The sequence below is a fragment of the Salinisphaera sp. C84B14 genome, from assembly GCF_040361435.1.
In the GTDB taxonomy this organism is placed as follows: domain Bacteria; phylum Pseudomonadota; class Gammaproteobacteria; order Nevskiales; family Salinisphaeraceae; genus Salinisphaera.
On the sequence record NZ_APNL01000013.1, the window covers coordinates 1 to 57,671 of the forward strand.

A 57,671-nucleotide genomic window follows, 5' to 3' on the forward strand; every position below is an offset into this window, starting at 1 on the left:
CAACCTACTGAAAGATCACAGCTAGCGCACGGCCCCGCCTTCACTGTCCTGGCTGCACTCGGCCACGCTCGGGTCGGTCGAACAACGGACTTTCTTGAGCAGCTTTTGCATGCGGTGGTCGTACCAGCCCTCGTCCCATAGCCGCTGGCGGATTTCGCCGAGCATGCTGCGGTACTTGGTCTCGCGCTCGCCGTCGATGCGCACCCAATAGCGCTCGGGAATCTCTTCATCGGACTGGCGGATCCGCGCGATCACGCGATCCCAGGCGTTATCCACCGCCCAGCGACGCGAGGCCGGGGCAAAATCGGCGGGAAAACGATCCCGATGCACCACCATCTGTAGCGACAGCATGCCGAGTACGAAATCGGCCACGCCGCCGTTCTCGCCCAGGCCCTTGTAGAGCTCCAGCGGTTTGTAGGCGATGGCCGGGGCATAGGCCATATCCACGCTGTGGTTGTTGAACAGCGGCCCGAAGCTGGCGATGGTCGCCGGCACCGGCGATGCCCCGGCCACGTTGGCGACCACCCGTGCCTGCTTGTCGTAGCCAATTACGGCAACCTTTTTGCCGGCGGCGGCCTGCAGGCTGTCGAGAAAGCGTTTCTCGCGCGAGAACAGATACACCTTGCCGCCCGGCACCACGCCGGCAATTTCGTAGTCGCCCGTGCGCATGAGCGGCGCAGCCTTTTCGCTGGCCATCACACGGATCGCGGTATGCAGCTGGTCGTAGGTCTGCAGGCCGCCGACCATATCCAGGCTGCCCGCAAACGGCACGAACTGCTTCATGCGGATGCCGGTCAGCCCGGCGGCGTCGCAGCGGCCGGTCTTGAAATCGGCGGCGACCACGTCCTCGCTGGTGTAGGCGCGTAGATCCAGCGCCACGCCGTGTTCGCGGGCGAAGATGACGTAGTCCTTGAACTGCTCCATCACCGGCCCGCTGGCACCGACCGGGTCGTAGACACAGATCGAGCGTGTGACCACATCGTCCGCGGCCGCGGCCGTCAGTGCGGCACAGGCCAGCACCCCGGCCGCCGCCCATTTGCCCAGAACCCGTGTGATTGCTGACATGCTCTTATCCTATCCAGCCCTAGTTCACCGGCCCGCCTTCGGTATCCAGGCTGCATTCGGCCAGGCCGCGGTCGCTGTTGCAGCGTACCTTCTTGAGCAGCATCTGCATGCGATGGCTGTACCAGTTCTGGTCCCACAGCTTCTGGCGTACTTCGCGGAACATGTTGCGGTAGTTGGTGGTGCGCTCGCCGTTGATGCGCACCCAGAACCGATCCGGAATCTCGGATTCGGCGCCGGTAACCTGGCGCAGGGTGGAATCGAACATGTTCTCGAACACCCAGCTGCGCGATTTCTGTGCGAACTCGTCGCTGAAGCGGTCATCGCGGGCCACCAGCTGGCCGGAGAGCATGCCAAGCACGAAATCGGCGATGCCGCCGTTCTCGCCCAGCCCCTTGTAGAGTTCCAGCGCGTTGTAGGCAAACGCCGGGGCATAGGCCAGGTCTACGCTGCCGTTGTTGAACATCGGCCCGAAGGAGGCGATGGAAGCGCCCACCGGCGATGCGCCGGCCACGTTGGCCAGCGTCGATGCCTGCTTGTCGTAGGAAAGAACCGCGACTTTCTTGCCGGCGATATTGTTGATGCTGTCCAGCCAGGACGCGTCACGGGCGAACAGGAAGGCCTTGCCCAACGGCACCACGCCCAGCACCTCGTAGCCGCCCTCTTTCATGTACGCCGCGGCCTTGGGGCTGGACATCACCCGAATAGCGGTGCGTTCCTGATCGTAGGTCTGCAGCCCGCCGGCCATGTCGAGGCTGCCGGCGAACTTCACGAACCGAATGGTGCGTACGCCGGTGAGCGCGGCAATATCGCACTGGCCGGCCTTGAGATCGTTGGCGGCCACGGCTTCGTCGGTATAGGCCCGGGTATCGAGCTTGTAGCCCCAGGCATTGGCCTGCAGCACGTAGTCCTGCAGGGCCTGAAAGATAAACCCGTTGGCCCCGATGGGGTCGTAGATGCAAAAGGTACGTCGCTCGGTCTGGGCCGATGCCGTGGTGGCGGCAGACAAAGCCGCTATAAAAAACGCGGCGAGCAAGCCGCGGCGCGCGAGAAACAACTTCAGCTGGGTCATGACAGGACTCCGGTTCGTTCTAATCGAGAGTTTTCGGCCGGGGTTGGGCGAACGTCGACGTGGCTCGGCGTTCGACGACGATCGCCTGGCAGCCACAGCGCGAACATACCCACGCCGTCGTGCGGTCTTCATCAAGCGGCACGGCCTTGATGTCCGGCGCACCACAACGCCGGCACGCCGCGCGACGGTGGGCTCGTTGCCCGCCGGGTGCCCGACAGGCCGGCGTTTTCACGCCGAAGCTGTCGTTCACCGGCTTCGTGCCCATAGCCGTGCGCGAACTCAGCCCGCGCTATTCCAGAAAGCTGCCGGCATCAAAGTCGTCGTCGCTGGCGCCTCTCGAGTCACCCGGGAAGCTGCCCAGGGCGATCAGCGGCGTGCGATGGCCTTCGGCCTCCATCCAGATACGATCGCTCAGATACTGCGCCTGGCTGTAGGCCACCTCGTTGAGAATCTGGAAACGCCCGGCGGTGTCGTTCTGGTTGTAGATCTCGGCCACGGCCTTGATCGCCTGTTTTTCGCGGGCGGTATCGGACTGGCCGTAGGCTGCGATGGCATACAGCATGGCCGGCATGGCCATGCCCTGTTCGCGGCCGATGGCCACCGAGCGTTCCAACTGCCCCCACGGATCGGCGCCGTCGGGCTGGTTGCCCGGCACCGACAGCCATACCACCGCCTCGAGCGCCTCGGGCAGACCCCACCATTTACGGTTGTCCAGGCAGGAGACCGCACGCCCCGCCTCGGCCGCCACGTTCTGTGGAATACCGACCGACGAATTGGCCCGGATATCGCTCAACAGCCCCTGCACCGAGGTGAGCACGCCCACCATGAACTGCAGTTCGTCGAGGTCGGTACCCATTTCGTTGCTCAGATCGGGGCAGCTCTGGCCACCGAATTCGCCGTAGGCATCGACGGTATCGCGATAGACCTGATAACGGCGCAGCGCGGTGATGCGCTCCCAGCGCTGGGCGATGATCCGATCATCGCGGGCGGTATCGGTCTCGCCGTTGTGCAGGGCGCGCAGCACCAGCAGGTGGGCATCCTGGGCCTGGGCTTCCGAACACATCGCGGCCAGCAAATTGGTGGACAGCAGCGTGCGCGACGGCCGCGAAATCACCCGCGAAAACGAGCCCATGAGCTGGGAGAGCGCCAGCCCGGTACCGCAGGTGGTCTTGTCGAGATCGCCGCTCGACAGCGCGTAGGGCACGGCCTCGTCCAGCGAATAATGATTGAGCGTATGCCCGACCGGCTTGTAGATCAGCCCACAGCCGGACAACAGCACGGCGGCCAGCACGGCCGACGCGGTGCCCAAGACAATTTGACGGGCGGTTTTGGTGTTCATGTCGTGCCCCTTTTCATGTGGTTCGTGCTGCGAACCCATCCGAATAAAAGATGGGCCAACGCCTGTACGATGAAGTGGCAGAGGAGACTGAATTCACTTCACGGGGAGATCGGCGCCGGCCCAAACCGAAAAACAATTCCGGGCGTGCGGCTAGAACTGAATGCCGAAAGACGCCTGGTACAGAATCGCTTCGAAATCGTTGGTGCTCGAGATCGTGCCGATATCGATGGGCCCGAACTGATTGGACAGATTCGGCGCGCGCACGTTGATGTTGTTCAGCTCGGCCTTGACCTCGGCACAGCCGATGTACTCGGCCGACAGGCTGAAGAACAGCTGATCGGTGATATCGACATCTACACCCGCCTTGGCGGTACAGGCCAGCGGCTTGCTCAGGTAGAGCTGTGGCTCGTTCTGCGAGTTGAGAAACTGGTTGGAAATGTCGGTATCGAAGGTGTAGAGATACATCGCGCCCACGCCCACGAACGGGCGCACCGCGGTATCCACCCACGGCCGGTAGACGAACGAGATATTCGGCGGGAAAGTCTTGAGCGTGCCGATGTTTTCGCCCAGCGGCGGTACGCCGGTGGCAATGGCATTGCCGGTGCCGTCGTCCAGCACGGTGGGCACCAGCGACTCCGACGCGGCACGACCGGTAACCTGGAAGTCCAGCTTGATCGGCGCCGAAATGGTTACCTCGGCAGCCAGATGCCGGCCCGTCCAGGGCATGTACAGGCCGATGGTCCCGGCCGGGAAGGTCTTGTCGCCGAGGCTGGAGCCCGTATTCTCCAGGGTCGACGTGCCGGGCCCGAACGCCTGTGCAGCCAGGCCCTGGGCGTCTTCCACCTTCAGATTACTGGAATCGCCCTTGTAGGCCAGATGACCCACCCCCAGGCGGATATAGCTGTTGTTCTTGATGAAGTCGAGCGCGTCGCCGAACAGCGTGTTGGTGTCTTCCTGCAGCTGCATGTCGCGCATGGCGCCGCCGCCGCCCTGGGCATACACCGGCGCCGAGAGCGCCAGCCCCACGCAGGCGGCCATCGCGCCGGCCGCAGCCCGGTAGGTGAATGAAGTCGTCGTGGTCATAGGTCTCCCCCTTTTTATCGTCCGCTTGTAATGCGTTGTGCCGGTCGAAGGCAGGCTGCGCCGTTCACATGCCTTGGCATGTGCGTCGGTACGGATGTGATCGGAATGCCGCCGATGGGCGGGCCGGCCCGTGGCAAGCACGCGGCGTCGCATGCAGGACATGGCTGGGTCGGTAGCCCCCTCGTCGATTCGCCGATCGCGTCGCTGGCCCTGTGGCCTCCCCTCGTGATTGCAGAACGCGTTAGACAGGATTCATAAAAACGGCGGCGACACGCCCTTACAAGGACGCGACTGACACAGGCGGATGTCAGTAGCGTCCCCTAATCGCAAACCATTGTTTTGTATTTTTATTTACCAGATATTCCGCCCGCTTTTTACGCCAACAAAACAACACGGCCGCAACAAAACCACGTTGTGCAATGCGGCACCGCGCACGCATAAACACCGAACGAGCGATAAAAATTCAAAGTCGCGCGCCAGGCATGTTGCAGCGCGCAAGCAGCGGCAGGTTCGCCGATGGCCCGCAAGCCAACATCAGATCGGTGCAGAACACGCTGGGCCTGCACGCTAGATCGCGGCACGGATGACGCCTTTCGAATAGCCCAATTCTTGATCGTGTAGGAAACTTCGCCGGCCGCATTAGGGCAAGAAACTGGGCCGCGAATGGACGTGAATAAGCGCAAATGAAAAGCAAGGTCGGCAGCCGACAGCCGGGGTGATCCGCGTCTCAAACCGGATGCTCAGCATCTCGCCTAATCGAAACGTGACGTCAGCATTTGATCGGCATTCACGCCGGGCGCGTCTGCGATCGATGACCGCACCTGCGTTAGGCGCGCGCGAGTCTTTCGCCTCGTTCAGGCCCAATCGAGGCGGCCGCATCGATCTCGCGCAGACAGCGGGTATACCAACGCAAAAAACCCGACACGCGCATCGCACGTGCCGGGCTTGAGCGGGCCCTGGCCTGTGGCGCAACGTTCACGCGCCGCGAGGGTGGGCCTTATTCACGACGCCAAGTCTGGGACTTACTGCGTGACGTTGACGTCGGTCTGGGCGCTAACCGAACCCACCACACCGCAACTACCGATATTGGCGTTGAACGTGAACGAGGAGGGATCGCTGATCGGATCACCATTCGAGTACATGGCGGGGATACTGACCGGCTGACCGTTGGTACAGCTCATGCCCACCACGCTTACCTCCACGTTATCGAACATGATGGCCACTGGCTGTGTTGGATCGGCCGGGATCTGAGCAGCCGACACGTTAGCCGTCCACGGGAACTCGAAGCCAATGATATTGCAGAAGCTGAAAAAGCTGCCGCTTGCGGAGCCGTCGGTTACGGTGACAACAACACCGCCGTTACCATCCTTCTGAACGTCGCCGACGAGGGTAAGCGTACAGCTAAAGTTATTACCGAGCCCACTCAGCGTCGACGGCCCCGAGAACGTGTACGTACCCACGCCCGGCGTCACCGTTGCTGCCGACGCCGCACCCAAACTACCGGCGGCAATACCTGCGCACGCTAAAATGGTCTTGAATCCGTTTTTCATTATTCCCCCTTTTCGAATAAAACGAAGTGATTAACGTATTGCGGCTAAACCGGCTTCGATCGACATGATTCAGCCTGTATAAGCCGGAAGGATTTGGAGTCCACATCAACCCCTTCCCAGCGCTATAACTGGAAACCGTTGACGGGACTTAATCAAACAACAAAAGCGATGGAATCAAGCGCGGTCGCACGATCAATTCCGCGCTGGCAGAAGACCCGACCCGCGCGTCGCGCGGGCCGGGCTTTATCGTCGCCTGTAATTCGGTCAGGCCGCGGTACGCCCATGTCGAACGACGCAAGGCCGACCCCTTTTTCTAAGCTAACTCGCGGAGGCTAGGTTACTGCGTGACGTTGACGTCGGTCTGGGCGCTGACCGAACCCACCACACCGCAACTACCGATATTGGCGTTGAACGTGAACGAGGAGGGATCGCTTATCGGATCACCGTTCGAGTACATGGCCGGTACAGTGGCGGGCGATGACGTACAGTCGGTTCCCCCGGCCGTTACAACCACGTTTTCGAACATGACCGGCACGGGCTCGGTTGGATCTGCGGGAATCTGGGCCGCAGATACGTTCGCGGTCCACGGGAATTCCAAGCCGACCAGACCGCAGCCGCTAAAAAACGAACCGGTCGCGTCGCCGTCCGTGACTGTAACGACAACGCCGCCGTTACCATCCTTCTGAACATCTCCAACGAGTGTCAGAGTGCAGCTCAGATTCAGGCCGAGCCCGCTTAGCGTAGTCGAGCCGGAGAAGGTATAGGTCCCAACGCCCGGCGTGACCGTGGCCGCTTGAGCCACACCGATGCTGCCGAGTACGACCGCACTACCGATAACCGATTTCTTGATGACATTTTTCATGATGACTCCTCCCTTGGAGTTTTCGCGTTTGTTGCGTTGTGCAACGTTTTATTAATCCCGGCATTTGCGGCGCCTTCTGTGATAAACGCTGCATGCGTCGATCACTTCGACAAACCGCTTTTGCCGAGACCACGCCGACTTCGGGCATCGGCATGTTCAGTTAGAGTGAATAAATACCTGCTGTTTCGATGGCCGGCCTTCGCGGCGCAGCCACGGCGCTTTAAGCGCCGGCTGCGACGAGATTGCAGGCGTCAGATCATTTGGACGGGTCGAACGACAACCCGCCATGCAGTGCCGGCCCCACAAGCTGTAACGTTTGATAGCCGGGGGGCGTGGGCGCAGACAGCGGAATATCTCCGCCGAAAGCTCCTAGGAGACTTACGGCGATCGAGAACTCTTGCGTGTTACGCGTAGAGATCACGAGACGGCCGTTCTGCTCGAAGGCCACCGGGCCGAAGACCGGTACATCAAGGTCCTGCTGCACAAGCTCCAGCCCCTGTCCGGCAACCACACCGGTGTCCGGCCCATTGACGGTGAGCTGCAGCGCCGCGACGAAACAGGGCGCATAGTTATAGTCGATAGCGGGCAGTTCGCCCGACGCAGGGAAGGTGCCGCTGCATTCCGGCACGATGTACCCGCGCTGGGGCTGGTCGGTCGCTTCGCCATTGACCACACGATTCGGGAAACGCAGAAGTAGACGGCCAGTGGGCGCGCTGTAAGTCGCAGGTAGCGAAGTGACGGTAGTCAACCCGCCAGACGGCAGATCGACCGGTATACAACGGGTCGGTGCATTCGTGCCTACAACGGGTGTTCCGTTACTTAACCGAACCGCGGACACCTCGCATTCCGAGCCAGTAACGGCCGGCCGCAATGCGATCGGCCGATCTCCGCCGAGGAAGCCAGCCTCGGCGGGTGCTAGTGGTCCCCCAAAAAATATCGGGGCAGCAGAGTTAAGAGTCCGTGAGTAGACCACGTTGGCCTGCTGGACGCGCTCGCGGCCGAGCGCGTCCTTAAAGTCTGTCAGAAAAGGACCAGGCTGCGACGTGCGGTCATTACCGGTATTGAACCCGCCGATTAGTCGACTGCTGGGATCGCCGACGAGTTGGGCCTCTGAATAAGGGGTATTGTCGAAAAAGCCGTTACCGTTGGTATCGGTCTTGGGCAATGCACGGAGAATCGTGGCGTAATCCGTACTTGGCTTACTGCCGGTGAACGGCATCAGGATATCTGGGCCGCCTTGTTCCTCATTGGTTAGATAACAGGAGATCACACCTGCAACGTTTGCGGTACAGTCGGGCGTACGGCCACCTGTGGCGCTGCTTGAGCCGTCCGGAGCTGTGCCCGTACCCCTTAATGGATCGGTGTTGAGCGCTAAGCCGCTTTGACCGATGATCGTCTGGCCCGTGCTGCAACTGTTGCCTGCGGCGACGCTATTGTCGTCGCCGTTGGCACGACCGCAAATCACGATCCAGTAGCGCTGGCCAAGTTTGAACGGTTCTGCCGGCTCGAAGGTAAAGCCTTCGGTTAGTGCCGCACCTGCCCCGCCCAAGGTTGACAGCGTGCCATCGACAACGCCTTCGCACTGATCGCCATCCATGCGCTGGATTGCGACAGTTGCCTCATCGTTGCTGTTACCCGACCCGCGTACGAGACAACCATCGGCCAACGCGATAGAGGCCGTGCGTACCGGCTTGGAGAAATAGGCCTGGATGGGCGCATTCGCCGGTTGCGACGCCACCGAGTAGACACGGGCGGGGCTCGCCTTGCGGGTCACGTCCTCAGTGACAAAGCCGAAGGCAGGTATCGTCGTGTCCTCCGCGGAAGGGTTATCGCCAACACAGCGGCCCGCAGTATCACCGCCATCCAGATAGTCGCCGCTTTCAGCCAGCAGCGGACAGGCCTGGCCGGGGGTGAGCGCGGTAATGAAGGGCGCGGTCTGGAATACCGCTTCGCTGGTGTTGTCGTCCACGTCGGTCGGTTGGCCGGATGCGTCGGTTGGAACCACCATGGGCTCGGTCGTGAAGGTGACCCGGCTGACGATCGTGCTATCGGGGAAATTGCCCGCCAACGGGTTGCCGGCCAGGTCGGTTACGCCGCCGTCAACCGTGAGCGTGTAGTTGGTATCGGCCTGGAGCGGCTGTTTCGGCGCGACCACCACACTGGCCCCTTCGGCGCGCAGATTGACGGGCACCGTCATACCCGTGCCGTCGTCTGCCGCCAGCGAGATATTGCCGGCGAGGCTGACCGGATCGACCGGTTCCGAAAAAAGGATGGACGCTTCGCCGTTAAGCGGGAAACTGTCGGCCCAGGGGTTGATGAAGTTGTATGTGGAATCCGGGTCGCCGCCTGCCCCTTCGCCGGTGGCGAGCACGCGGCGCTCGTTCAGGGCGGCAATACAATCGGCTTCGGTAGCCGAGAGCGTGGTCGTTCCGTTGACGCCGCCCACGATCGCACCGCTTTCGAAGGGCAGATTGCCGGCGTCGTCGACGATGTTGAACGTATAGCTACACGCACTCGGGTACTGCGCCGTAATACGCGGCGGCGTGGCGTCGTTGGCGACGGTCACCCGCGTGCCGGCGCCGGGGTTGGGCAGGGTCAGTTCCAGCTCGAAATCGGCGGTGGCGCTGCCATCGCGGTTGACGGCGACCGGGAAGCTGCCCAGCGCGGTGAGCTTGATGTCGCCGTTGGGCTGCGGAACGGCCTGGCCGGCGGCGACGACGTTCATCACCGTCTGGTTGAAGACGCCGTTGGAGAGCGAGTCGATGGCATCGCCCGATTCGACGTCGGTGCTGATGCCCAGATCCAGGCGCAGCAGTACCAGAGTGGGGCCCTCGATACCGGCCAGCGGCGCGTTGCCGGCGAGATAGATATCGCCGTCGTTGATCAGGCGAGCCTGAATGGGGCCGCTGGTGACGGGTGTGTCGATCGCGCCGCCCAGGCGCAGGTCGATGCCGTCGAGCTCGAACTGCTGGCCGGCCGGCAGTAGTGCCGGGAAGAGGTTGTTGTAACGCCCGCCGGAGGTGGTGCCGGCCAGGCGTGTGAGCAGGCCGCCGCGGTTGGCGTTGTTGCGGGCGTCGAGTACGTTTTCGCCAATAAGCTGCGAGCCAATGCGGGCCACGTTGCGGGCGCCGCCGTTGAGGGCGTTGTCGCCGTTGCCGCCGGTGATGGTGAGCGTTTGTACGGTATCGACGCTGCTGCCGGCACTGATGGCTACCGGGTTGACCCGGAAGCTGTCGTTAAGCTCGGCGCCGGTGACCGAGCGCAGGCCGTCGAAGGCGACGGTATAGCGCTGTCCGGCGACGAGATCGCTGCTGTCGTAGTCGCTGGCATTACGGGTGTTGGGGGTGCCGTCGCCCATGTCGCTGCTGGGATCGAACGTCATGCTCGTGCCTTGCACGGTCAGCCGGCCGGCCACGGGGCCCGTGGGGCCGGTGACGGCGACGGTGCAGTCCGTGCCCAGCGTTTCGCCGGCCAGACAGAGGTCGGCACTGCCGGCATCGACCGCCTGGCTGAAGCCGGCACGAATGGGGTTGAACTCGGTGAGCGGTACGCGCCGGTCGCCGATGGTGCTGCGACGGGTGACGGTAAAGCTGTCGCTGCTGCTGCCCGCGGTGCTGAACGAAAACAGCGTGTTGCCGGCGGCGTTGACGACGCTGTAGTCGGCGTTGGGCTGGAGACTCGCACGCTCGATGCCGTCGTCTTCAGAGGCGACGCGCAGGCGGAAGATGTTGGGCTGGTCGCTGTCGCGCTCCACCGTGGTGGGTACAGTCTCGCCGTCGCGCACGAGCGTAAGGCCCGGGTCGCTGCCGATATCGCCGCGAAAGGCCACCGCGATCTGCGATTTGACGTAGACATCGTCCTGGCCGTTGAGCGGGTAGCTGAACGCCAGGCTGGAATCGGCACCGCCGCCGACGATATCGCCGGGGTTGGGGCCGTCGCCGCCCTGGCCGCTATCGCCACCCCCGCCCGAAGAACAGGCCGTGAGCGAGCCGGCCACGCACAGGCCGATAAACATCGCGCGAGCCACACACACCGCGCCCGAACGGTTGCCGGGCACCGTGAAATCCCCTCGTTTTTTGATCATAAGCGTTATTGGCCCTGTGGCCATCTCCCCGTTTTCGTTGTCCTGTCCCGGAAGCGTTCCGGGCTGGCCTTTACAGGAACCGAGAGGCCATGCCGGGTACAAGGACGCGACTGACAGGCGTAACTGTCAGTCGCGTCCCCCTATCGACATAACGCTGTTTCGTCTGTGTTTTTCACCACCCCGCAGCCAGGATTTTTTTCCCGTAATTCGCGTTTGCTGCGCTGCGAGATCGGGGCGTTCGGTGGCGAAATGCGCGCTATCCATGGCCGCGCGCGGGCGCCGCCGCGAACATCGAAAGCGTGTTTCGCTTGCGCCAATCCGGACATGGGTCGGCTCTTGCCGAAGCGCGCGACGATGCCCGCCGATCGCGCCGGCAAATGCAGCGCGATCGGCGTTTCGCATCGAGTTAATCGGCGCCGGTGTAATGAATACGGGCGCGGCTACGCGGTGGGGTGGGTTCTCGCATGCATGGGCGATCAGTCAGGTGATCGCGCTCGCCGACCGGCGACATCGATCACGCGGCGCGGCGCCGGGTGGCTGGCTCAGCTGTCGATGGACATCATCCGCGACAGCACCTGCCAGGGGTCGGCCTTGCGCGGGCTCTGCCCGCACTGCGCCTTGCGGTATGCCCCCGGCGTGATTCCGCTCAAGGCCTTGAACGCACGACGAAAGGAACGCTCGCCGGAAAAGCCCAGCATATCGGCAATGGTTTCGGCACCGGCATTGGACTGGGTCAGCAGCCGACAGGCCATGTTAAAGCGTACGTGCTGGACAAGCGTACGAAACGAGGTGCCTACCGCGGCCAGTTCGCTACGCACATGGCGGCCATGATCGCCAATATCACGGGCGATATCGTCGAGCTCGATATCCACGCCTTCGGAGCCCGGCAATCGCCGCATGATCGCGGTGCGAAGTTGATCGATCATGTCCTGACGTTTCAGGCTGGTGAACTCGCGGTCGGCGTGCTCGCAATGGATCTTGAGCATGTCCGGATTCTGGTACTCGCTTTCCAGATCGAACAGGGCGGCATCGAAACGGATTTCGCTCTTGCCGCTGCCAAACGACACCGGGCAGGCGAAGATACGGGCATAGTCGTCGCGCGCCGGGCCCGGGTCGCAGCATAGACGCACGCTCTGGGCAACGAATGCGCCCTGGGTCATATGGGCGAAGAAGTCGATCACGCCATAGACGAAGCAAACCTCGGAGTGACGCAGCACCGAGTCGCTGCCGTTGGTGCCGGTAATACGAACCACGCCCTGGCTGCCTTCGATGTCGATGGCGCCACGAAAAGCGTCGCTGACCAGCCGGTCATAGCGCAATGCCAGCCGGCAGGCCTGGCCGAAGGTTCGACAGCTCAGAAACAGGTACTCGATGGCGCTGTTGCGAAACAGCGGCAGGTGCGGACACAGATGGATACCGATATCCGGATCCCCCGACACCTGCTCGACAGCACGCCAGAAATTGACCTGCCAGGCATGACGCGAGCGCCGCGAGGGATCGCTCATCTGCTCACAGGAAAACTCCAGAATTTGATCGATCGCATCCAGATCGATGTTGGCGGCAACCAGCGCGCCGTAAATCAGACGTAACAGCTCCTCTGAATCACGCATCCCCCACCTCTTTTATTTTTCCAGCACCCAACTCTCGGGTCGCTTCATAAGACGTTATTGGGTTATACAACTTCTTGCAAGGTACGATCCATCGCGGCCGTAAGCGCCGGCCCGATCGGCGAACCGCTATAGCGCCCCCTCGCAAAACAGAGCCAATTCGTTATAGCGCTGCTTTCATCCAAAAAAAAAGCCCCTATCGCTATTGAGTTGCGTGCATTGTTTCGCCACGGGCAGGCCTAACCGCTGGCGCAAGCAGGCGTTGTCGGCCGGGCGCTTACGACGCGCATGCGTGCCCTGCGATCGTGCGACGACCGCAGCATTAGCCAGGCGCGGCCGCCTCGCTGGAAGTTTTTTGAAACCGTATTTCGATTTATTTAAAGTTTTTTCCGGTATCGGGAATAATTCCCCATAAACGACAATCTGCTCACCGAGTGACGAAGCGAGCCCTGCGCGGCGCAGGGCCGCGGTGAACACGCCCATGACCCGGGCTGACGGCCTGAAGACGAGCAAAAACAGGGCGCGCGATATAGCATGCCCGTCCCCGGTGCAAAGGCTCGGCGGGGCCACGTTTTCAGGACGGCATTTGATTGATGACAAGTTTTCGTTCGTTGGGACCATGCACGCTTCAGATAGCGGTACTGGCTGTGATCGTTCTCGGTGCTGGGTGTGCATGGCACCCGCCCGCCTACGATTTCGCCGTGCCGCCCCAGCCCGTGGCCGATAAGGCGGCGCGTTTCGCGCAGCCCGTTGCGCCGTTCACGCAGCCCGACGACGACGCCTTTCATGCCCAGCCCATTGCTGCCGAACTGGCGGACATGGCGCCGGGTAGGGTGTTGCGTTATCGCCCGATTTCGCCCGAGGCGTACTATTTTTTCGGCGTCAACGCGCGTGCCTGGCAGGTGGCTTACGTCACCGCCGACGGCGATGGCAAACCGCAGGTCGATATCGCCACGCTTCTGGTGCCGGACGACCCGCAGCCACGACTGCTGGCCTATCAGGTGGCCTACGACGCGCTCACGCGTCGCTGTGCGCCGTCCTACGAAATGCTCAGCGGTTCGATGGTCGAACACATGCTGGTAGACAAGGCGCTACGACGTGGTTGGGTGGTGGTGATCCCCGATTACGAAGGCCCCGAGTCGCAGTTCCTGGCCGGCCGCAATTCCGGTCAAGGCGTGCTCGACGCGATTCGCGCAGCGCAGGCGTTTCTGCCCGATAGATGGGTAAATACCGAGACGCCGGTGGCACTCTGGGGGTATTCCGGCGGCGCCTACGCCAGCCTCTGGGCAGCGCAGATCGCGGCCGACTATGCGCCCACCATTCCACTGGTGGGCGTGGCGGCCGGCGGCCCGCCTGCGGATCTGGCCAGTTCGGCCGAAGCGGTCAACGGCGGCATTTTCGCGGGCATGTATTTCGCGGCGGTCGTCGGCCTCTCGCGCGCCTACGATTCGATCGATACCGAAACACTCATGAACGAAGACGGCCGCGAGATGATGGCGAACGTCGGCGAGAGCTGTATCGGCCAGGAACTGGCCTGGGTCAAGGATCCGGTCCTGTCCTATGCGTTCGACAACATGCAGGACTACACCACGGTCGATAATCTGCTCGCGGTGCCCGCTGTACAGAAGGTGATCGCCGAAAACCGTCTGGGCCAGCAAGGCTTCGCCGCGCCGCTGTTCTATTACCAGGCGTTTTTCGACCAGGTCACGCCACGCACGGATGCCAAGACGCTGGCGGCCACCTACTGTGCCGCGGGCGTGCCGGCCGTCAGCTTCAGCTACGCGCTGGGCGAACACATCAGCGCGGCGCTCACCCATGGATCGGCGGCGGTGGCATATCTGGCCGACCGCTTTGACGGCGAGTCGCCGCCCAACGAATGCGCCGAACTCATGCAGATGCTTGCCGCGCCCGATTGAGTCGAGGCCAGACCTGCCCCGCGCCGGCGCGCCTTCTCGCGGCACGCGTTGCGCGCTTAGCCGTCGCCGCCGCCGTCGCCCCGGGCGACGATGGCGGCGATCATCGCCTGCCAGGTATCGCCAACGGGCAGCCCGAAGGTTGCGGCAAGTGTTTCGGCCAGCGCCGTCTCATCGAGGACCCGTTCCTGCGTCATGCCATGGGCAAAACGGGTGGTGAAGCGATTATTGGATAAGCTGTAGCGCACCTCGTCTTCGGTGCGAGCGATCATGAGTTCGCGCTTGAACAATGATCGGGGATGGGTGGCGACATAGTGGTTGGCCATCTCGAAGTCGATTGGCTGCCAGTCGAAGTCGAGTATTTCGTAGAGCGGCCACCAGCCCTCCTGATAACGGTTTTCGAGCATGTAGCCATCGCGGGTTTCGACCAGCCGAAACGTACCGAAGGCCGTATGTTGTGCTTGGTCGGGACGCCACGCCAGCGGCTGGCTGGACAGGAAGCCACCAAAGCCGACATCCACCAGCCACAGCCGCCCGTTCACCTCGACCTTGAGCGATGCGTGGGTGGCGGCCGGGGCGTGGCTGCCGCCATGAATCCACACCCGCGCCAGATGCGGCTCCAGGGCAAAACCGAGCGCCTGCAAGGCGCGCCGGAACAGGCTCGTATGCTCGAAACAATAGCCGCCGCGGCCGCCGTGAATCATCTTGCGGTCGACCGCGACCGGGTCGAGGTCGACGCCCTCGCCCAGCATGACGTCGACGGCCTCGAACGGGATCGAGGCCATATGCCGTCGCATGAGTGCCTGCAAGACCTCGAAGCTGGGGACCCACGGGCCGTGGTAGCCGATACGTTCGAAATAGGCACCCAGGTCGATCGCCTCGCTTACAGATTCGCGCTGCTGCGCATCCGCAGATGAACTCGGTTTCATCGGTCATAACCCCTGGTTGATCCGACGCCTGGCTCGACAAGCGCCGTACACGGTGCATGCACGGCCGATGCCATGATCGTGCAACAAATCGAAGCAATGGCACCAGCATGCAACCTGAAGTAAACTTGAGGTCAACGTGCCGGGCGGTTTTTTTTAATCCACGGCCTCGGCGCCCATTCAAGGGCTAAAATCGCGCATGCTCCCGGACCCGTCCATACCGCTTCGCAAAACGTTATCGGTAGGCGAAGTCGCCCGGCGCAGCGGTGTAGCGGTATCGGCGCTGCACTTTTACGAAACCAAGGGCCTCATCCACAGCCGTCGCAACGCCGGCAACCAGCGTCGCTACAGCCGCGATGTGCTGCGCGTAGTCGCGCTCATCAAGGTGGCCCAGCGTGTCGGTATTCCGCTGGCGGACATCGGCCGGGCGCTGGCCACCCTGCCGGACGGCCATGCGCCGTCGGCCGAGGACTGGCGGCGATTGTCGGACGGCTGGAAGAATCAGCTCGAAGACCGAATCAACCAGCTTACGAAGCTGCGCGATCAACTCGACGGCTGTATCGGCTGCGGCTGCCTGTCGCTGCAGGCCTGCCCGCTGCGCAACCCCGACGATATCGCCGCGAAGGCCGGCCCCGGCGCCCGCCTGTTCGACGCCAGCGCGCCGGGTGACGATGCATCAGGCGATTGACGCCGCCTTCAGACCCAACGCCAGCCGCTATGAAGCGTGTCGAGGTCGCTCGACAACGACCACACGTCGCCAGCCACGCCCAGCTCGGCGATCGACAGCCGCCCGCCCATGAAGGCGCCGGTATCCAGCCAGCGCGTATTGGCACGCGCCATGGCTTCGTGCATGGGCGTATGGCCGAAATAGATCACGTCGACGCCATCGACTGCGATCGGCCCTGCTGCCCTGCCGTTGAGCGCGTCGGCCCGATCGCGATTCCATAGCAGCATGGACAGCGCTTGGGCATCCGCCAAGCCCGCCTCAAGCAGCGCCCCGGTACGCTCGAAGCTGTGCCCTATGACGTTGGCATGCACCAGCGCGGCCACCCCGCCGCCGGCCAGATTCACGGCCGCTGCGAGTGGCAGCTGGCGCACTCGCTCGGTCAGCGCATCGGCTGCCCGTGCATCGACAGCCTCGAACCAGTCGCCGCCGTTCATATGCCAAAGGGCACGCTCCTGCCCGCCATGGTCGACCGCATCGAGCAGCATCTGCTCGTGATTGCCGCGAATGGCATGAAACCAGGGCGCATCGATGAATTCGGCGGCGCGCTCGCTGTCCGGGCCGCGATCGATCAGATCACCGACCGAAAACAGGCGATCCTTCGCCACGTCGAACTCCAGCCGCTCGAGCAATGCATCGAGCATGTAGAAGCAGCCGTGGATATCACCCACCGCGTAATCGCGGCCGGCGGTATTGGCGTCGAAATATTGGATACGTGGGCCCATGGTCATCGCTCTTGCGCGTGCACTCGGTTATTCCCGGTGTTGGCCAAAGACCGCACCATGCCAGACGCCCGGCGCTACCTCCCAGTCAGTGCCTTGCTCGTACGTGGATTGGATTAGAAAAGGAAATCCAACATCGAACGCGGCCTGCGGGGCGTTGATTCGGCCACAGCGCTTCACGCCGGTTACCAGGCGCTTCCGTGTTGGCTTACGGCCTGCGGCCTAAGCCAATCGACGCGTCCCCCGGCGAAGCCTTGAGGCCCGGCGGTGGATTTGCGAAGCGTAATTCAACATGCAACGCAGCCCAGCGAGCCAACCCGGCCCGGCGCTTCGCACCGACGACGGGGCAGGTTCGGACGCGGTGATTCACGACAATACGTGGCCTACCTTCGGGAATGGGTCGTTCTACGTATTGGCCTCATTCATCGCCGCGCCAGAATTGCACGCGTCATTCACGCCCGGATACCAGCATGACCGAAAACGACAACGATCGCAGCAGCATCAAGGATCCGGAACAGTACGAAGCGCTGCGAGACGAGGGTATGTAGGAACCTCCGATCGGCTGCACACGGGTCGTGCCGGCGTCGTTGCGCGTGGCTGGCAAGACAAGAATGATCTGATCGAGGCCCTGCGCTCGCACTGAGCTCGGGCCGCGTTCAAATCGATCAATAGAAATCGCCGTAGCCGCTGCGCGCGCGGCGCATGGCGTAGGCGATCCATACCAGGATGACGAGCTGCAAGGGCAGCCGCGCATACAAAAGCCAGGGTGCGAACTGGCTGAACTGTTCCGGGTTCTGGGCCATGTAGATATTGGCGGGGAATACCGCCAGCGTGAGCAGCAGCAGCCCGAAACCCGCGAGCCGGCGGGTACGCCGCATGAGAATACCGATCGCGCCCAGCAGCTCGCCCAGGCCGCTGATCGCCACCATCAACGCCGGCATGGGGATGTAGTCCGGCACGATGGCCAGGAAAAAATCCGGGAACATGAAATGCCCGATGCCGCTTGCCAGAAAGAACAGGGCAAGCCCGAGCAGGGCCAGCAGATGGGATCTGGAATGGGTGGACAGGGCATGGCTCATGAACGGGTCTCGTCGAATCGCGAAAAAGCGGGCTCGCTGCATAGCCTACGCGCTGTCGCCGGCTTTGCCATGCACACAGGCAGCTAGCGCAGGGTGGTGTTGGTGACGCTGCCCGGCCGGTAGCGCGACACCGCGCTTTCCGGCGCGGGTTCTTCGATGACGTTGCGATGTTTCCAGGTGCCGCGCGCAAACCAGATCACCACGATCAGCGCGGTGAGCACGTTCTGGATCGGATAGGCAATCCAGATGCCGGTCGCGCCCAGCCCGCTGCGCTCGGCCAGCAGCCAGGCCAGCGGAAACTGCAGCATCCACTGCGACACCAGCGCGATGGCCATGGCCACCAGCGTATTGCCGGAGCCGCGAAACGCGCCGGTGAGCACGATCTGCGCGCCCACCACGCCATAGGCCAGCGCGGTGATGCGCACGAACAGGCTGCCGGTTTCGATGACGGCCGGCGCGTCGGGCACGAACAGGGTCACGATGGGCCGCGCGAACACGAACGTCACCACGCCCACCAGCGACAGCAGCACGAAGCCGATCGCAGCACTCAGCCAGGCGGTGCGTTCGGCGCGGTCGATACGCTGGGCACCGATGTTCTGGCCGATCAGCGCAGAGCTGGCCTGCGACAGGCCCAGCGCCGGGATGATCACGAAGCTGAGCATGCGCGTGCCAATCCCGTAGGCCGCGAGCGTGATCGTGCCAAAGCCGGCTACCAGAACCGTCATGAGCATGAGCCCAAGCGCGCGCGTGGACTGCTCCACGGCCGCGGGCAGCCCGAGCTTGAGCAAACGCCAGATCAGAGCGAACTCGGGCACTAAATGGCTACGCCGCAGGCGGATGCCGTAGCGCCCGGAAAACAGCATGGCCAGGCCCACCACCGCAGCCAGGCCCTGGGTGACGACCGTGGCCAGCGCGGCGCCGCTTACGCCCATACCGGGCACCGGCCCCCAGCCGAGGATGAACAAGGGGTCGAGCACGAAGTTCAGGGCCACGGTGCCGGTAACGATCAGCAACGGCGTACGCGCATCGCCCACCCCGCGCATGAGCGACTGAAAGATCACATAGGCAAACAGAAACGGCAGGCCCACGAACGACACGCGCAGATATTCCGTGGCCAGCGGCAGTACATCCTCGGCCGCCCCCAGGAAGGCGACCACCGCATGCGCGCCGATCACGCCAAGCACGGCCAGCACCAGCGATATGGCACCCACCCCGATCAAGGCCTGGGCCGAGACCCGATTGACCATCGCCGTATCGCCGCGGCCTTGGTACTGGGCCACGAGGATAGTGCCGGCCACCGCCAGGCCGAGCCCCAACGAGATCAGAAAGAAAATCACCGGAAAGCTCAGCGACACCGCAGCGACCGCGCTCGCGCCGAGCCGGCCCACCCAGAAGGTATCGATAAGCTGGTAGGCGGTCTGCAGCAGGTTGGCGAATACGATCGGCACGGCCAGCGAGAACAGCGCGGCTACGATCGAGCCCTCGGTGAGCGTGGGCGCTACGCGTGGCATGCCTTGTCCGGTATATCGCCGGCCGCCAAAGCTGGCTCGCGCCAGGCGCCGTATTGGCTAGACGACCCGCGCATCCTTCACGCCTGCGCCGTCAAGGTGAGGCGTTCGTAGTCCTTGCATACGCGATCGGCCGCGATGGCACGTCCGTGCATGACGGCATACACGCCCGGTGCCAGCAGTCGCGCGGCCATGAGTGCCTGGGCCACATTCTGCAGCCCGTCGCTCGCGGCAACCCGATAAGGACGCATGGCGCCGGTGAGCACGACCGGCAGCGTCGGCGAGAGCGTCGCATGCAGCGCCCTCGCGGTATCGGCCAGCGTATCCGTGCCGTGGGTGACAACCACCGCGTCGACCGTTTCGTCGGCGCATGTCCGCTGTACCGCAGCCACGATCGCATGGCGGTCGGCGTCGGTCATGTCGAGCGAATCCTTGGCCATGAGCCGTTCGATTTGGACCGCTACATCGGGCATGTCGAGACGGCCCAGCAGGTCGTCGATCACCGGCTCGGCCAGTGACAACTGCCCCGAGCGTGCATCGTAGCTTTTCTCGAGCGTGCCGCCGGTGGCGAGCACGGTCACACGGAACGGCGAACGGTCGACAGATTCGGTGGGGCTCATGCGCGCGGCTCGATACTCGGCAATGGCTTAGATGGTAATACCGATCTTGCCGAAATGCTGGCCGCTTTCCTGATAGCGGAATGCCTGCGCCAGTTCATCCAGGGCAAAGCAGCGGTCGATGATTGGCTCGATCCCGCTGGCCTCGATCGCCCGCACCATGTCCTGCTGCTGGGTACGGCTGCCTACGGTGATACCGGTCATGTTGAGGTTGGAATAGAAGAACGCCGCCGTGGGTACCTTGCCAGCCAGGCCGGTGAGTACGCCGATAAGGCTGATATGCCCGCCCATGCGACAGGCGGCGATCGACTGGGCGAGCGTGCCCGGGCCGCCGATTTCCACCACGGCATCGACGCCGCGCCCGTCGGCCAGTTCCTTCACGGCCTTGCCCCAGTCGGGATTCTCCACGTAGTTGACCGTGGCGTCGGCGCCCAGCGCGCGCAGGCGTTCGAGTTTGGCGTTCGAGCTGGAAGTCGCGATCACCCGTGCCCCCGCCGCGCGTGCGAACTGCAGCGCGAAGATCGACACACCGCCGGTGCCCATGGTCAAAACGGTATCGCCGGGTTTGATGCGCGCCTCGACCATCAGCGCGCGCCACGCGGTGAGCGCGGCACAGGGCAGCGTGGCCGCCTGCTGCGCGCTGTAGCCCGTCGGTGCACGGGTGAATGCCGTCATCGGCGCGGTGACATATTCGGCGGCCATGCCTTCGCCGCTGTCGCCCGGCGTGCCCTGGCGTTTGGCCGGCGTGATGGCGCCGTCCTGCCAGTTCGGAAAGAAGGTCGATACCACCTGATCACCCACGGCGAACTCGCTTACCTCGGCGCCGGTTTCCACGACCTCGCCCGCGCCGTCGGACATCAGCACCCGGCCGTCGGGCACGGCGATACTGCCATTGGCGACGGCATAGTCGTGGAAATTCAGCGAGCTGGCGGCGATGCGCACACAGACCTCGCCGGCCTGCGGCGAGCGCGGTTCCAGCGCCGTCGTTTCGATGCGATCCAATCCGCCCGGTTTGCGCAGTACGGCTGCTTGCATGTCGCGGTATCCTTAACGAAAATTTTACGCCGCCGGCATCCGGCTTTTAGCATAGGCGCCGACCTTAGCAGTTCGCCGACGCCAACAGCGCGCAGCAATCCAGCGATCTGCTAGATTGTTGCAGCGATTTGGCACGAGGGGCGGATCGCGCTTCGCGGTTTTCAGACGATGTCGTAAGTCGCGCTTTTCTATACTTTCCGTCCCGAGGTTTGGTATGTCGCCGCCTGTGCTGTCTGCGCCCAACGCTTATCATGCAACCACCGCCGAGCGGTGTGCATGGTGGCTGGCCAGCCTTTTTCTGGCCCTGTTTCTGAGCTGTCTGCGCCTGACCACGACGCGCCCGTTCGAACTCACGACCTTCAAGCAGCTGGTGCATTTCGAAGCCGTCGAGCCCTTTCAGCACCGGGTGCTGCTGCCGGCGATCGCGGCCGCGATCCAGCAAATCGCCCCGGTAGGCGAAACCCTGCTGTTCGCGCTCATGGAAGTGGCCGGCTGGATGCTGCTGATCGCCCTGGCCTATCGCGCCCTGGTGGTATTCAACGTCGGGCGCAGCGAGCCGGTGCGCCGCCTGCTGGCCTTCACCGTGCTGGTGCCCATGTTGCTGCACCTGATTGCACCCGATCTTCAGATGGCCGCTGCCCTGTCGTCGGACGGCTCGCCGCTGGATATCGGCGGCTGGGAACCGCGGGCAATCTTCTACTACGTTTACGATCTGCCGGCCGCGATGTTCACGCTGGCGCTGATTCTGTTGATGGTGCGCCTGACCCGGACCCCCGATCTACGCAGCTTTGCGCTGTACCTGGCGGTATTCGCCCTGGCCACCCTCAATCGCGAAACCACGCTGTTCCTGGTGCCGGCGTTCGCTCTGGTGCTGTGGCCGGTGGTGGGCTGGCGGCGTAATGCGCTGATGGTGGCAGCCCAGGCGGCCGTATTTCTGGCCATCCAGCTACCGCTGACTGCGCTGTTCGCGGGCAACACCAACCCCAACGCGCATATGGGCAACACCGCCTACGAGTTTCACCTGCTCTACAACCTCGAGGCGCTATCGAACCCGTTGTATCTGGTCACCTACATGGCCCGGTTCACGGCCGCTCTGTATTTGCCGGTGCTGCTCTGGCACCGCTATCTCGACCGGCGGCTGGCGATGAGCCTGCTGTTCTTCGCCCTGCCGCTGGCACTGGTGGCGATCGTGGTGGGCCGCATGGTCGAACAGCGCATCTTCATCGAGATCGTGCCGCTGGTCTGGCTGGCCGCCTTGCAAGTCATTGCCACCCGCACCGCGGGCTTGGAAAGCCCGCCCGAGCACGTTCATGCGCCGACCGGAATCGCCCAGCGCGCACGGCCGCCGGGCTGAAGCGCCGGCGCGAATCAAGCGCGCGCCGTCTGTCCGCGCCGACTCAGCCACAATGCCAGCACGATGATCGCGGCGCCGGCCGCCAAGCGCAACACATCCGCGTCGTGGTTCCACAACAGCAGGTTCACCGCCAGCCCGGCCGGTATGAGCGCGTTGTTCATCACCGCGAGGGTGGCCGCATTCACGCGGGTGGCGCCGATATTCCAGGCATAGAAGCCAAACCCCGAAGCGCCCAGGCCAAGCCATAGCAGCACGCCCCACTGCAGCGACGTGCCGGGCAGCGCGTCGGCATCGCCCAGCAGACAGAACAGCAGCAGCGACAATGGCCAAGCGCCGGCGAAGAACCAGCCAAACAATGCACGCCGTGGCAACTCAGGGGGCAACGCCAGGTGCAGGCGTCGATAACCCACCTGGCCGGCGGCAAAACACAGATTTGCCCCCTGCACGATCAGAAAGCCGTGCCAGTAGTCGGCGCTGATGGGCTGGTAGCGAATCACGGCGGCACCGGCCACCGCGCCGAGGGCGGCGAGCAGACAGCGGCTGTCGAAGCGGCGCTCGAGGGCGTCCTCGAGCAAGGAGATATAAATGGGCGTGAAGATGGTGAACAGCAGTACCTCGGGCACGGAGAGCCAGAGGAAAGACTGGTAGAAAAAGAAATACATCAAACCCAGTTCGACCGCGCCTACGGCCATCAATCCCGTGGCCAGTCGCCAGCCCAACCCGCGCAGGCGCATCATGGGCGCGAACACCAGCAGCGCGAGCGTGATGCGCGTGAGCACGGCAAAGGTGGCATCGACCTGGCCGGACAGATAGACACCGATCAGACTGAACGAAAACGCCCAAAGCCCGGTTACGCCAACCAGTATCCCCATGCCTCGATCTGCTCCGTACAACGTCGGAAAAACCGCGATTATAGAACTGCATTCGCGCCTGGCGGATATTCGTCGGCTGCGCTTTGAAGCCGAACCCGGCCCGGGTTCGCACACCGGCTGGGCCGGCCACGGCGAGGCCGAGGTGGCCGTGAGCGTGGACGCAGACGGTCTGCGCTTTCACGAGAGCGGCCAATTCACGCCTGCTGCCACCGGCACGGCGCTGTCTTTTCGAAACGTCTATCGATGGGTTGTTCACGACGACCGTATCGCGTTGTGGCACGAGCGTTTCGGCTGCGAGGCCGCCGTGTGGTTATTCGATCTCGTGGCGGCCGCCCCCGACGAACTCATCGCGGCCGAACGCCACCTCTGCGGCGAGGATCGCTACGACGCGCGCCTGCGACTGGTCGAGCACGGCTTCGAGCTGGGCTGGTCGATTACGGGGCCGCGCAAGGACGAAAAGCTGGCGTATCGGTATCTCTTCTAAGCGGTAATACCTCGTACCGATAGGCGACAGGACCGAAATTCGGCATTCTGGCTGCGGCATATGCTGGCAACGGCCGCCAGGCGGCGATCGCAAGCCGATACGAGGCCGTGGATACCCATAAACATAAAGAGATATAGACCATGGCCGAGCAACACGCTAACAAGACGCTGGAATTCTTCTTCGATTTCGGCAGCCCCAATGCCTATTTCGCCTACGAGCGGCTGCCCGGCGTGCTCGAACGCACGGGCGCGCGACTGGTGTGGCGCCCGATGCTGCTGGGCGCGGTGTTCAAGGCGACCCGCAACCAGTCGCCGGCGCTGATCGAATGCGCGCCCAAACGCGAATACCTTTGGCAGGACATGCAGCGCTTCGTCGACCGCTACGATATCGATTTCCAGCGCAACGACGCCTTCCCGATCAACACCCTGCCGCTGATGCGCGGCGCGATTGCGTATCTGGGCACGCCCAATTTCGAGCCTTACGTCAGCGCGATCTTCCACGCGCTTTGGGCAGACAACCGCAACCTCGGCGACAGCCATGAACTGAAGTCGACGCTCACCGAAGCCGGTCTGGACATCGCCAACTTCGAGGCTCAAATCGAAGACAGCACGACCAAGCAGGCGCTCAACGATGCCACCGCCGCTGCCGTGAGCCTGGGCATCTTCGGGGCGCCGAGCTTTATCGTGGACGGGGAACTGTTCTTCGGCCAGGACCGGCTGGACTTCGTCGAGCGGGCGCTGACCGAGGGCTGACAGACTCGCGTGTAGCAGTTGCAGCCGGCGCCGATGCCCGCAATAGTGGGCCACTCAATCGCAAGCCGTGGGCGAGATGCCGCGATGACACAGCCACACAGCGAAACCGTTCGCCGGGTTATTGACTCCGGCCAGGCCATGGCCCAAGAAAGCGGAGAGCGACTGATTCGCCAGTCTTGGCTGCGGTGCGCGCAAGAATATGGCCTGGAGCCCGAGCACAACCCCGGCATCCGTCAGGTAAGCGCAGGCTATCTGCAACAGCGCCGACAGCGGGTGGGCGAATATCTGGATATCGCGCGTACCGGGATGGACCAGCTCTATGGCCATATCGCGGGTCAGGGCTATACCACCATGCTGGCCGACAGCGACGGCATTACGCTGGAATGCCGCAGCGACGAGCGCGCCGACCCGGCACTGCGGGCGGCCGGGTTGCGTGAGGGTACCGTCTGGAATGAAAGCGTGGTCGGGACCAACGGCATTGGCACCTGTATTGCCGAGCAGCAAACGCTGACCTGCCATCGAACCGATCATTTCTATGCAGGCCATCTCGATCTGAGCTGTACTGCGGCCCCTCTCCATGATCCCTATGGTCGTGTCGCTGCGGTACTGGATATATCCGCGTTGTCGGTGCCGGGCGCGCGCGCCGGCCAGCAGCTGGCCTGGCATCTGACTTCGCTGTATGCGCGGCTGATCGAAGATAGCTATTTCAGCCATCACTTTAGCGATCACTGGCTACTGCGCCTGGGCCGCAATGCGGCGTTCGTGGACAATCATGCCGACCTGATCCTCGCGCTCGACGACGACGGCCTGATCGTGGGCGCGAACACCGGCGCACGTCAGATACTCCAGCCACCCAGCGGTCAAGACCCGGTAGGCCACGGGATCGGCGCGTTCTTCCGCGATGGCAACGCGCGTGTACACGCACTTAAAAAACGCCAGGACAGCGTACGTATTCGCAGCTGGAGCGACGACAACTTCCATGCGGCGATGTCGCAGCCGCGCCGCGCTGCCACGCGCGGGCGCGCAGCCCAAGCAAATGCACGCGCCGGCTCGCTACAGGCCATCGCGGGCAACGACACCACAATGCAGCGCCTGATTGCACAGGCGACGCGCCTGGCGAGCAAGCCCATCGATCTGCTTATCCAGGGTGAAACCGGCTCCGGCAAGGAAGTGCTCGCTCGCGCATTGCACGCAGCCAGCGACCGCTCGAACGCTGCGTTCGTCGCTATCAACTGCGCCGCCCTGCCCGAGTCGCTGATCGAAAGCGAGCTGTTCGGCTACGCCCCCGGCACGTTTACCGGCGCACGCCAGCAGGGCATGAAGGGCCTGCTGCAACAGGCACAAGGCGGCACCCTGTTCCTGGACGAGATCGGTGACATGCCGGTGGCGCTACAGACACGCCTGCTGCGGGTGCTGGCCGAACGCGAAGTATTGCCGCTGGGCAGCGATACGCCGATTGCGCTCGACGTGCGCTTCATTACCGCGACCCATCGTGATCTCACCACGCTGATCGCGGCGGGGAGCTTTCGCGAAGACCTCTACTACCGCCTGGCCGGCGGCACGTTATCGCTGCCTGCGCTACGCCAGCGCAGCGACGTCGACTGGCTGATCGACCGCCTGCTTGAAAACGAAGCCGAGGCGCTGGGGTGCCGCGCCCGCCTCAAGCCGGAGGTACGCGAGCGTCTGCTCGCCCACGACTGGCCCGGCAACATACGCGAGCTGCGTAACGTGCTGCGCTTCGCGCTCGCGCTGGCCGACGACGACGGCATCGATATGGCCGACCTGCCGGCCTCGCTCGCGACGACCGATACGGCCGTGCTGACCAACGAGCGAGTCACGCCGCCCACCGACGAACAAACCGAGACACCGCGTGAACGCCTGCTCGCCCATCTGCGCGAGCAGGACTGGAATATTGCGCAGGTGGCGCGTGATCTATCCGTCGCCCGTTCGACCGTCTATCGGCGCATGGCCCGGCTGCAGATCGTCGACCCTCGATACCGGCACTAGATACAGCGGCAACCGCCATTGCTGTACGCATGAAAAAGGCCGCGTCGGATGACGCGGCCTTTGTTGCTAAGGAACCTCTGATCTATTCATCCACGGTCGCGTTTGAGTCCCAAAAGGCCGCGATACAAGGCGCATGGCGCCGCGTCATAGCCACTCTATGATCCAGCCATGCAACGCCGTAGCGCGGCCTTTTGGGCCAAACCGCTTAGCGGCCGGGCTTTTGCGCGCGCCTGAGCGGCGTTGCCGCTCGCTTATTTGCATTCAGCAAACGGCGCCCGCCGCGTCTTGCCAAACGCGCGCAAAAGACACCGGCGCGACCGTAGATGAATAGATCAGAGGTTCCCTAAGAAACGCCCCTTTACTGGTCGTCGCTGTATTCCTCGTCGAGCAGATCGTTGGCCCGCTTGATGAGGTAGGCATGGATCTTTTCGATCTGTGCCGGCTCGAGCACCTCGGCATAGGACGGCATGCCCTTGCTCAGGCGCGCGCCCATCACGATCGCCTTGAACTGATCGTGGGTATCGGCCGACAGACGACGCAGATCCGGCGTCACGCCGCCGCTCGCGGCATTCATGCCGTGACACTGGCTGCAATGACCGTTCATCAGATCCTTGCCTTCGGCGATGTCCGCCGCGCTTGCCGTCTGCTCGGGCGGTTCCGGCTTGGCCAGCGGCGGGAAATCAGGCTCGGCCAGCTTCTCCTTGCCGCCGATCTTGAAGGTCAACACCTCGGCATACGGGCGCACACCGGCGTTCTTGGACTGGCCGCCCGCAAACGTGGAGAACGCGCCGCCCCAGCCCACCATGAAGGTGACGTACTGCTCGCCGCCGGCCATATAGGTCACCGGCGCGGCCATCACGCCGCTGTTGGCCGGCGATTCCCATAGCTTCTTGCCATCGGTGGCGCGATAGGCCACCACGCGACCGTCTGCCGTGCCCTCGAACACGAGATTGCCCGCGGTCGAGAGGGTGCCGCCGTTGAAGATGGTCTTGTGGGGTACTTCCCAGACTTTTTCCTGCTTGACCGGATCCCAGGCCAGCAGACCGCCGGTCCAGCGATCGGCCCAGGACTGCATTTCCTCGGCATCGTCGGACATGGCCGCGGCCTTGGTGCCGAGCTGGTAGAAGCCCTTCTGCGGTGTCCATTCCGGGTCCCGTACGTCTTCGTAGGTCACCTCGAAGTAGTGCTTGGGTATATAGACCAGGCCGGTATTCGGGTTGTAGGACATCGGCTGCCAGTCGTGACCGCCCCAGAAGCCGGGCTGTACGACGACCGGGCCGTCCTGCTCCCAGTACTTGGCGTGGTCGGTGAACACCGGCCGTCCGGTTTCCAGGTCCACTTTCTCGGCCCAGTTGACCGGCGCATATTTCTCGGCCGAGATTACCTTGCCGGTCTTGCGGTCGAGCACGTAGAAGAAGCCGTTCTTGGGCGCCTGCATGATCACTTCGCGTTTCTTGCCGTCGATTTCGAGATCGGCAAGGATCATGTGCTGGGTCGCGGTATAGTCCCAGGCGTCGCCCGGCGTGGTCTGGTAGTGCCAGACATACTCGCCGTTATCGGGGTTGATCGCCAGGATCGACGACAGGAACAGGTTGTCGCCCTTGGCATCGGAACGTGCCTTGTAATTCCACATCGAGCCGTTGCCGACACCGACATAAAGCAGGTTCAGGTCAGGATCGTAGGCCATGGAATCCCAGGCCGTGCCACCGCCGCCCTGCTCGATCCAGGCATCGCCGTGCCAGGTCTTGGCAGCCATTTCCAGCGCTTCGTTTTCCTGCGGCTTGGCCGGGTCGCCCGGCACGGTGAAAAAGCGCCAGGCCTTGTCGCCGGTTTCGGTATCGTAGGCGGTGATATAGCCGCGTACGCCGAACTCGGCGCCGCTGTTGCCGATGATCACCTTGTCCTTGACGATACGCGGCGCACCGGTAATGCCGTAGCTGCGATCGTGATCGATGATCGTATCGACCGACCAGACTTCCTTGCCGCTGGCGGCATCGATGGCCACCATGCGCCCGTCCAGCGTGCCGAGAAAGACCTTGCCTTTCCATACGGCCACGCCGCGGTTGACCACGCCGCAGCAAAAACTGGCCGCCTTGGTGCGATCGACCTTCGGGTCGTGCTTCCACAGCAGTTCACCGGAGGCGGCATCGAAGGCATATACGATGCTGTAGGCGCCGGTGGTGTACATCACGCCGTCGACCACGATCGGCGTGGCCTCGACGCCGCGATCGACGTCCAGCTTGTATTGCCAGGTCAGACCCAGCTCATCGACATTCTCGTCGTTGATGTCGTCCAGCGGGCTGTAGCGCTGTTCGTCGTAGGTCCGGCCGGTGCTCATCCAGTTGCCGGGTTCCTTGTCGGCATTGATGATGCGCTCGCCGTCGACATCGGCCGGCCCGCGGGCGCCGCTGCCGGTTTCGGCAAACGCCACGGGCTGGCAGAACGCGAACAACGCCAGGGCGAGCCCGGTATGACGTCGCCAGGCATGCGACGGGTGGAATCTCTGCGTATTCATATTGTTGTTTCTCCTCGGTGCGTTAGCCGTGCTGCATGTAGACGACGTGCGTCTCCATGAACTCGTAGAGGCCGTGCTTGCCGTCGGCACCGCCGATACCGGACTTGCGCCGGCCGGCATGAAAGCCCTGCATGGCCTCGAAATTCTCGCGGTTGATATAGGTCTCGCCGTACTGCAGTCCGCGTACGGCCTGCATCGCGGCGTTGATGTTGGTGGTGTAGATCGACGAGGTGAGGCCGTAGTCGGAATCGTTGGCGAGCGCGATGGCTTCATCCAGCGAATCGACGGTCTGCATGGGCAGGACCGGGCCAAAGATCTCGTCGCGCATGATTGCCATGTCGGCGCGGCAATCGGTGAGCAGCGTGGGCAGATAGTGATAGCCCTGGCCCAGGTCGGCGGTCGTGCCGCCGGTGACCACGGTCGCGCCATCGGCCTTGGCCTGCTCGACCATGGCAGCGACCTTGTCCAGCCCGGCCTTGTTGATGAGTGGGCCCATGTCGAGCTCGTCCTCGGCTGACGGGTCGCCGTAGCGGGTCGCTTTCAAATGCGCCGCAATCTTCTCGGCCAGCGGCTCGGCAACGCTCTTCTCGACATAGATCCGCTCGGCGCAGTTGCAGACCTGGCCGGTATTGATGGTGCGCGAATCGCAGATCGCTTTTGCGGCCAGATCGAGATCGGCGTCGGCCAGCACGATCGCCGGCGCCTTGCCGCCGAGTTCCAGATTCACCCGCGCCAGATTCGTCGCCGCCGTGGCCATGATCCGCGAGCCGGTCGCCACGCTGCCGGTGAAGGTGATCAGGCGTACGTCCGGGTGGGCACACAGCGCGTTACCGGTCACTGCACCGCGTCCACCCACGAGATTGAACACGCCCGCGGGCAAGTCGGTTTCTGCAACCAGCTTCGCGAACGCATAAGCATTGAGCGGCGTTTCCTCGCTGGGCTTGATGACCACGGTATTGCCCGTGACCAGCGCCGGCGCCATCTTGCGTGCGATCAGAAAGAAGGGGAAATTCCAGGGCAGGATGCCGGCCACCACGCCCACAGGCTTGCGCAACAGGAAGATGCTTTCACCGGCACGATCGCTCTCGATGACCTCGCCCTCGATACGACGCGCCCACTCGGCCATGTAGTCGATATAGTCCGCGGTGAAGTTGACTTCCACCTCGGCCAGTGCCCGTACCTTGCCCTGTTCGCGCACGATGATGTCGGCGAACTCGGCCACCCGCTCACGCAGTTTCGCGCTGATCTGGCGCAGATAACCGGCACGCTCGATCGCCGGACGCTTTTCCCAGGCCGGCTGGGCACGACGCGCAGCGGCCACGGCCGTATTCACCACGTCTGCATCGCTATCGGGGATATGGCCGATGGTGGCCTGGGTGGCCGGGTTTTCGACCGCGATCGATTCGCCATGGACGGCCACGAAATGACCGTCGATAAAATTCTGTTCGGGTTCTGCCGGCTTGCTCATGGATAGCGCTCCTTGTCGAAAGAAGACGCTCGAGGGCGGGCATCGACGCACCGCCACAGCCGACGCGTCGACCGCTATCGCAGCCGAACAGACATCGCCGGGGCACGCCGTTTTGGGATCTCCTCGAACGCCATTTTTATGCGGCTGTCATACAGACCGCGTTTTATTGATCACGACAGGAGCAAGCGGCATGCCAGCCGATCCGCGAACCCGCAGCAAGGCCAACGGGCACAACAAGAAAACAACCAGGCATCTGTTTTTAATGGATTTTTATAAATACGGGCGCCGCGTGACGCGAGCGCACCGGCACGCTACAGCTGTTGCATTGCGACAGCCGCCGCGCGTCACCTGTTGCGGCGAATGCAACAGATGACGCGCGACGAAAACTAGCCCTCGGCCAACTGCTGCCAGACACGCGCGATTGCTTCGGCGCCCGGATCGGTGAGGTCGCGCAGGGCGTTTTCGGGCACATAGGCCGAGCGCCCGGCCCGGGCATGGGTCATGGATCGCGTCGCATCGGCCCCGGTGCGTGCCGATTTGGCAGCCGCCGACAGACCGCCGCCGTCGGCGAGGGCCTCGACCGCCGGAATCAACGCATCGAGCAGCGTGCGGTCGCCCGGGGCGGCGCCGCCGTAATGCTGCATGCGTTCGATACCGCGACCGAGTGCGCCGGCCCAGTCGCTGCCCTCGTCCAGCGCCGCGCCGGTGGCCGTGCACAGAATCGATAGCAGCACGCCGCTCGAGCCGCCCATGTCGCGGGCGAGAATTTCACCGATTTCATAGGCCAGGCGTGCATCTTCGCCGCTCGACAGTGCCTGTGCCTGCAGGGCATCGCCGATCGCCCGGGCACCGGCGGCGAACGTGGTGCCGGTATCGCCGTCGCCGGCCTTGGCATCGAGCGCATCGAGTTCGTCCTTCGACTCGATCAGACGCTGTACGACGCCTTCGATGCGCTGTTCACGATCGGTGTCGCGCTTGCCAACCGGGTCGTCGGAAGCAGCACTCAGCTCGACATCGAAGGTGTCGATTGCCTGCGGGCGATACAGCCCGGGCCAAGCCGGCGCCGCCACCGCCGATTGCAGGGCCGTGACAAAGTCGTCTTCCGCGGCCAGCAGCGTTACCGAGAAACCGTGCATATCGAGCGAGGTCATCAAGGCAGCCGGGGCCACCACATGGGCCACGCGTTCGGCCGGCAGACGGGCCAGCAGTTCGTTGAAGAGCACGCCCATTTCCTGGGTCGCACAGCCGCCCAGATTGTTGAGCATGACGAGCAGCGGCGTATCGGTGCCGGCGCGTTCGTTGATGGTTTCGAGCAACGGCTCGAGTACCAGCTGCATGGCATCGCCGGCATCCGCCGGATCGACCTCGCGTACGCCGGGTTCGTTATGGATGCCCAGACCCAGCTCCGCGCTGCGCCGGTCGATGGCATGGCCGGGCAACGTACAGCTCGACAGCGACAGCCCGATCGAGCACAGGCCATCGCAGACGCGCTGGGCCATATCGGCCACGGTGTCGAGGTCCGCGCCGGACGCCGCATAGTGACCGGCGATCTTATGGACCAGCACGGTCCCGGCCAGACCGCGTTTCTGGGTCGCATCCGACAAGGCGATATCGTCGGCGACGATCACGCTGCGCACGCGATAGCCTTCGCGGGTGGCGCGCTCGGCCGCCAGGCCGAAGTTGAGCCGGTCGCCGGTATAGTTCTTGATGACCAGCAGGCAGCCGGCCTCGCCGCAGGTCGCACGAATGGCGGCGAGCACCGCCTCCACGCTGGGCGAGGTAAAGATATCGCCGGCGATCGCGCCGGCGAGCATACCGTCGCCCACGAAGCCGGCATGCGACGGTTCATGCCCGGCGCCGCCACCGGACAGCACGGCAACCCGCGATTTGTCCCAGTCGCTATCGACCACGACGCGCACGCCGTGCGTTTCGGCACTGCGTTTGATCGGCGCGATCCGTGCCAGGCCGTCGATCGCCTCGTCGACGACCCGTTCGGGGGCGTTATAGAAAAAATCCATCTCGTATTCCTCACTTGGCTGACAGTCCCGTGCACGGGTGGGCGTTTCGCTCATCCGAGGCCATGCACAAGACGAACTGGCCCGGGCTTGCCTGTGGCACGCAGAGTTGTCTGTGCTGGACGACGGCGGGCCTGTTTTGCGGCGAATTCAACAGTCGTGAAAATTGGCGCGGCGTCGCTTGATTTATCCGACTACAACACCAGACTATGGGCCCGGACGCCACCCGCTATAGCAGCGTATCGACTGACCGCAGACATTCCAGGAGCCGCCATGCCGGCCTATTTCGACGACCGTATCGAGTTGCAGGCACATGGCGCGCTCCTGTGCGTGTACGCCGGCAGCCAGCAAATCGGGCACACCGAGCAGGCAATACGCCTGAGCGAACGCGGCTATGAAGATCGTTTCTATCTGCCCTGGGCGGCGATCGTGTCCGACTGCCTGCAGCGCTCGGACAAGCAGACGCATTGCCCGTACAAGGGCGATACGCGCTATTACCATGTGGTGATCGACGGCGTTTGCCACGAGAACGCGGGCTGGGTGTACCCGCAGCCACGCGTTGAAATGGCGGCCATCGCCGGGCGTATCGCCTTCGATCATCCGCAGATCAGGCTCGCAGGCGCCGAGCCCGCCTAGCGCACCCGCGCTGCCCGATGCGCCGCCGCCACCGACGGCGTTCGCATCCAGTTGCAATTACTGTTTTCCCCCGTTTGTTTTGGTTCTCCGATGACACGCTTGGCCACCTCCCTGATCGCGCTTATTGCCAGTATCGTGCTGCTGATCAGCGGCAACGCATTCCTGATGACGCTGCTCGGCCTGCGCCTGAGCGTGGAAGGTTTTTCCACCAGCCTGATCGGCTGGATTCTGGTGTGTTATTCGGTCGGCTTTACCCTCGGCACCGTATTCGCCGAGCGGGTGGTCGAGCGCGTCGGCCATATCCGCGCGTTTGCCGTGTTCGCGGCCGCACTGGCGGTGACCATCCAGATCTACCCGCTGGCCGTGAACGCGCCGCTGTGGGCCGCACTGCGCGCGTTTGCGGGTTTTGCCATGGCCGGCCTGATGATTGTCATGGAGAGCTGGTTTTCCAGCCGCGCGACCAATGACAACCGGGCGCGGCTGTTTGCCGTGTATCAGATCGTGTTCTTTCTCTCGACGGCGTCGGGCCAGCTGCTCATCAACGTCAGCGCGCCGGAGAACGTATTCCCCTTCACGCTCGCGGCGATGCTGGTGACCGTGGCGGTGATTCCGCTGTCGTTGACGCGCATGGATGCACCGACGGTTGAAGGCGCCGAGCGTTTGTCGCTGGTATCGCTCTATCGCACCTCGCCGGTGGGCGTCAGTGCGGCGTTGATCGCGGGGCTGCTGGTGAACGCCTTCTATGCGATGGCGCCGGTGTATGCGGATCGCATCGGCCTGCCGACCGATCGCCTGTCGCTGTTCATGGCCAGCGCGATCGTCGGCGCGATGCTGCTGGCCTGGCCGATCGGGCGTTTGTGCGATCGCTTCAACCGGCGGCGGGTGCTCATGGGCGTGCTCGTGGTGGCGGCGATGACAAGTGCTGCCATCCCGTTCGTCGGCAATACCCATGCGGTCGTGCTGATCGCGGTTGTCGGTCTGTACATGGGCTTGTCAGCGGCGCTGTACCCGGTTTCGGTCGCGATCACCAACGACCAGATGCCCAGCCACCGGATCACCGCCGCCAGCACGACGCTGCTGCTGGCCTACGGTATCGGCAGCTGTATCGGACCGGTGGTGGCAGCCACGGCCATGGACGAGTTCGGGCCCAACGGCCTGTTCTATACTAATACCGTCTTTCTGGCGGTGCTGGGCGTCTACCTGCTCTATCGTCTGCAGCGCCGCGCCGATGTGCCGGCCGAGGAACGCGTGGACTACTACACGACATCCCCGCAGGGCGGGTATCATCTCTACGAGCTTGACCCGCGCAATACCGATTTCCAACCGGGCGGCGAGAGCGCCCGCGCGGTCGGCATACGCATCGGGCGCACCGTCTTCGGCGCGGCAGGGCGTGCGCATGCCGCAACCCGCGGTCGCTGACTTTTCCGGCCTATGGCGAATTGATGACAATATCCAGCCAAGCCCCTATTCAATCCCGCGCATGCGCGGCCGATAGGGGCATGACGACAAACCCGATCGCTACCGCCCGCGCGGTTACTTTCGCCCGTGATTGACGCCCCCCGTATCGAGATAAACGATGGCGACCGCGTCGCCAGCGCCTTCGAAGCCATGCAGGAGCGCCCCTACTGCGATCTGCGCCTGGAGTGCGTAGCTACCGGAGAGCGCTTCGATATCCAGGAATTTCGTATCGAGGCCGGCGGCCAGCGCATCCGGCTGATGATCGACGTGCTTGGACTGGCCCGTGATCGCTTCGCCGCGGGCGTGCGCCTGCATGCAAGCCTTGGCACGGAAGCGCTGTTGTTCAGCGGTATCGCGGTCGAACAATTCAGTATCGAGGCCGATCCGCCACAGCTGATCGTGGCCAAGCCCGAACGGGTCTATGTCTCCAACAAGCGTGAATCCACCCGGGTTCGGCTGGTGCGCGGCATGCGTGCGCTGGTGCAGTTGCAGGTGCACGAAAACCACGCGCCCATCGACGCGCGGCTGATGGACCTGTCGCTGGGCGGCTGCGGTATCGAAATCGAGCTGCGCTCGGGCATGCTGCTGACCCATGGGCAACAGGTTGCCGCACTGCTCATCGAGTTCCCCAACGGCACCCGCGCTTCGATGGCCGCCGTGGTACGCCATGTGCAGATGGCCGAACGTAATGCCTACGCCTACGTCGGCTTTTCATTCGCCACCACCGGGGCCGGACGCCAGACCGAAGTGCCGGCACTGCTGCGCGAAATGGAGCGCGAGATCGCGTTTCGTGCCGGCCAGGGCCGCAATCACATGATTCAGCCCTCGCGGCTGTTCATCGGCGGCGCCGAGTCACCGGTGGCGGTCCGCCTGGATCGGCAGGAGAAAGGGCCCTACGCAAGCACCACCGCGATGGTGGGCCCGCTGCGCCATGTGGCGCATGTGCTGGGCACGGCCGCCATCGCGTTGCGCCATGGCCGCGAGCTGCCTATCGACGAACTCGAAAAATGCGCGGATACGCTCTGCAAGCTGCTGGCCGAAGATCGCGCGGCGTTTCTCTATGCGCTGTGCTGCCTGAGTGAACAGCCCGCGCTGCTGCACCATTGTATTGCGGTCGCCGGGCGCCTGGCCGATCTGGTCCAGGGCGAGGAGACGCTGGTTCGTAATCTGCGCGATATCGTGCTGGCCGCGCTCGTGCACGACCTGGGCAATATCCGACAGGCCGGGCCGCAGACCGCGGCGACCGACCCGTTGATTACCGACCCGAGCGCGCCGACGAACAGCCATATGGAACTCAACCCGGCGCTGGGCTCGGCCGGCTCCTGGGCGGCAAGCGGCGCACGCCGTGCGGTGATCGAAGGCCTCAATTCGACCGATGCCGCCGATGCGGGCCAGCTACCCGTCGCCCTGGCCGCGCTCGCGCGTGCTGCCCGTATCGTGGACCTGATCGACGTCAAGGTCCGGGGCGGTATCGGCGCCCACGAGGCGGCAACGCCGCTCGACGTGTTTCGTGACCTATACCATAGCTGTGACGAAGCCGACCGCGAGTGGCTGCAGCGTTACATGAAGCGTCATGGTATTTACCCGATCGGTAGCCTCGTTCACTGTTCGAGTGGCTTTCTTGCCTGGGTATTGCGCCTTGGCGAGGACGGCCAGCCCGCGCGCATCCGGGTGGTGCGCAGCATGGATAATTCGCGTCGGCTCAATCAGATACTCGGCCGAGCGGACTTCTCCCAGATCGGCAAGATCGACCAACCGGCCCTGCCACAGAGATTCGGGCTCAAACCTTTCTGACACGCACGCGTCGCACCGGCGCCCTGCCCGGCGGTTGACCGGAGCAACATTTCGCAACACCCCGCCCCCGCACTGCGCGCCCCAGGCGTATCAGGCAAGGCGCGGGCCGCCGAGCGTGGCGGGCCCACGGTCAAGGCCCGCCAGCGGCATGGCGCCTCCGGCGCGGGCAACCCCCAACGAATAACGATCGGTCGACGGCCAAGCCGCGACAATCCTGCGCCATAGTCGATTTTCAGGGGCTCGCTTACGTGGAACAACGACGCGACGCTCGCGATGCCTTGTCGTGCCGCGGCTTGGCCGCCGATGCGCCGCCTTATCTTGTGACGACACGCCCTGGCTCAGCGACAGGCGATACGCTGTTTCGTCACCCGGCAGAAGGACAGCCCGGGTACCATGGGGGTTACCAGCGCCTGGCCCGGGCGCTTGCACGTTCTTTTCGGGAAAGGCTTCGATGATCGTCACGATTCTATTGATAGCGGTGACCTGCGCTGTCTCGTTTACCGCGTTCCAGAACCGCGACATGATGGAACGGCTGATCTTCTGGCCGCCGGCCGTCAATCGCGGCGAATACCAGCGCCTGATCACCCACGGTTTCATTCATGCCGATGGCCAGCATCTGCTGTTCAACATGATCACGCTGTTCTTCTTCGGCCGCGCGATCGAGGGGTTTTTCGAGCGCTACATAGGCGCCGCGGGGTTCGCGATCTTCTACCTCGTCGGCGTGGTGGTGGCGATCATCCCGAGCTATCTGCAGCATCGCAACGACAGCCGCTATCGCAGCCTCGGCGCCTCGGGCGCGGTGTCGGCGGTGTTGTTTGCCTATGTGCTGATCGCTCCCTGGTCGACCATCTACGTATTTTTCTTTCCCATTCCTGCGGTGGTCTATGCCGGTCTGTTCACGGCCTACGGTCTTTATGCCGGACGCATCGGTCACGATCACATCAACCACAGCGCGCACCTGTGGGGCGCGGGCTATGGCGTGCTGTTCTCGCTATGCATGGAACCCCGTCTCGCCGGTGTATTCCTCGGCAACCTGATGAAACCGTTCGCCGGCTAGGGTTGGGTTGGTCTTGCGTCGATGGCTGTTTCATCAAAGGGCCATGCGCGTATGCGCAAATCGTGTGCGCCACGACACCGACCGCCAGGCGACCCCTGCCAATGCATAGAGCCATGACAGGTCTTGCGATACTGCGATGAAGCTTCTCTTGGCATTACTGCTGTTTTCGTTTCTTGGCTGGCTGGCGGTACGCCTGCTCATCCTGCGCCTGCGCCGTCTGCGCGGCGAACCGATTCCGCAGAGCAAAGGCCCCCGCGCGGTCACGATCGTATGCTTCGCTCTGATCGCGATCTATGCGGTACTGCTGCTCTGGCGGCTTTATGCCGACGGGCTCAGCGCCGCCAATTGATCGCCGCAGGCAAAAAATCGCTTGAGCCGTGCGCGCCTGCCGCTATACTGTGCGGCCGATCGCTGCTCCCTTCGTCTAGCGGTCTAGGACGTCGCCCTCTCACGGCGAAAACACGAGTTCGAGTCTCGTAGGGAGCGCCATCTTCGGGCTTTAGCCGATTTCCACCCGATCCCTGCCCTTTGACCTCGCCAGATGGCGTGCGACATCGGCGCGATGCACGATGATCTGGGCGCTGTCTTCGCCCGCGGCTTCGATCACGCCGGCGCTCGCGGTCACTCGAGGCATCGAATCGGGGCCTGGCGGTTCGCGTAGTGCCTGTAGCAGGCGTTCGATCGTGACTCGGGCCTGTTCACAGGTGGTATCGGGTAACAGCAGCAGGAACTCGTCAGCGCCCCAGCGCCCGACGTGATCGCTTTCGCGCAGCGTGTCTCGGCAGATTGCGGCGATTCGTCGCAGCACGGTATCGCCCGTGCCCTGGCCATGGCGGGTATCGAGCGTGTCGAACTGGTCCACGGCGAGCAGCGCGACGCTCAACGCCTGTTCTGGTCGCTCCGGTCGGCGCTCAAGCGCGTCGTTCAGCCGGCGGATCATTCCCGCGCGATCGTCCAGACCGGTCAGTTCGTCCCGCGATTCGCCGTGGGCCAGCCGCGCCCGGGCCCGCTGGAGCCCACCGATACCGTTCTCGATCGCTATTTCCTCGCCCACGCAGCGGGCGAAAGTGACCATGAGATCAAGGTCCGCCCGGCTGAACAACCCGTCCGCGTCGCGACCGGCAAACCAGATCGTGCCCTGTGCCTGATCGCCGGTTCGCACGGGACAGCCGATATAGCAACCCAGCTCGATCAGCCCGCCGTAATTGCGCACCGCCACGCGTTCGCAGCTGAGCCCGTCACGACGAAACACCGCGTTCTGCGCCAACGTATGATCGCAATAGGTGTCGCCTCGCTTGAAGATCTGTCCCACCTGCAGATCACGCCCCGGGCCCACCGCGGCGGCGACCACCAGTTCTTCGCCATCCGGTTCGCTGATGGCCCCGTACTCCAGACCGAAGTGCTGGCAGCCGAATTCCAGCAGCGCCTGCCGGCGCGCCTCGTAGGTCAGTGCCGGATCGAACACGGTACGTCGCAGCGCGTGCAGAACCTGGGACGGGCCGGACCAGTCCTTCACTTCGTAGACCAGCTCGAGATAGACCATGCCACCGTCGCGTGGATCGCGAAGCGTGGCCAGCAGGGTCTGGCTGGCGAAGATCGAACCATCGCAACGACGGCGGGGCCAAAGCGAACGACGGTAGCCCTGCCCCGTATCCGCATCGGTCTGCCAGGTAGCGGCAGACGGGTCCTGCGCCGCCGCAGAATAGAACTCGCTGGCCTTGTGGCCCAGCATGTCGTTTTCGCGACAACCGAACAGCGCCAACGCGGCGGCGTTGACGAAACAGATGCGCCGGCTTTCGTCGGCACATAGAACCGCATACTCGACGCCGGCGAAAAGCTCGGTCAGCGTTGTCTCTAGAGAATTCGCGGCTTCTTCGCCTGCGTGCGGCCCGGGGGGCCGTGGTTCGTGCATGTCGTGACTCGCGATGATCTGATCCTGCGAATCGGTCGTTCACAGGTTGATCATAGTACCCGTGCCGCGGCCGCTGATCGAATGCCGCGCGCCTGCCATGGACGAACCCGCCCCGCACGGTTGACACCGACGGCTTGCGCCCCAAGTTCGAGGCCATCGCAAGCACATCGAGGCAAAGCCATGACGGATAGCCAAACCGAACTCTTTCGCGAGCACGCCTATGTAGGCGGCCGCTGGATCGATGCCGCCGACCAGGCGCGGCGGGCGGTGGACAATCCGGCCAACGGCGAAACCATAGGCCATATCCCCGATCTCGAGCCGAACCGCCTGCAGGGCGCCATCGACGCCGCCGATGCGGCCTTCACACGTTGGCGCGAAACGCCGGTGACGACCCGCGCCGACAAGCTGCTGGCCTGGTACGACGGCATGCAGCAAAACCGCGAAGCCCTGGCCCAGCTGATGACCCGCGAACAGGGCAAGCCGATCGCCGAAGCGCGCGGCGAAGTCGATTATGCGGCCAGCTTCATTCGTTGGTTTGCCGAAGAAGGCCGGCGCAGCAACGGCGTGAATATCCCGGCCGAGAACGCGGACATGGCGCTGGGAACGGTCGAGGAACCGGTCGGCGTGGTGGGCGTGATTACGCCGTGGAACTTCCCGCTGGCAATGATCACCCGCAAGGCCGCTGCAGCCCTGGCGGCCGGCTGCAGCGTGGTGGTCAAACCGGCCAGCGAGACGCCGTTCTCGGCCCTCGCACTGGCTGCGCTGGCCGAACAGGCCGGCCTCGACGACGGCCAGTTCAACGTGGTGACCGGCGACGCCGAGCGCGTTTCGAAAGCACTGTGCGACGACCCGCGCGTGCGTGCGCTGTCGTTCACCGGCTCCACGCCGATCGGACGCCAGCTGTTGCGCGACGGTGCGGCCACAGTCAAGCGCATGTCGATGGAGCTCGGCGGCAACGCACCTTTCATCGTCTGCGAAGACGCGGATCTGGACAGCGCGGTGGACTCGGCCATTGCCGCGAAATTTCAGACCAGCGGACAGGACTGCGTGGCCGCCAACCGTCTATTCGTGCACCGCGATCTTTACGACGCGTTCGTGGATCGTTTTGTCGAACGCATGAACGCGATGACGGTCGGCAACGGCGCCGACGAAGCCAGCGAGATCGGACCGCTCATCCACGAGCGCGCGGTGGAAAAGGCACAGGCTCTGGCCGACGAGGCCGAAAGCCAGGGTGCCCGGGTATTCGGTCGTGCCCAGGCCAAAGCGCCCGGCCCGCGCTATTTCATGCCGACACTGCTCGCCGACATCACGCCCGACATGCGCATCTTCTCCGAAGAAGCGTTCGCGCCGTTGGCGGCCGTGTGTGCCTTCGATGACGACGACGACGTAATCGCCCAAGCCAACGATACCGAGTATGGCCTGGCGGCCTACGTGCATACGCATTCGGACGCCCGAATTCGCAAATTCATGCGCGCGCTCGACTACGGCATGGTGGGCGTTAACACCATGGATATCACCGGTCCGCACGTGCCGTTCGGCGGCATGAAGCAATCCGGCCTGGGCCGCGAAGGCGCACATGCCGGCATGCAGGAATACCTGGAAACCAAGTATTACTGTCTGGGTGGCGTGCCGGTCTGAGCGTCCCGCGCCGGGCCCGTGCACCGCTGCGGCGCGCCGCGACGCTGGTGAGCGCCTGCACAGTTCGGCTATGTTCTCGCGCAACCACGCGATCCAAGCCGCCCATTAACGAGGAACCGATTCATGGCCGCCATGTTCGAACCCAAACACGCCGCCACTCACCAAGAACGTCGGGTCTACGGCCGTTACGAAAAGCTCTATACGCTCAACGATTTTCTGGCCGCGCTGTATTTCCTGGTCGGTTCGGTGATGTTCTTCTACGAAAGCCTGATGGTCGCGGCGACCTGGTGTTTCACCATCGGCTCGGTGCATTTTCTGCTGCGGCCGACCATCAAGGTTGCGCGCGAGTTTCATATCGCCCAGCTGCCGCTGCCCGGCGACGACGACCGCCGCGATTAGGGCCTGTTAACGCGAAGGAGCCGCTGATCTATTCATCCACGGTCGCGCCGGTGTCTTTTGCGCGCGTCTGATCAGACGCCGCGGGCGCCGTTTGCTGAATGCAAATAAGCGAGCGGCAACGCCGCTCAGGCGCGCGCAAAAGCCCGGCCGCTAAGCGGTTTGGCCCAAAAGGCCGCGCTACGGCGTTGCATGGCTGGATCATAGAGTGGCTATGACGCGGCGCCATGCGCCTTGTATCGCGGCCTTTTGGAACTCAAACGCGACCGTGGATGAATAGATCAGAGGTTCCCTAATCCGGCATCAAGACGGCTGACTGCGGCAGCGTTTTCAACGCCGCGCAACAATAAACGCCGACACCTGTAGTCGGTCCTCGCCCTGGCTTCACGAGCGTTTGCCGTGGCGCGCCTGCTTTCGCACACGGGCGGTATCAGGCCGAAAAATCAGCTATTGAATATCTGTTCCAGGTCCGGGTTAATACCGCACCAGGGCCTGCCCCACGCGCCGCAGCCGCGGCAGTTCGTCGAGCAGCTGGGCGAGCTGGCCGCGGATCAGGCGCTGGGGCTCGCTTTCGCCCAGCGGCATGGCCATGAGCGCTTCGCGCAGGCTTTGCTCGTATTCGCTGTCCACGGGCATGGGTTCACCGCGCACGAGTGCATGCCCGGCTTCTTGCAGCGTATCGGCGATATAGGAGGCCACCTGTTCGAGCAGCGTATTGCCGGCATGGGCGGACAGCACCTGCCGGTGTGCGCCCAGCGTGGACAGATGCGCGATCAGCGTCTGCGCACTGGCCAGCACGGCCAACGCCTGTTTGCTGTCGGCACGCGCGCCGTGCGGATCCTTGAGCGCGGACGATACATGGGTGCTTACGGATGCATCCGCGTTATGCGCATCCCGACGGGCGATGCGATAGTCGAGATCGTCGCGTTTGCCATGGCGATACTGAACGAAGATCGCGCGCAGATAGCGGCCGTTGGCAGCCAGTGCATCGGCCAGCCGCTGGTGCAGTTCGCGCGAACGCCAATCCGGCAACACCAGCCGCATGGCCGCAAATGCGATCGCGCCGCCGATAAGGGTATCCAGCAGACGCGGCATGATCAGGTCGAAGCCGTTGCCGACCTGGTTGAACGCGAGCAGCACGAGCACGCTGATGGCCGCCGCAGCGACGACATAACGTCGAAACCGGGTGGCGAAAAACGTAACCCCCGCTGCGACTGTAAGCAGCAGCTGGATTTCGCTTCCCGGAAACAGCTTGAGCAGCGCCCAGCCCACGATCAGGCCAAGCGCCGTGCCGCCCACCCGCTGGATCGCGCGTTTTCGAGTCGCGCCATAGTCGGGCTGGCACACCAGCATCACGGTCAACAGAATCCAGTAGCCCTGCTCCGGGTGCACGATCTTGAGCACCGCATAACCCACCAGCATCGCCAGCCCCAGTCGCAGGCCGTGGCGAAAACGCGCCGAGGCCGGCGTGAGCTCAACCGCCGCGCGGCGTAGTCCCTCGCCGAAACTGGCCGGGGCCGGATTCTGAAGACGTCCTTCGTCGACCTGCCCGGCCGGTGCCTTGGCGGTTGCGACACGCTCGGCCAGCGAATCGAGATTGTCGGCCAGTTCCTCAACCACGGTCAGCAGCTCGCGCCCGGGCGCGTTTTCACGCTCGCGCTGATAGGCAAGCGCCGCATCGAATTCGTGGCGCGCCGTATTCACCGCCGTAAATCCAAGGCTGTTCTGATAGCGCAGCCCGGCGGCACGCTGGCGACAGGCCCCGGCCACGGCCGTGACCAGCCGCTGTGCGCGAAACATCAGGTCGCTGTGAAAGAAGGCGTGGGTCAACCTTGAATAGGGATGATGCGATGAGGCCGCGCGTTCGTGAATATCCTGGGCGGCCAGGTACAGGCGCAGGTTTTCGTTCATGGCCGAGCGCGAGCGGCGGCCGTCGAGCCGGTCGATGAGTGCAAGCCGGGCCTCGTTGAGCGCGGCCACCACGGCTGCGTTGGCATGGGCCAGCGCATTGCGACAGGCCACGATATCCACGCCGCGGCTGGGCTCGAACAGGCGTGCCTTGCAGTCCAGATAATCGCCGAGCGCGTCGTAGAGCCTTGCCAGAGCATGGCGTACCGGCCGATGCACGAACACCGCGTTCCATGCCAGCGACAGCAGCCCGTACCAGCCGGCACCGGCCACCAACAGCGCCGGCTGATACCAGAAGGCATCGGTCACGGGATGCTGGTCGCGCCCGATCATGCCGTAGACGGCCAGCAGCAGCGTGGCATTGCTGATGGTTGCATAGCGCGGGCTGGCGGCTCCCATCATCACAAGCACGAACGGGCCCAGCGCAAGGGCGACGCCGAATACCAGGGTACGCTCGAACAGCAGCTGGACCAGCAGCGCGGCCAGCGCAAAGCACAGCAACGTCACCGCAAGGGCCGTCGCGCGCCGCCGCCAGCTGTCGTCGGTTTCCGCGATCGCGGCCGCGATCACGCCAAGCATGAGCGGAATCAGCTCGCGAACGTTATCGCCCAGCCCGGCATAGAGCATGACGCCGGCGAGCGCGGCGAACACGCGCAGCGCATCGGCAAAGCGCTCGAAGGCAAGCAGGTATTGGAGACGGTGCCAACGCAATCCGAAGATCCCGGCGGAAATTCAACCGTCGTATTCTAGACGGTCGCAGCACGGCTACGCTGACCATCGAACACGGTTGCGTGCCAAGCGTGCCCTGCGCGCCCGGCAGGCAGGCAACGTGAATGTGACAGGTCGGGGACGACGCACGCGCGGCAAACGTATACCCTGCCACGCGCCGCGCCCGCTGGTGGCGCAGATCACGGCCGGCGTTGCCGGCAGCCGACCGGGAAGACCGTGCAGATTCTGTTATTCAACCTCGCTGCGTTCGCCGGTGCCTGTGCCCAGGGCATGACCGGCTTTGGCTCGGGCACGCTCACCGCCTCGCTGCTGGTGATGCTGTTTCCGTTTCGCGATGTGGTCGCGACCGTGGCCATGCTGGTACTCGTGCCCAACCTGATGCTCCTGTGGCTGACCCGCCACGAAATGGACTGGCACCGCGGCCCGGTGGCCGCGCTCGGCCTGTCCCTGGGCATTGTCGTGGGTGGCCAGCTGCTGGCGATTCTGCCGGCCGAGCTGCTGCGCCGCGGGCTGGGCATGGCAATACTGGTATACGTCGGCCTCATGCTCTGGCGCACGCCGACGCCCGAACAGGCACCGCCGCGCTCGGTTCGCGAAGGCGGCTTTCTGTTCGGCAGCGGCGCGGCAGCCGGCGTGGTCGTGGGGGCGGTGGGCGTCTCGCCGATCCCGCTTTTGATCTACGTGAGCCTGCGCTATCCCAAGCAGATCGCGCGTTCGGTGCTTACGCTCGCGTTTTTCTGCGGCACCATCACCCAGAACATCGTTTACTACCATCTCGGCCTGCTCACCGGCGAGCTGGCGCTCATGGCGCTGTTGACGGTGCCGGGCATCGCGCTGGGACTATTGGTCGGCAACCGGCTGCACTACCGAATCAACCAAAAGACCTTTGCACGAGCGCTGGCCCTCATTCTGTTGTTGCCGGCACTGCGCCTGGTCTGGGGTTGATCGGGCCCTCGGCGTGGTCCATGCCGATCCGAACGCATACGGGCATTGCGCCCCACCCATGCCCACGGGCATGATTCGAACGGTGAAATATCGGTTATTGCCGTGTGTTTACGTGAACGAACCCCGTTATTCACGGGCGAAGCGGTCACCCACGCCACAAAAACGATTTGCGATCGTAAATCATCTGTTCGGCAGGCACCGATGCTGACGTAATGACGGCCCGCGCGTCCCGTACTTGGTGCCGGTCGTCGAGAATAATTCGTGTATCGTGAACGTGATACGCCATAATAGGGACAATGGCGATAACTGTTTAAGCCTGCGGCCGCTTCGGTGGTCGCCTCGGGCGCCGAGGCGGCGGATCATGGCCCCGGCTTCGGCCAATCAATGAGTTCCTTCATGCGCAAGCTTGCCCTGCTGATTCTAATTGCCTTGTTCGTGTTCGCGCAGAGCGGCTGCGCGGCCGATTCGCCCGCGGATCCGGAGCCGGTACCCGACGCCGGTGGCGGCACCGCCGAAGGCTATTCGCCGCTGGTACCCGACGATAACCAGGCCAAGATCGACCGCGAAATCGTCAAGCAGCTACAGCAGAACCATTACAACAAGGTCGAACTCAACGACGAATTTTCCGAGAAGTTCTTCAACGCCTATCTCGACGAGCTCGACGGCACCCGCGGCGTATTCCTGCAATCGGATATCGATCGGCTGCGCGACAAGTACGAGCACGCGCTCGACGACGAGCTCAAGCAAGGCCAGACACGCGCAGCCTTCGATATCTACAACACATATCAAAAACGGCGTATTCAGATCGACCAGTGGGCCCTGGAGCGTATTTCCCAGGGTATCGACAGCTTCGACATCAGCGATGACGAGAGCTTCGATATCGACCGCGAGAACGCCCCCTGGCCGGCCAACGCAGCCGCGCGTGAAGCGCTTTGGACCCAGCAGCTCGAGAACCAGCTGATCAACCTCAAGCTCAACGATCTCGACGAAGCCGAAGTGGAAAAACGCCTGACGCAGCGTTACTCCAACGAACTCAAGCAGCTGCGCCAGACCGAGCCGATGGATGCGTTCTCGGCCTATATGGACGCTTATACCCACAGCTACGACCCGCACACCGACTATTTCTCGCCGCGGCGCTCGGAAGATTTCAATATCGACATGAATCTGCAGCTGCAGGGCATCGGTGCCGAGCTGCGCTCCAAGAACGGCTATGCCGAGCTGGTACGCCTGATCCCGGGCGGGCCGGCGGCGAAATCCGGCAAGCTCAAGCCCACCGACCAGATCATCGCCGTGGGCCAGGGCGAAGACGGCGAGTTCACCGACGTGGTGGGTATGCGCCTGGACGAAACGGTACAGCTCATCCGCGGCGAAAAAGGCAGCACCGTGCGCCTGCAGATCTCGTCGCAGGACGGCAGCCAGACCAAGACGGTGACGCTGGTACGCGACAAGATCGAGCTCAAGGATCAGGCCGCCCGCAAGCAGATCATCCAGCTCGAACGCGGCGGCCAGACCGTGGACGTGGGGCTGATTACTCTGCCCTCTTTCTACAACGGCACCGCCAAGGACGTGAAGAACCTGGTGGTCGAGCTCAAGAAGAACAAAGACCTTGCCGGCATCGTACTCGACCTGCGCAACAACGGCGGCGGCGCGCTCGGCGAGGCCATGAAGCTGACCGGCCTGTTCATGAATTCGGTGCCCGTGGTGCAGATTCGCGATGCCGACGGCAACGTACAGGTGCTGGGCGATCGCAACGACGGCCCGATTTACGATGGGCCGCTGGCGGTGATGGTCAATCGCCTGTCCGCGTCGGCCTCCGAGATCGTGGCCGGCGCCCTGCAGGACTACGGCCGCGCGATCGTGCTGGGCGGTCAGACCTTCGGCAAGGGCACGGTACAAACGCTGATGCCGCTCTCGGAAGGTCAGATCAAGCTGACCCAGGCCAAGTTCTATCGGGTGACCGGTGAATCCACCCAGGATCGTGGCGTGACCCCGGATCTGACTTTCCCGGCCGCTATCGACCCCAGCAAGATCGGCGAAAGCGCGCTGCCCAACGCCCTGCCCTGGGATCGCATCAAGCCGACCACCTACCCGTATTCGGACGAGATCGTGCAGCTGCTCGACACCCTGGAACGCGGGCATAAGATGCGCGTGAATAAAGACCCGGACTACGAGTACCGCGTCGACCGTATCCGCCTGGCCCGCCAGCAGAGCGAAAAGACCCGCGTGTCGCTAAACCTCGAAGAGCGTCGCGCGGAGCAGAAAGCGCTTAAACAGCAGAGCCTGCGGCTCGCCAATACCCACCGCAAAGCGACCGGCGAAGAACCCTTCGAAGACTACGCCGCGTTCGAGAAGAGCGAAGAAGGCGAGGACCCGCAGGAACAGGAGCTCACCGGCCAGTCCCGCGACAAGGATGAAATCGACGCGTACCAGACCGAAAGCGCGCGGATTCTGCTCGACCTGGTTGAAGCTTTCATTCGCGAAAAACAGCAGGCCGACGCGGCTTGAATCCATTTCACGGTATCCGCGCTGACCGCCAGGGCCGCCCAATGCATGGCCTGAGCGGCCCGGCCCCTTGGGCGGTGCATGCATGAGCATCCTGCAGCTACCCACCGGCGACCCCTGCGTGATCCTGATCGACTGGCATGCGACGCTCGTGGATACCCACGACGCCATGTATCACGCGGTCGACGATGTGCTGCCGCGTCTGGATGAGCTGGGCCTGCTCGAACACCTGCTCGCCCCGGATCAGTCGAAGACGATCGAGGACGCCAAGCTGGTGAAGTACGTGCGCGATAATCGCGCGCTGCATCCGCGCATCGTCGCGGAACGCAAGATCTCTCGAACCGACATATTCGAGGTGCTGTTCGGCGACAATCCGGACGCCAAGCAGCGCGCCCACGGTGCCTTCGACGAATCGTATCGCAAGTATGTGGGCGAAGTCACGCCGCTGGAGCCCGATACGCGTGCCAACCTGCAGGCCCTTCGCGACCTGGATATCACCCTTGGGCTGATCTCCAACCGTAACCGCGAGTTCATGAACCACGAACTGGCGATCGTGGATGGCAGCGGCTGGGCCGATCTGTTCGATGCCATGACCTGCGGCAACGACGTGCCGCACCGCAAGCCGCACCCCGATCTGCTGCTCAAGGCTCTTGACCAGCTCGGCCGAGACGCCGGCGAGCACGTCTGGTACGTGGGCGATTCCACCACCGACGTCATCGCCGCCAAACGCGCCGGCGTGACCGCGGTGTTCTATAACGGCGCCGGCTGGGATCAGGAATGGATCGACAAGATCTTCCCCGGCACCGTGCGTCACCCGCACCGGCCGGATGCCGTGGTCGACCATCTCGGCGAACTGGTCGATCTGGCCCGGCATATGCGCGCACAGCACCTGCGCGTCGAACGCTCCAGAGACTGACGCGCTTTTATTGCGCCCCGTTCTGGTGCAAACCGTGGCAATCCGCCACGCTGAGTTCTACAACACGCGCCGCTCCCCTCCAACCCCCTGATTACGCTGACCGCGGCCGACCTGGCAAGGTTCCTGCATTGATGTTGGCAACGAGTTAATCGGGTATCGGCAGCATTGGCTGCCCCACAATCAGTTTCCAATAGACGGCTAGGGTTCCGGTCGACGCAACAGACACGCGCCGATGACTGGTCCGAGAGCAGTCGACCTGCAACACCGACCACGCGATCGGGGCAGGTTACACGGCGGGATAAAAGCCCGGGAGGTCACCCAGCAGTTTCTCTGCGTCCGGTACCCCCGTGTCATTCGCCGAAGTTGGAGACCGCCATGCCCCGTACGTCCCGTCTTGTTTCATCGCTTGCCATTGCCGCTTGTGCCTTCATGCCGCTCGGCGTGGCCCAGGCGAAGGACAACTTCCGCGTTTGCTGGTCGATCTATGCCGGCTGGATGCCCTGGAGCTATGCCGAGAGCTCCGGAATCATGGACAAATGGGCCGACAAGTACGACATCTCTGTCGATCTGGTTCAGATCAACGACTATATCGAGTCGGTGAATCAGTACACCTCGGGCAATATGGATGGCTGTGCGATCACCAACATGGATACGCTCACCATCCCGGCGGCTTCCGGCGTGGATTCCACTGCACTGATCGTCAACGATTATTCCGACGGCAACGACGGCATCATCCTCAAGAACGCCGATTCGCTGAAGGACATCGAAGGCCGCCAGGTCAATCTGGTGCAGTTCAGCGTGTCGCACTACTTCCTGGCCCGGGCGCTGGAATCGGTCGGCCTGTCCGAACGCGACATCAATACGGTCAACACCACGGATGCCGACATGGTTGGCATTTACGCCAACGACGATGTCGACGCCGTGGTGACCTGGAACCCGCAGCTGCAGGCTATCGATGCCATGCCCAACAGCAGCCTGGTCTACACCTCGGCCGAGATTCCGCGCGAGATCCTGGACATGCTGGTGGTGAACACCCAAACGCTCGAGGACAACCCGAACTTCGGCAAGGCGATGGTCGGTGCCTGGTATGAAGTGATGCAGCATATCGCCGACGGCGACGAAGACGCGCTTGCCGCCATGGCCGAAGCGGCCGGCACCGACGTGGCCGGCTACAAGCAGCAGCTTGGAGCCACGCATCTCTATACCGATCCGAACGCGGCGGCCGAGCTCATGAACAGCGCCGAGCTGCTGGACACCATGCAGCGTATCGCCGAGTTCAGCTTCGACCACGGGCTGCTGGGCCCGGCCGCGCCCGGGCCGGATTTCGTCGGCATCGAGTCGCCCGCGGGCACCTACGGCAACGAGTCGAACGTGATGATGCGCTTCGACCCGAGCTTTACCGAAGACTACGCCGAGTCGCGCTGAGCCCTTTGCCCACGCGGCGTCCGTAAACGCGGGCGCCGCCGTTCCGGCCTCACCCAAGGACTGACTCCATGAAGCGCTTGATCAACCTCAAGCCGGCGCGCCCGGCGCGCGTCGCCCTCGCGCTGCTCCCGTTTTTGCTGATCGCCTTTGTTTATCTGAGCGCGTCCAGCGCACGGCTGGCCGAAAACCCCAACGATCGCCTGCTGCCCTCGCCGGCCAAGATGGCCGATACCATGCAGGGTCTGGCCACCGAACCCAACGTGCGCACCGGCAGCATTCCGCTGTGGGCCGATACCGCAGCGAGCCTGAAGCGCCTGGGCATCGGCGTCGGTATCAGCGCCTTCGCGGCCCTGGTGTTCGGCCTGCTGAGCGGCGGGCTGCCGTTGTTTCGTGCGCCGTTCTCGCCGTTGATCACCGTGGTGTCGCTGATTCCACCGCTGGCGGTACTGCCGATTCTGTTCATCGTGTTCGGTACCGGCGAGCTGGCCAAGGTGGTGCTGATCATCGTCGGCATCACCCCGTTTCTGATTCGCGATCTCACCGGCGAGGCGCTGCGCCTGCCCGAAGAGCAGCGCATCAAGGCACAGACGCTGGGGGCCAATTCCTGGCAGGTGATGCTGCGCGTGCTGCTGCCCCAGCTCACCCCTAGGCTGATATCCGCCACCCGGCTGGCCCTGGGCAGCGCATGGCTGTTTTTGATCGCCGCCGAAGCGATCGCCGCCCAGGACGGCCTGGGCTATCGCATCTTTCTGGTGCGCCGCTATCTGTCCATGGACGTGATCCTGCCCTATGTGGCCTGGATCACCCTGCTGGCGTTCATCATCGACCAGGCCCTGCTGTGGATCTCACGCCTGTCGTTTCCCTGGTATCACGTCGACGAGGGCAAATCCTGATGAGTCTCGTTCAAGCCAAAGGGCTGGAAAAACACTACGGCGACGACGTCGTGCTGGAACGGCTGAATTTCAGCGTCGAGCCGGGCGAATTCGTGACCATCGTCGGCGCCTCGGGCTGTGGCAAGACCACATTCCTTAAGATGATGTTGGGCACCGAGTCCATCACCAAGGGCCAGCTGCTGGTCGACGACAAGCCCATTCCGGGCGAACCCGGCCCCGATCGGGGCGTGGTGTTCCAGCGCTATTCGGTGTTTCCGCATCTCACCGTGCTCGGCAACACCATCATTGCCGAAGAACTGTCGCGCTCGCGGATGTTCGGCAAGTTGTTCGGCCCCGGCCGGCGCAAAGCCCGTGACGTCGCCATGGAACGGCTCACCCAGGTGGGCCTGCAGCATGCGCTCGACAAGTATCCGCACGAACTGTCCGGCGGCATGCAGCAGCGTCTGGCCATTGCCCAGGCGCTGATGATGAAACCGCGCATCCTGCTGCTCGACGAGCCGTTCGGCGCGCTCGATCCGGGTATTCGCCAGGACATGCACGAACTCGTCGGCAAGCTCTGGCGCGAGCAGAAGCTCACCATCTTCATGATCACCCACGACATCGAAGAAGCCTTCGCGCTGGGTACGCGCGTGTGGGTTTTCGACAAGTGGCGTGACGACCCACAGGCGCCGCAGGCGTACGGCGCCACCATCACCTACGACCTGGACGTGGAACGCAACCGCGAGGACGCGCCTTCCCAGGCCAAGCAAATCCAGGAGGACATGCACGCATGAGCAACCCCGCCTATACCACCCATCTGCCCGGCGGCCAGCACTGGTCCCTGCGCCTGCGCCGTGGCACCACCATGACCCTCACCGCGAGCAAGCCCGATAGCAATGTCGGCATGCTCATGTACAACCCGGAAAACCTGCTCGAGCGTTTGAACCTGCCCGACAGCCTGAAGTGTCAGCACACCTTCAAGCTCACCCGCGGCAACTGCCTGTATTCCGACATGGGCCGCATCTTCGCCTCCATCGTCGAGGACGATCTGGGCTGGCACGACGCCGTCGGCGGCAATCTGCATGAGCGTCACCTCATCGAAAAGGGCTGGCAGCCGGTGAGCTTTCAGTCCGCGCTCAACGACCGCACCCAGACCGGCCACGACAGCTTTCTGATCGAGCTGGCGAAGTATGGCCTGGGCAAGCGGGATCTGGCCGCCAACCTGAATCTGTTTTCCAAGGTCGTGGCCGACGACGACGGCAACCTGTCGTTCGTGCCCGGCCACTGCAAGGCCGGCGATTCGGTGACGCTGCGTTTCGAGATGGACACGCTGGTGGCCCTGCATACCTGCCCCCACCCGCTCGATCCGGCCGCCGAATACCCCAAGCGCGGCGTGGATATCGCACTCGGCGAAGCCGCCCCCGTGGCCGCCGACGATGTCTGCCTGACCCACTGCGACGAAAACGCCCGCGGCTTCGAGAACAACCGCCTGTACTACCTCGGCGCGGCCTGAAGCCGACGATACGACAAGGAGCACTTATGACCATCGCAAGCCAGCAACGCGAAGAAAACGCCGTCTTTCGCCAGCTCATCGATGCCGGCGACCATTACATCGGCACGGTGAAAGCCGGGCAGACGCTTCGTATCGTCGACGTCGAAGGCAACGAAGCGGCCGACACCCTGTTCTTCAATGCAAACGATCCGTCCGAGCGCTATAGCGCCGTGGATACGGTGCGCGAACAGGGCAAGGTCTATCTGACCACCGGCAGCGAACTGCGCTCGAACCTCAACAACGTCATGCTGACCATCAGCGCCGATACCTGCGGCCGTCACGACACCCTCGGTGGCGCCTGTGCCAGCGAATCCAACACCGTGCGCTACGACCTGGAAAAGCGGCATATGCATTCCTGTCGCGACAACTGGATGCTGGCGATCGCCAACTATCCCGAGTACGGCATCACCAAGCGCGACATTGCCCACAACATCAATTTCTTCATGAACGTGCCGGTCACCGCCAACGGCGAGCTGTACTTCGACGACGGCATTTCCGGGCCCGGCAAGTATGTGGAAATGGTCGCCGAAATGGATGTGGTCGTACTCATTTCCAACTGCCCGCAGCTCAACAACCCCTGCAGCGGCTTCAACCCGACGCCGCTGGAAGTGCTGGTCTGGGATTGATCGGCCGGGCCCAGTAGGGACGGCGTCGGGACGACCCGCGCCGCTGATGACAACCCGCGGGACGGCCCGCCGTTGAAGGCATGACCCTATGTTTTCCAAAGTCCTGATCGCCAACCGTGGCGCTATCGCCCGTCGTATCCAACGCAGTCTCAAGGCCCTCGGCGTCGCATCGGTCGCCGTGTATGCCGAAACCGACCGCGATGCGCTGTTCGTCCAGGAAGCCGACGAGGCGTTTTCCCTGGGCAGCGGCGGCGCGACCGACACCTATCTCGATCGCGATCGGCTGCTTGCCATTGCCGCCGAAACCGGCGCCGAGGCGGTTCACCCGGGGTACGGCTTTCTCTCCGAAAACGAAGACTTCATCGCCGCCTGCGAAGCCGCAGGGCTGGTCTTTCTGGGCCCCACCGCCAAACAGGTCCATGCGTTCGGTCTCAAACACGAAGCACGCAAGATCGCCGAGAACGCGAATGTGCCGCTCGTGCCGGGCTCCGGCCTGCTCGACGATGTCGAACAGGCCCAGTCTGAAGCCGAGCGTATCGGCTATCCCGTGATGCTCAAATCCACCGCGGGAGGCGGCGGTATCGGCATGCAGGTATGCGAAACCGAGGCCGAACTGGCCCGCGCCTTCGACTCCGTACGTGGCCTGGGCCAGCGCAACTTCGGCGATGCCGGCGTGTTCGTGGAAGCCTATATCGCCAAGGCTCGTCATCTGGAAGTCCAGATTTTTGGTGACGGCAACGGCAAGGTGGCCGCCATTGGCGAGCGCGACTGTTCTACCCAGCGGCGCAACCAGAAAGTGCTGGAGGAATGCCCGGCTCCCGCCCTGCCCGAGACCGTACGCACGGCCCTGCTCGACACGGCCGTACGCCTGGGCGAAGCCGTGAATTACCGCAGCGCCGGCACGGTGGAATTCATCTACGACGCGACGCGCGAGGATTTCTTCTTCCTGGAGATGAACACGCGCCTGCAGGTCGAGCACGGCGTCACCGAAGAAGTCTACGGCGTGGATATCGTCGACTGGATGGTGCGCCTGGGTGCGGCCGAGCTGGGCGATCTCGACGCGCTCACGGCCGATCTCGCGCCCCGCGGTCATGCCATTCAGGCACGCCTCTATGCCGAAGATCCGCACCAGGATTTTCGCCCCAGCGCCGGGCTGCTCACCCAGGTCGAGTTCCCCGTGGGCGACGATCTGCGTATCGATCATTCCATCGAGGCCGGGCTGGAAATTTCGCCGCTGTTCGACCCGATGCTCGCCAAGGTGATCGTGCATGCGCCCGATCGCGACAGCGCACGCGCCCGGCTGGCCGAAACGCTGGAACACAGCGCGGTCTACGGTATCGAAACCAACCGCACCTGGCTGGCCCATGTGCTGCGCGATACGCGCTTTGCCGAGGCGGATATCCATACCCGCTGGCTGGCCGATCTCGAATGGGCGCCGCCGACCATCGAAGTGCTCGATGCCGGCACGATGACCACCATTCAGGACGTGCCCGGCCGTACCGGCCACTGGGACGTGGGCGTGCCGCCGTCGGGGCCGTTCGACGACTGGTCGTTCAAGCTCGGCAACCGCCTGCTCGACAACGCGCCTGACGCAGCCGGGCTGGAAATCACCCTCACCGGGCCGACCCTGCGCTTCAACCGGGCCACCCAGATCGTGATCGCCGGGGCGCCGATCGCGGCCACGCTTGCCGGCGAAGCCGTCGACAACTGGCAGGTGCTGGACGTGGCCGCTGGTGCCGAACTCAAGCTCGGCAAGATCGATGGCGGCGCGCGCTGCTATCTGCTTATTCGGGGCGGTATCGACTGCCCGGCCTATCTGGGCTCGCGTTCGACCTTCACCCTCGGCCAGTTCGGCGGCCATGCCGGGCGCGCGCTACGCAGCGGCGACGTGCTGCCACTGGCTGCGCTCGATGCCATCGAGGCCCGTGCCTTGCCGGCCGCGCTGCAACCTGAATACGGCACCCCGAATGAAAGCGGCCGCCACTGGCAGATCGCGGTGCTCTATGGCCCGCATGGTGCGCCCGATTTCTTTACCGAAGACGACGTCGACACCATTTTCGCCACCGACTGGGAGGTGCATTTCAACTCCAACCGCACCGGCGTGCGCCTGATCGGTCCTAGGCCCGAATGGGCGCGCGAGGACGGCGGCGAGGCCGGCCTGCACCCGTCCAATATCCACGACAACGCCTACGCCTTCGGCACCATCGATTTCACCGGCGATATGCCGGTCATCCTCGGCCCGGACGGCCCCTCGCTGGGTGGTTTCGTCTGCCCTGCCACCACGGTCCGTGCCGAGCGCTGGAAGCTCGGTCAGCTCACCGCGGGCGATACCGTACGCTTCGTACCGGTGTCTCTGGCCACCGCGCGCGCCATCGACGAGCGTCAGCAAACGGTGCTGGAAACGCTGGCCGAAACGCCGAAGCCGGCGTTCGCAGAAGATCGCGATAGCCCGATACTGCGCGAACTGGACGCCGAAACCGCGGGCGAGCGGCTGGTCTATCGCCGAGCGGGCGACGAATTCCTGCTGATCGAATTCGGCGAAATGCAGCTCGAGATCGCCCTGCGTTTTCGTGCCCATGCCTGGATGCTGTGGCTGCGCGAGCATCCGCTCGACGGCATGGCCGAACTCACGCCGGGCATACGCTCGCTGCAGATCCACTACGATCCGAACGTACTCGCGCTCGATACGCTGCTCGCGCATCTGGAAGGCGCCGAGCGCGAACTGCGCGATGTCGAAGATCTGACCATCGAATCGCGGGTCGTGCATCTGCCGCTGTCCTGGGACGATCCGGCCTGCCAGGAAGCCATCGACAAATATCAGCGCAGCGTGCGCCCGGATGCGCCCTGGTGCCCCAGCAACCTGGATTTCATCAAACGCATCAACGGCCTGGAAAGCCATCAGGATATCCGCGACATCCTGTTCAATGCGCGCTATCTGGTCATGGGGCTGGGCGATGTCTATCTCGGCGCGCCGGTGGCCACCCCGCTCGATCCACGCCAGCGTCTGGTGACGACGAAATACAACCCGGCCCGAACCTGGACGGCCGAAAACTCGGTGGGCATCGGCGGGGCCTATCTGTGCGTGTACGGCATGGAAGGCCCCGGCGGCTATCAGTTCGTGGGCCGTACGTTGCAGATGTGGAATCGCTACCGCGAAACCCGCCATTTCGAAAATCCGTGGCTGCTGCGTTTCTTCGACCAGCTGCGCTTCTATGAAGTCAGCCACGACGAGCTCACCGAGATCCGGCGCGAATTCATCCACGGGCGTTTCGACCTCAAGACCGAAACGGTCAAGTTTTCGCTGGCCGAGCATGAAGCCGAACTCGACCCGGTCCGCGACGAAATCGACGCCTTTCGGCAACAGCGCGAGCAGGCCTTCCAGGAGGAAATGGCGCGCTGGCGGGCCAACGGCCAATTCACCTTCGAGGATCACACGCCCGAAGTCAGCGAAACCGCCGAACTCGCCGCCAACGAAACCGGCGTCGACAGCCCGGTGTCCGGCAGCCTGTGGAAACTCCAGGTCGCCGAGGGCGATGCGGTCGAAGACGGCCAGGTCGTCGCGCTCGTCGAATCCATGAAGATGGAAGTCGAGATCGTCGCCCGCCAGGCCGGGCACGTTGCGCGGCTGCCCATCGCCGAAGGCGGGGCTGTGGCTGCGGGGCAGCCGGTGGTGATTATTGATACGGGCGATGCTTGATCGCTTAAGTCATGCGTCCGCAGTTAAACGCCAATAGAACCCGCAGCATGGATGGCGTCGCGTTTTTCATCCGGCAATCGCCGGTTCTGATGCGTGGGGCCGTTGCGAGTCGCCGGTTTATCGGACCTTTGGTTTCGCGCTGCGGCGCGACCCACTTTCGTTTGCTTGTCCAAACGAAGGCAGACAACGAAAAAGACACCCGGCACAGCGCCGGACACACGGCGCCACGACACGTCTGCGTTGCTGCACTAACGGAGTCGAATACAGGCCGTGTGACCCGTAGCCATGTAGATTGGCTTAGGCCGCAGGCCGTAAGCCAACAGACAACGAGGCTCTCCCAAACGACACGAACCGCGCAGGTCCAATCGGACGCGCGGGCTGCGTTCTCTGTTGGATTACGCTGCGCGAATCCAACCTACAACAATCGTGAGCTTGAGCGAGCGCCAGCGCGCTTGCCTGTATTCGTCCCCTTGGGCGTAGCGCCGAGCAGTGGAGGCGGCAAGCGGAAGAAGACGGCCGGATGTTTGAGCGCAGCGAGTTTCCGGCCGTCCCGCTTGCCGCCGGAGCCGCGCAGGGAATCGATGCGAAGCATCGGCGCAAGACAGGGTGCCCTTCTCTTGGTTACTTCTCTTGGGCAATCAAGAGAAGTGACTCGCACAGCAGTGCGAAACCCAAGCCTGAATTTACCGGCAACGTTGATTCAACACTCGAATGCATGAACCCGTGTGGCTTTCAGTATTCATTTGAAGAGGTTTGATATGACCACCCGCCAACCCACCGCCTTCGAATCCATCCCGGCGATCGATATCGCGCCGCTGTTCGGCAGCGATACGGCCGCACAGCAGACCACCGCCGAAGCACTGGGCCGCGCGGCCCGTGCCGTGGGCTTCTTCTACGTCATCAACCACGGTATTTCCGAAGCGCGTCAGCAGGCGCTGTTCGATCAGACAAAACGCCT

General features: G+C 63.6%; 45 protein-coding genes, 1 tRNA gene and 1 riboswitch (1 of these 47 running past the window's edge). Of the genes, 25 read left to right on the plus strand and 21 right to left on the minus strand.

Annotation, left to right across the window (positions count from 1 at the left end; all coding sequences use genetic code 11):
• Positions 1–21 precede the first annotated feature (21 nt).
• From C84B14_RS12045 to C84B14_RS12085, 9 genes are all read right to left on the minus strand, one after another.
• The gene (locus C84B14_RS12045) at positions 22–1,065 is read right to left on the minus strand and encodes a putative solute-binding protein (RefSeq protein WP_353224373.1); all 1,044 of its coding nucleotides are present in this window, start codon (positions 1,063–1,065) and stop codon (positions 22–24) included.
• A gap of 19 nt (positions 1,066–1,084) precedes the next feature.
• Entirely contained in the window at positions 1,085–2,134 is a 1,050-nt protein-coding gene (locus C84B14_RS12050; protein WP_348765694.1) for a putative solute-binding protein, read from the minus strand.
• Positions 2,135–2,423: 289 nt separating this feature from the next.
• On the minus strand, positions 2,424–3,473 hold the full coding sequence (locus tag C84B14_RS12055) for a hypothetical protein (protein WP_353224375.1): 1,050 nt from the start codon (positions 3,471–3,473) through the stop codon (positions 2,424–2,426).
• Between the two features lie 150 nt (positions 3,474–3,623).
• Positions 3,624–4,556 carry an OmpW/AlkL family protein gene (locus C84B14_RS12060; RefSeq protein WP_348765696.1) on the minus strand — a complete coding sequence of 311 codons (933 nt, stop codon included), beginning with the start codon at positions 4,554–4,556 and terminating at the stop codon, positions 3,624–3,626.
• Between the two features lie 1,022 nt (positions 4,557–5,578).
• Positions 5,579–6,106 (minus strand): PraA/PraB family alkane oxidation protein activator, encoded by a 528-nt coding sequence (locus tag C84B14_RS12065; RefSeq protein WP_293627937.1) that lies wholly within the window; start codon positions 6,104–6,106, stop codon positions 5,579–5,581.
• 337 nt (positions 6,107–6,443) lie between these two features.
• Positions 6,444–6,968 (minus strand): PraA/PraB family alkane oxidation protein activator, encoded by a 525-nt coding sequence (locus C84B14_RS12070; RefSeq protein WP_353224378.1) that lies wholly within the window; start codon positions 6,966–6,968, stop codon positions 6,444–6,446.
• A gap of 256 nt (positions 6,969–7,224) precedes the next feature.
• The gene (locus C84B14_RS12075; RefSeq protein ID WP_353224379.1) at positions 7,225–11,052 is read right to left on the minus strand and encodes an Ig-like domain-containing domain; all 3,828 of its coding nucleotides are present in this window, start codon (positions 11,050–11,052) and stop codon (positions 7,225–7,227) included.
• 542 nt (positions 11,053–11,594) lie between these two features.
• Positions 11,595–12,662 carry an AraC family transcriptional regulator gene (locus tag C84B14_RS12080; protein ID WP_353224381.1) on the minus strand — a complete coding sequence of 356 codons (1,068 nt, stop codon included), beginning with the start codon at positions 12,660–12,662 and terminating at the stop codon, positions 11,595–11,597.
• A gap of 174 nt (positions 12,663–12,836) precedes the next feature.
• A complete protein-coding gene (locus tag C84B14_RS12085; protein WP_353224383.1) occupies positions 12,837–13,142 on the minus strand; it encodes a hypothetical protein in 306 nt (101 codons plus the stop codon).
• 218 nt (positions 13,143–13,360) lie between these two features.
• On the opposite strand from C84B14_RS12085, the gene C84B14_RS12090 reads away from it, so the two are divergent.
• On the plus strand, positions 13,361–14,575 hold the full coding sequence (locus C84B14_RS12090; RefSeq protein WP_353224385.1) for a lipase family protein: 1,215 nt from the start codon (positions 13,361–13,363) through the stop codon (positions 14,573–14,575).
• A 56-nt stretch (positions 14,576–14,631) separates the two neighbouring features.
• Here C84B14_RS12090 and C84B14_RS12095 read toward each other — a convergent pair whose 3' ends face one another.
• A complete protein-coding gene (locus C84B14_RS12095) occupies positions 14,632–15,501 on the minus strand; it encodes an arylamine N-acetyltransferase family protein (RefSeq protein WP_353224387.1) in 870 nt (289 codons plus the stop codon).
• A gap of 196 nt (positions 15,502–15,697) precedes the next feature.
• On the opposite strand from C84B14_RS12095, the gene soxR reads away from it, so the two are divergent.
• Positions 15,698–16,186 carry a redox-sensitive transcriptional activator SoxR gene (soxR, locus tag C84B14_RS12100; RefSeq protein ID WP_353224389.1) on the plus strand — a complete coding sequence of 163 codons (489 nt, stop codon included), beginning with the start codon at positions 15,698–15,700 and terminating at the stop codon, positions 16,184–16,186.
• Between the two features lie 8 nt (positions 16,187–16,194).
• On the opposite strand, the gene C84B14_RS12105 is transcribed toward soxR, so the two are convergent.
• The gene (locus C84B14_RS12105) at positions 16,195–16,947 is read right to left on the minus strand and encodes a metallophosphoesterase (protein ID WP_353224390.1); all 753 of its coding nucleotides are present in this window, start codon (positions 16,945–16,947) and stop codon (positions 16,195–16,197) included.
• A gap of 467 nt (positions 16,948–17,414) precedes the next feature.
• On the opposite strand from C84B14_RS12105, the gene C84B14_RS18000 reads away from it, so the two are divergent.
• Entirely contained in the window at positions 17,415–17,492 is a 78-nt protein-coding gene (locus tag C84B14_RS18000; RefSeq protein ID WP_502949908.1) for a DUF7218 family protein, read from the plus strand.
• 117 nt (positions 17,493–17,609) lie between these two features.
• On the opposite strand, the gene C84B14_RS12110 is transcribed toward C84B14_RS18000, so the two are convergent.
• The 4 genes from C84B14_RS12110 to C84B14_RS12125 all read right to left on the minus strand — a co-directional run bounded on the left by C84B14_RS12110 (position 17,610) and on the right by C84B14_RS12125 (position 21,183).
• A complete protein-coding gene (locus C84B14_RS12110) occupies positions 17,610–18,023 on the minus strand; it encodes a DoxX family protein (protein WP_353224392.1) in 414 nt (137 codons plus the stop codon).
• A gap of 83 nt (positions 18,024–18,106) precedes the next feature.
• A complete protein-coding gene (locus C84B14_RS12115; protein ID WP_353224394.1) occupies positions 18,107–19,534 on the minus strand; it encodes an MATE family efflux transporter in 1,428 nt (475 codons plus the stop codon).
• A gap of 77 nt (positions 19,535–19,611) precedes the next feature.
• A complete protein-coding gene (locus C84B14_RS12120; protein ID WP_353224396.1) occupies positions 19,612–20,151 on the minus strand; it encodes an asparaginase domain-containing protein in 540 nt (179 codons plus the stop codon).
• Between the two features lie 27 nt (positions 20,152–20,178).
• On the minus strand, positions 20,179–21,183 hold the full coding sequence (locus C84B14_RS12125; RefSeq protein WP_353224397.1) for a zinc-dependent alcohol dehydrogenase family protein: 1,005 nt from the start codon (positions 21,181–21,183) through the stop codon (positions 20,179–20,181).
• A 214-nt stretch (positions 21,184–21,397) separates the two neighbouring features.
• Here C84B14_RS12125 and C84B14_RS12130 point away from each other — a divergent pair, with 214 nt between their 5' ends.
• Positions 21,398–22,537 carry a hypothetical protein gene (locus C84B14_RS12130; RefSeq protein WP_353224399.1) on the plus strand — a complete coding sequence of 380 codons (1,140 nt, stop codon included), beginning with the start codon at positions 21,398–21,400 and terminating at the stop codon, positions 22,535–22,537.
• 14 nt (positions 22,538–22,551) lie between these two features.
• On the opposite strand, the gene C84B14_RS12135 is transcribed toward C84B14_RS12130, so the two are convergent.
• The gene (locus C84B14_RS12135) at positions 22,552–23,409 is read right to left on the minus strand and encodes an EamA/DMT transporter family protein (RefSeq protein ID WP_353224400.1); all 858 of its coding nucleotides are present in this window, start codon (positions 23,407–23,409) and stop codon (positions 22,552–22,554) included.
• Between C84B14_RS12135 and C84B14_RS12140 the strand changes: the two genes are divergently transcribed.
• The 3 genes from C84B14_RS12140 (at position 23,408) to C84B14_RS12150 (ending at position 26,652) form a co-directional block, all read left to right on the plus strand.
• On the plus strand, positions 23,408–23,893 hold the full coding sequence (locus C84B14_RS12140; protein ID WP_353224401.1) for a DUF6314 family protein: 486 nt from the start codon (positions 23,408–23,410) through the stop codon (positions 23,891–23,893). The genes C84B14_RS12135 and C84B14_RS12140 overlap by 2 nt on opposite strands.
• Positions 23,894–24,033: 140 nt before the next feature.
• Complete coding sequence (locus C84B14_RS12145) at positions 24,034–24,645, plus strand: 2-hydroxychromene-2-carboxylate isomerase (protein WP_353224403.1); 612 nt, start codon at positions 24,034–24,036, stop codon at positions 24,643–24,645.
• A 138-nt stretch (positions 24,646–24,783) separates the two neighbouring features.
• On the plus strand, positions 24,784–26,652 hold the full coding sequence (locus tag C84B14_RS12150; RefSeq protein ID WP_353224405.1) for a sigma-54-dependent Fis family transcriptional regulator: 1,869 nt from the start codon (positions 24,784–24,786) through the stop codon (positions 26,650–26,652).
• Positions 26,653–27,010: 358 nt separating this feature from the next.
• Here the strand turns inward: C84B14_RS12150 and C84B14_RS12155 are convergent, their stop codons facing one another.
• The 3 genes from C84B14_RS12155 to C84B14_RS12165 all read right to left on the minus strand — a co-directional run bounded on the left by C84B14_RS12155 (position 27,011) and on the right by C84B14_RS12165 (position 32,653).
• Entirely contained in the window at positions 27,011–29,167 is a 2,157-nt protein-coding gene (locus tag C84B14_RS12155; RefSeq protein ID WP_353224406.1) for a PQQ-dependent dehydrogenase, methanol/ethanol family, read from the minus strand.
• A 22-nt stretch (positions 29,168–29,189) separates the two neighbouring features.
• Complete coding sequence (aldA, locus tag C84B14_RS12160; protein ID WP_353224408.1) at positions 29,190–30,635, minus strand: aldehyde dehydrogenase; 1,446 nt, start codon at positions 30,633–30,635, stop codon at positions 29,190–29,192.
• A 386-nt stretch (positions 30,636–31,021) separates the two neighbouring features.
• Positions 31,022–32,653, minus strand: a complete 1,632-nt coding sequence (locus C84B14_RS12165) for a dihydroxyacetone kinase subunit DhaK (protein ID WP_353224410.1) — start codon at positions 32,651–32,653, stop codon at positions 31,022–31,024.
• A 270-nt stretch (positions 32,654–32,923) separates the two neighbouring features.
• On the opposite strand from C84B14_RS12165, the gene C84B14_RS12170 reads away from it, so the two are divergent.
• The 6 genes from C84B14_RS12170 (at position 32,924) to C84B14_RS12195 (ending at position 38,084) form a co-directional block, all read left to right on the plus strand.
• The gene (locus tag C84B14_RS12170) at positions 32,924–33,286 is read left to right on the plus strand and encodes a DUF427 domain-containing protein (protein ID WP_348767685.1); all 363 of its coding nucleotides are present in this window, start codon (positions 32,924–32,926) and stop codon (positions 33,284–33,286) included.
• 90 nt (positions 33,287–33,376) lie between these two features.
• Positions 33,377–34,705 carry an MFS transporter gene (locus C84B14_RS12175; protein ID WP_353224412.1) on the plus strand — a complete coding sequence of 443 codons (1,329 nt, stop codon included), beginning with the start codon at positions 33,377–33,379 and terminating at the stop codon, positions 34,703–34,705.
• 126 nt (positions 34,706–34,831) lie between these two features.
• Positions 34,832–36,538 carry a PilZ domain-containing protein gene (locus C84B14_RS12180; protein WP_353224414.1) on the plus strand — a complete coding sequence of 569 codons (1,707 nt, stop codon included), beginning with the start codon at positions 34,832–34,834 and terminating at the stop codon, positions 36,536–36,538.
• A gap of 451 nt (positions 36,539–36,989) precedes the next feature.
• Complete coding sequence (locus C84B14_RS12185) at positions 36,990–37,595, plus strand: rhomboid family intramembrane serine protease (protein WP_353224416.1); 606 nt, start codon at positions 36,990–36,992, stop codon at positions 37,593–37,595.
• 136 nt (positions 37,596–37,731) lie between these two features.
• Positions 37,732–37,944 (plus strand): hypothetical protein, encoded by a 213-nt coding sequence (locus C84B14_RS12190; protein ID WP_353224418.1) that lies wholly within the window; start codon positions 37,732–37,734, stop codon positions 37,942–37,944.
• A 64-nt stretch (positions 37,945–38,008) separates the two neighbouring features.
• A tRNA-Glu gene (locus C84B14_RS12195) sits at positions 38,009–38,084 on the plus strand.
• A 10-nt stretch (positions 38,085–38,094) separates the two neighbouring features.
• Here the strand turns inward: C84B14_RS12195 and C84B14_RS12200 are convergent.
• Positions 38,095–39,507, minus strand: a complete 1,413-nt coding sequence (locus C84B14_RS12200; RefSeq protein WP_353224420.1) for a sensor domain-containing diguanylate cyclase — start codon at positions 39,505–39,507, stop codon at positions 38,095–38,097.
• A gap of 180 nt (positions 39,508–39,687) precedes the next feature.
• Here C84B14_RS12200 and C84B14_RS12205 point away from each other — a divergent pair, with 180 nt between their 5' ends.
• The gene (locus tag C84B14_RS12205) at positions 39,688–41,145 is read left to right on the plus strand and encodes an NAD-dependent succinate-semialdehyde dehydrogenase (protein ID WP_353224422.1); all 1,458 of its coding nucleotides are present in this window, start codon (positions 39,688–39,690) and stop codon (positions 41,143–41,145) included.
• Between the two features lie 123 nt (positions 41,146–41,268).
• Positions 41,269–41,544: a YrhK family protein gene (locus C84B14_RS12210; RefSeq protein ID WP_348767876.1), complete on the plus strand. Its 276-nt coding sequence runs from the start codon at positions 41,269–41,271 to the stop codon at positions 41,542–41,544.
• A 471-nt stretch (positions 41,545–42,015) separates the two neighbouring features.
• Here C84B14_RS12210 and yccS read toward each other — a convergent pair whose 3' ends face one another.
• A complete protein-coding gene (yccS, locus tag C84B14_RS12215) occupies positions 42,016–44,160 on the minus strand; it encodes a YccS family putative transporter (RefSeq protein ID WP_353224424.1) in 2,145 nt (714 codons plus the stop codon).
• A gap of 234 nt (positions 44,161–44,394) precedes the next feature.
• On the opposite strand from yccS, the gene C84B14_RS12220 reads away from it, so the two are divergent.
• The 10 genes from C84B14_RS12220 to C84B14_RS12265 all read left to right on the plus strand — a co-directional run.
• Positions 44,395–45,123: a sulfite exporter TauE/SafE family protein gene (locus C84B14_RS12220; protein WP_353224426.1), complete on the plus strand. Its 729-nt coding sequence runs from the start codon at positions 44,395–44,397 to the stop codon at positions 45,121–45,123.
• A 396-nt stretch (positions 45,124–45,519) separates the two neighbouring features.
• A complete protein-coding gene (locus C84B14_RS12225; RefSeq protein ID WP_353224428.1) occupies positions 45,520–47,628 on the plus strand; it encodes a carboxy terminal-processing peptidase in 2,109 nt (702 codons plus the stop codon).
• Between the two features lie 82 nt (positions 47,629–47,710).
• Complete coding sequence (locus C84B14_RS12230) at positions 47,711–48,541, plus strand: HAD family hydrolase (RefSeq protein WP_353224430.1); 831 nt, start codon at positions 47,711–47,713, stop codon at positions 48,539–48,541.
• A gap of 187 nt (positions 48,542–48,728) precedes the next feature.
• Positions 48,729–48,856, plus strand: a riboswitch (guanidine-I (ykkC/yxkD leader).
• Between the two features lie 60 nt (positions 48,857–48,916).
• On the plus strand, positions 48,917–49,966 hold the full coding sequence (locus C84B14_RS12235; protein WP_353224432.1) for a putative urea ABC transporter substrate-binding protein: 1,050 nt from the start codon (positions 48,917–48,919) through the stop codon (positions 49,964–49,966).
• A 68-nt stretch (positions 49,967–50,034) separates the two neighbouring features.
• Positions 50,035–50,859, plus strand: coding sequence for an ABC transporter permease (locus C84B14_RS12240; protein WP_353224434.1), 825 nt, complete (start codon positions 50,035–50,037; stop codon positions 50,857–50,859).
• Positions 50,859–51,632, plus strand: coding sequence for an ABC transporter ATP-binding protein (locus C84B14_RS12245; RefSeq protein WP_353224436.1), 774 nt, complete (start codon positions 50,859–50,861; stop codon positions 51,630–51,632). The genes C84B14_RS12240 and C84B14_RS12245 overlap by 1 nt, the downstream gene beginning before the upstream one ends.
• Positions 51,629–52,351 (plus strand): urea amidolyase associated protein UAAP1, encoded by a 723-nt coding sequence (locus C84B14_RS12250; protein WP_353224438.1) that lies wholly within the window; start codon positions 51,629–51,631, stop codon positions 52,349–52,351. The genes C84B14_RS12245 and C84B14_RS12250 overlap by 4 nt, the downstream gene beginning before the upstream one ends.
• Before the next feature lie 26 nt (positions 52,352–52,377).
• Positions 52,378–53,016, plus strand: a complete 639-nt coding sequence (locus tag C84B14_RS12255) for an urea amidolyase associated protein UAAP2 (RefSeq protein ID WP_353224440.1) — start codon at positions 52,378–52,380, stop codon at positions 53,014–53,016.
• An 88-nt stretch (positions 53,017–53,104) separates the two neighbouring features.
• Positions 53,105–56,713, plus strand: coding sequence for an urea carboxylase (gene uca, locus C84B14_RS12260; RefSeq protein WP_353224442.1), 3,609 nt, complete (start codon positions 53,105–53,107; stop codon positions 56,711–56,713).
• A gap of 758 nt (positions 56,714–57,471) precedes the next feature.
• Positions 57,472–57,671, plus strand: the 5' end (the start) of a protein-coding gene (locus tag C84B14_RS12265; protein WP_353224444.1) for an isopenicillin N synthase family dioxygenase. It continues 856 nt past the right edge of the window; 200 of the gene's 1,056 nt are visible here — the first part of the coding sequence; its start codon is at positions 57,472–57,474; its stop codon lies off the right edge, out of view.

What these genes read in the sequence shown, in the direction of transcription:
- C84B14_RS12230 (WP_353224430.1), top strand. Translation starts at nt 47,711, where the DNA reads ATGAGCATCCTGCAGCTACCCACCGGCGACCCCTGCGTGATCCTGATC.
- C84B14_RS12210 (WP_348767876.1), top strand. Translation starts at nt 41,269, where the DNA reads ATGGCCGCCATGTTCGAACCCAAACACGCCGCCACTCACCAAGAACGT.
- C84B14_RS12095 (WP_353224387.1), bottom strand. Translation starts at nt 15,501, where the DNA reads ATGAAACCGAGTTCATCTGCGGATGCGCAGCAGCGCGAATCTGTAAGC.
- C84B14_RS12140 (WP_353224401.1), top strand. Translation starts at nt 23,408, where the DNA reads ATGCCTCGATCTGCTCCGTACAACGTCGGAAAAACCGCGATTATAGAA.
- C84B14_RS12155 (WP_353224406.1), bottom strand. Translation starts at nt 29,167, where the DNA reads ATGAATACGCAGAGATTCCACCCGTCGCATGCCTGGCGACGTCATACC.
- C84B14_RS12225 (WP_353224428.1), top strand. Translation starts at nt 45,520, where the DNA reads ATGCGCAAGCTTGCCCTGCTGATTCTAATTGCCTTGTTCGTGTTCGCG.
- C84B14_RS18000 (WP_502949908.1), top strand. Translation starts at nt 17,415, where the DNA reads ATGACCGAAAACGACAACGATCGCAGCAGCATCAAGGATCCGGAACAG.
- C84B14_RS12150 (WP_353224405.1), top strand. Translation starts at nt 24,784, where the DNA reads ATGGCCCAAGAAAGCGGAGAGCGACTGATTCGCCAGTCTTGGCTGCGG.
- soxR (WP_353224389.1), top strand. Translation starts at nt 15,698, where the DNA reads ATGCTCCCGGACCCGTCCATACCGCTTCGCAAAACGTTATCGGTAGGC.
- C84B14_RS12245 (WP_353224436.1), top strand. Translation starts at nt 50,859, where the DNA reads ATGAGTCTCGTTCAAGCCAAAGGGCTGGAAAAACACTACGGCGACGAC.
- uca (WP_353224442.1), top strand. Translation starts at nt 53,105, where the DNA reads ATGTTTTCCAAAGTCCTGATCGCCAACCGTGGCGCTATCGCCCGTCGT.
- C84B14_RS12235 (WP_353224432.1), top strand. Translation starts at nt 48,917, where the DNA reads ATGCCCCGTACGTCCCGTCTTGTTTCATCGCTTGCCATTGCCGCTTGT.
- C84B14_RS12175 (WP_353224412.1), top strand. Translation starts at nt 33,377, where the DNA reads ATGACACGCTTGGCCACCTCCCTGATCGCGCTTATTGCCAGTATCGTG.
- C84B14_RS12205 (WP_353224422.1), top strand. Translation starts at nt 39,688, where the DNA reads ATGACGGATAGCCAAACCGAACTCTTTCGCGAGCACGCCTATGTAGGC.
- C84B14_RS12240 (WP_353224434.1), top strand. Translation starts at nt 50,035, where the DNA reads ATGAAGCGCTTGATCAACCTCAAGCCGGCGCGCCCGGCGCGCGTCGCC.
- C84B14_RS12110 (WP_353224392.1), bottom strand. Translation starts at nt 18,023, where the DNA reads ATGAGCCATGCCCTGTCCACCCATTCCAGATCCCATCTGCTGGCCCTG.
- C84B14_RS12170 (WP_348767685.1), top strand. Translation starts at nt 32,924, where the DNA reads ATGCCGGCCTATTTCGACGACCGTATCGAGTTGCAGGCACATGGCGCG.
- C84B14_RS12125 (WP_353224397.1), bottom strand. Translation starts at nt 21,183, where the DNA reads ATGCAAGCAGCCGTACTGCGCAAACCGGGCGGATTGGATCGCATCGAA.
- C84B14_RS12065 (WP_293627937.1), bottom strand. Translation starts at nt 6,106, where the DNA reads ATGAAAAACGGATTCAAGACCATTTTAGCGTGCGCAGGTATTGCCGCC.
- C84B14_RS12085 (WP_353224383.1), bottom strand. Translation starts at nt 13,142, where the DNA reads ATGGGCGTGTTCACCGCGGCCCTGCGCCGCGCAGGGCTCGCTTCGTCA.
- C84B14_RS12055 (WP_353224375.1), bottom strand. Translation starts at nt 3,473, where the DNA reads ATGAACACCAAAACCGCCCGTCAAATTGTCTTGGGCACCGCGTCGGCC.
- C84B14_RS12185 (WP_353224416.1), top strand. Translation starts at nt 36,990, where the DNA reads ATGATCGTCACGATTCTATTGATAGCGGTGACCTGCGCTGTCTCGTTT.
- C84B14_RS12250 (WP_353224438.1), top strand. Translation starts at nt 51,629, where the DNA reads ATGAGCAACCCCGCCTATACCACCCATCTGCCCGGCGGCCAGCACTGG.
- C84B14_RS12045 (WP_353224373.1), bottom strand. Translation starts at nt 1,065, where the DNA reads ATGTCAGCAATCACACGGGTTCTGGGCAAATGGGCGGCGGCCGGGGTG.
- C84B14_RS12050 (WP_348765694.1), bottom strand. Translation starts at nt 2,134, where the DNA reads ATGACCCAGCTGAAGTTGTTTCTCGCGCGCCGCGGCTTGCTCGCCGCG.
- C84B14_RS12135 (WP_353224400.1), bottom strand. Translation starts at nt 23,409, where the DNA reads ATGGGGATACTGGTTGGCGTAACCGGGCTTTGGGCGTTTTCGTTCAGT.
- C84B14_RS12165 (WP_353224410.1), bottom strand. Translation starts at nt 32,653, where the DNA reads ATGGATTTTTTCTATAACGCCCCCGAACGGGTCGTCGACGAGGCGATC.
- C84B14_RS12080 (WP_353224381.1), bottom strand. Translation starts at nt 12,662, where the DNA reads ATGCGTGATTCAGAGGAGCTGTTACGTCTGATTTACGGCGCGCTGGTT.
- C84B14_RS12070 (WP_353224378.1), bottom strand. Translation starts at nt 6,968, where the DNA reads ATGAAAAATGTCATCAAGAAATCGGTTATCGGTAGTGCGGTCGTACTC.
- aldA (WP_353224408.1), bottom strand. Translation starts at nt 30,635, where the DNA reads ATGAGCAAGCCGGCAGAACCCGAACAGAATTTTATCGACGGTCATTTC.
- C84B14_RS12115 (WP_353224394.1), bottom strand. Translation starts at nt 19,534, where the DNA reads ATGCCACGCGTAGCGCCCACGCTCACCGAGGGCTCGATCGTAGCCGCG.
- C84B14_RS12075 (WP_353224379.1), bottom strand. Translation starts at nt 11,052, where the DNA reads ATGATCAAAAAACGAGGGGATTTCACGGTGCCCGGCAACCGTTCGGGC.
- C84B14_RS12255 (WP_353224440.1), top strand. Translation starts at nt 52,378, where the DNA reads ATGACCATCGCAAGCCAGCAACGCGAAGAAAACGCCGTCTTTCGCCAG.
- C84B14_RS12120 (WP_353224396.1), bottom strand. Translation starts at nt 20,151, where the DNA reads ATGAGCCCCACCGAATCTGTCGACCGTTCGCCGTTCCGTGTGACCGTG.
- C84B14_RS12060 (WP_348765696.1), bottom strand. Translation starts at nt 4,556, where the DNA reads ATGACCACGACGACTTCATTCACCTACCGGGCTGCGGCCGGCGCGATG.
- C84B14_RS12105 (WP_353224390.1), bottom strand. Translation starts at nt 16,947, where the DNA reads ATGGGCCCACGTATCCAATATTTCGACGCCAATACCGCCGGCCGCGAT.
- C84B14_RS12130 (WP_353224399.1), top strand. Translation starts at nt 21,398, where the DNA reads ATGTCGCCGCCTGTGCTGTCTGCGCCCAACGCTTATCATGCAACCACC.
- C84B14_RS12200 (WP_353224420.1), bottom strand. Translation starts at nt 39,507, where the DNA reads ATGCACGAACCACGGCCCCCCGGGCCGCACGCAGGCGAAGAAGCCGCG.
- C84B14_RS12190 (WP_353224418.1), top strand. Translation starts at nt 37,732, where the DNA reads ATGAAGCTTCTCTTGGCATTACTGCTGTTTTCGTTTCTTGGCTGGCTG.
- C84B14_RS12145 (WP_353224403.1), top strand. Translation starts at nt 24,034, where the DNA reads ATGGCCGAGCAACACGCTAACAAGACGCTGGAATTCTTCTTCGATTTC.